Raw genomic sequence first — 57,671 nt, forward strand, 5'->3', positions numbered from 1 at the left:
GACTCCAAACCACCCATCATGGCGATGAAGGAGTGGCATAAAACCCATCCGGAACTTTTTAAAAAGCGACCTTATAATCATGCGGGACTTGACAAATAACGACAGCTTCGAAGGCACACCTGAAGTCACCAAAGTGACCCAGGGCACAAACGGCAGCGTGGTTATCAACGATGACGGCACCCTGACCTATACGCCTAAGGAAGGATTCACGGGTGAGGATAGCTACACCTACACGGTAACCTCAGGCGGCGTCACCGAAACGGCCACGGTCAACGTGACCGTGAACAAGGTCAAAGACCCCACTGTGATCGGCGGTGATACCTCGGGTACGGCCGATGAAGATACCCCGGTGACCGGTACTTTGACCGCCACCGATCCGGATGGCCTGACCGATGGCAGTTACTTTACGGTCACCGGCACCCCATCGAACGGCACGGCGGTGATCGACCCGGCCACGGGCGAGTGGACCTATACCCCGAAAGATGACTACCACGGCAACGACAGTTTCACCGTGACCATCACCGATGATGACGGCAACACCACGACTCAAGAGATCACCGTGACGGTGACCCCGGTGGTGGATATTGCTAACGACATCGCCACCACCAATGAAAGCACTCCGGTGACCACGCCGATCCTGGATAACGACAGCTTCGAAGGCACGCCTGAAATTACCGCAGTGACCCAAGGCACAAACGGCAGCGTGGTGATCAACGATGACGGCACCCTGACCTATACGCCTAAGGAAGGATTCACGGGTGAGGATAGCTACACCTATACCGTAACGTCGGGGGACGTCACCGAGACTGCTACCGTGATGGTCACAGTTAATGCGGGCAACGGTGCTCCAGAGTTTGTAGACGGCAATGGCGACCCGCTGGGTGAAAACGTCAGCGTCACCACGCCGGAAGACACCCCGGTCAGCGGTCAGCTGGACGCGGATGATCCCGATGGTGATCCGCTGACGTTTGAGCCGGGCACCGAGGGTCCGAGCAACGGCCAGGTCACGATCAACCCGGACGGCAGCTGGGAGTACACCCCTGACCCGGACTATACCGGTGATGACAGCTTTACCGTGATAGTGAGTGATGGTGAAGGAGGTACCGATACTCTCGAGGTTACAGTGGAGGTTATTCCTGTAGAGCCGGAACCCGAGCCCGAACCCGAGCCCGAACCGGAACCCGAGCCTGAGCCTGAGCCTGAGCCTGAGCCCGAACCCGAGCCTGAACCCGAGCCGCCTGTAGAGCCTGAGCGTCCGCTTGAGCCGTCGCAGCCACCGGTTGCGCCGCCCGTGGCACCGGTCACACCGGCTCCTGCACCAGCGGCCGATATTCCGGCGCCACCCCCGCCGGTTGATGTCCCGGAGGCACCGCGTGTCGAGTCACGTGTTGAACTGGCGCAGCCGCCGCAAACCGGACAGATTCTGGTGCAGCGTGATATTCCGCAGCAGCGTTTCAGTTCCGGCAACGGTATTACCCTGATCAGCTTCAGCATCCCGGCGGATACTTTCGGACATACCGAGCCGGGCGCGGAGATCTCGCTGGCAGCGGTGCTAGCCGATGGACGCGAGCTGCCCGATTGGCTGCTGTTCGATCCTGAAAAGGGTGAATTCCGTGGGGTTGCGCCCAAGGGCTTTGACGGCACGCTGGTGATTCGCGTGATTGCGCGTGATCAGGACGGCAACCAGGTTGAAACCATGGTGACCATCCAGGTTCGCTCCGAGCAGCCGGCGGAAACGGCCGAAGTCATGCACGAAGGCAATCAGGGGCTGATGTCGCAGCTGCAATCGCATAACCAGTTTGCCTGGAAGGCCGAGCGTGATCGCCTGATCGAGCTGGCGCGCGCGGCGGCTGATAAGCGGAGTGGTAATGCCTGAAGCGGTACAACAGTCGGGAACCGGCCAGCACAACGCCTCCGAAGCGATGCTGGCCACACTGCTGCACTTGATGCGGCGGGCACGTGAAGCGGCTTCAGCCGCTTCTCTGCGTTTTGTGCTGGTCAATGAAACGCATGCGCTGGCACCCTACCGTCAGGCCGCCCTGTGGACTCAGGGGCAGGGCGTGGAAGCCCTGTCCGGGGTATCCGCCGTGGAACGTCAGGCACCCTATGTGCATTGGCTGGATCGCTGGTGCAAGCAGGCGGACGCCGCCGAGGCGGGTACTGCCACGCTGGATTTGCGTATGTTGTCCGGCTCGGACGAGTGGGCCGGTTGGCAGGAGTGGCTACCACCGTTTCTGGCCGTCATTCGCTTGCCGGCTCGTGAAGGCTACCCCGGTGGTCGCCTGGTGCTGGCCCGCGAGCAGCCGTTCAAGTCGGCCGAGCTGTCGCTATTGCAGGAGTGGTGCGATGCCTGGGGTCAGGCGTACGCCGCTTCCCGCCCTGTTGGCTGGTGGCCGCGTTGGCGCGCCCGCCAAAGAACGGATCAACGGCGTCGCTGGCTCTGGCGAGGAGGCGTGGCGTTGGCGGTTGTTGCTATCGCCTGTGTCCCGGTGCGTTTGTCCGTGCTGGCACCGGCTGAACTTGTCCCGCTGGAGCCGGCCATCATTCGTGCGCCCATGGATGGCATCATTGATGCGATACAGGTGTCGCCCAATCAGCGTGTTGAGGCAGAGCAGCCGCTGTTCGCCTTTGACCGTGTATCCCTGGCCAGTCGCCTGGAAGTGGCTCAGCGCTCGTTGACCACGATCCAGGCCGAGTACCGACGCAATGCGCAACGGGCGTTGTTTGATCCTGAGAGCAAGGCCGAGCTGGCTGTATTGCAAAGCCAGATTGCTGAACGGCAAGTGGAGGTGGAGTATCTGAGTGAGCTCAATGCACGCAGCCAGGTGGACTCGCCCCAGGCCGGCATCGTGTTGTTCGAGGATGCCGGTGAGCTGGTTGGCCGCCCGGTTGTCACGGGTGAACGCATCATGGTGGTGGCGGATGAGCACCGGACACAGATCGAGGCCTGGGTCTCGCCGGCTGACATGGTGAGTCTGCCGGTCGGCAGCCGGGTTCGGCTCTATCTGTCTGCCGACCCGGTGCACCCGGTCAGTGCGCGTGTCAGCTATGTGGCGCATCTGGCCGAACAGCGGCCTGACGGCCAGTATGCCTACCGGGTCAGGGCTCAGCTTGATCCCGATGCGGCCGAGCCGGGGCCTCGGGTGGGGTTGAAAGGGACCGCCAAGCTTGAAGGCGACAGGGTGACGTTGATCTACTGGATTGTCCGCCGCCCCTGGAGTGCCTTGCGCGGCTGGATTGGGCTCTAACGCCATGGACCGGAATATGACACTGCCCGCGCTCAGGGATGAGCTGGTGCTGCACTCAGGCCCTGACAATGCACAGGGCGAGCCCACATGGTCGCTGCATGACCCCCTGCGTAATCTGTATTTCCGCATCGACTGGATGACCTTTGAGATCCTGTGCCGCTGGTCACTGGCCGATCCGGCGCTGATCGTGATGTCGCTGCAGCAGGATACGGCGCTGCAGGCGGATGCCGCGGCGGTGGAAGAAGTGGTCAAGTTCCTGCATCAGCATGAACTGGTCAAAAGCGGCCATGCGGCCATCAGCCGTCGCTTCGAGGAACGCCTGGCGCAACGCAAGACCTCGCCGTTGACCTGGCTGTTGCACCGCTACCTGTTCTTTCGCGTGCCGTTATGGCGTCCGGATGCCTGGCTGGATCGTACGCTGGGGGCGGTGCAGTGGCTGGGCAGCGGTACCTTTGCCCTGATCAGCCTGCTGGCGCTGCTGCTGGGGCTGGTCGAGGTGTCCCGACAGTGGGATACCTTTACCGCCACGCTGGTGGACCTGTTCAGCCTGTCGGGGCTGTTGGCGTATGGCGTGACGCTGGTGTGCGTCAAGTTTCTGCATGAACTGGGCCATGCCTATACCGCCAAGCATCTGGGCTGCCGTGTACCGACCATGGGGATTGCCTTTCTGGTCATGTTTCCGATGGCCTACACCGATGTGAATGATGCCTGGAAGTTGCCTGGACGGCGGCAGCGGCTGCTGGTGGGCGCGGCCGGCATACGAACCGAGTTGACCATCGCGGCTTGGGCGACGCTGTTATGGGGATTCCTGCCCGACGGCCCCTTGCGCAATGGCGTGTTTCTGCTGGCCACTACCACCTGGATCTCGACACTGCTGGTCAATGCTTCGCCGTTCCTGCGCTTTGACGGCTATTTTTTGCTGATGGACTGGCTGGATCTACCCAACCTGCACCAGCGTGCCTTTGCTCTGGCGCGCTGGAATCTCAGGGAGTGGCTGTTCGGGCTCGGTGACGAGCGACCGGAATACTTTGCCCGGGCGCGTCATCGTCTACTGATCCTGTTTGCCTGGGGCACCTGGCTGTACCGTCTGGTGGTATTCATCGGTATCGCCATCATGGTGTACCTGACTTTTCCCAAGCCGTTGGGGCCTCTGCTGGGGGCCGTCGAGATCGGCTGGTTTATCCTGCGCCCGATCATAAATGAACTGAATGTCTGGCGAGAACGCAAGAGCGATATCATGCACAGTAAACGCAGTCTCCGCAGCCTGGGTGCCCTTGCGCTGGTGCTGCTGATCCTGGTGCTGCCCTGGGACAGCCGAATTCATACTCAGGCCCTGTTGTCACCGTCCGAGACCGAGCGCTTGCTGGCGCCAGGGGATGCCCGCATCGAGCAGGTCCTGGAAGTGGATGGGGCGAAGGTCGATAGCGGGGCGCTGCTGTTCCGTCTGCACTCGCCGGATTTGGAATCGGAATACCAGAGTGCACGTGCGCGTCTGCAGGGGCTGGATCGACAGCGCACGGCCAGCCGGCTTGACCCCGAGCTATATCAGCAGCAGGGGGTGATCGCCTCGGAGCGGCGCAAGGTGCTGGCCGAGATGAACGGGTTGGAGCAGCAGCTGGCGCGCTTCCAGTTGCAGGCCGGTCAATCCGGTGTGTTCAAGCTGGCCAGTCCAGATCTTGGAACAGGCGCCTGGGTGGCCGAAAACGATCCGCTGGCACAGGTCATTCAGCCGGGCCGCTGGCAGGTCCATGGCTACCTGCCGGAAACCGAGCGTGAGCGGGTGCAGCCCGGTGATCATGCCCGGCTATTCGTGGAGTCGGGCCAGTTGCCGCCGCTGGATCTGCTCGTCCAGCGTATTGACAGTGATGCCACCCGCGTACTGGCGGATGGCCTGCTGGCGTCCACCCGTGGCGGCGAGTTGCTGGTACGCGAGCAGGGCGAGCTGCTGATTCCCGAGCAGGCGCTGTACCGTGTGACGCTTATACTGACGCCAGAGGCACGTGAAGCCTTGCCGGCGGAATCGGTGGCGCAGCTCCGTGGCAAGCTGGTGCTGTATGGCGAGCGTCGTGCCTGGGGCTGGCATTACTGGCGTTCGGCCATCGCGTTGCTGCGCCGCGAGGCGGGGTTCTGACCGCCGTGCGGTTGAGTCGGCGGCGGGTCGATTCTATAGTCGGGGTTTGCATTTAACCGGGTGACAGCCATGTGGTATCAGACAACCATCACACTCCAGCCGCGGGCGCGAGGCTTTCATTTGATTACGGACGAGATCGAACAGGCGCTGCCCGAGCTGCGCCAGGTGCGGACGGGGTTGTTGCATCTGCTGCTGCAGCACACCTCAGCCAGCCTGACACTGAATGAAAATGCCGATCCCACGGTGAGGGCCGACTTTGAAGCCTTCTTCAACCGTGCAATACCCGAGAACGAACCTTACTACCAGCACACCTATGAAGGCCCGGATGACCTGCCTGCGCATTTCAAGAGCAGCTTGCTGGGCGTCAGCCTGATGCTGCCAGTGCAGCAGGGTGAGCTGGCGCTGGGCACCTGGCAGGGGATCTATCTCGGGGAGCACCGCAACCGAGGAGGCCGTCGGCGCATTCTGGCGACCCTGCAGGGCGAATGAGGTCTGTTGGGTACGCCGGACATGAAAAAGCCCGGCAGGGTGCCGGGCTGAGTGTGAACCGGTGCTGTCCGGTTTAGATCAGGTCGTCATCCGACTGGCGTGCCTTGCGCACATCGCGCACAACGGCACTACAGATCACCGCCAGTACGCCCAGTGTCAGAGCGGGCCAGATCAGAATATAGGCTGCGTATACCAGTTCGTTGGTCATTTTGCTCCCTCCGCAACAAGGCCGGAATCATCAACGGTTTCAGTATCGTCGTAGTCGCCGACACGTTCCTTGATCAGGTCAAAATCGAAACGTTCCCGGTTGAACAGCGACATGACGCTGCAGGCGATAGCGCTGGCACCGTAGGCCGTGAGTGACGCCACCAGAACCATGTAGTCGCGCAGGAAGCCGGTGGCGAACAGCAGCATGCCCATCAGCGTGAGCGCACCGGCCAGCAGGCCCGCGCTGCGGCCCAAAAAGCCGAAGACCATCAGGCCGATGACGACAGCACCACCCGCTGATGCCAGTACCTCAAAGGCCAGAACCGTCATGCCGGTCATCTCCAGCAGTTCGAAACGGGCGATACAGAACAGCGCCATGGCAATCACAACCGACCAGGTGAAGGCCGCATTGCTGACGCGATCCCAGTAGCAGCTGAGGATCACCGGGAACACGATGGCCCCCCAGAGCGCACCTACAAATACCAGCATCACCAGAATGTCCAGTGAGAAGCTGGCAAAGATCAGTCCGGCCACGGTCGCAACAATCATGGTGATGCGGCCCACCAGCATCATCACCTTGGGGTTTGGGTTGTTTTTGGCAATGTTCTTGCCATATACGTCGGCCATCATGATGGTGGACAACGCCGACAGATCAGAATCGGCGGTGGAGGACAGTGAACCGATCACCAGGATGAAGAACAACGCCACGAACACCGGTGACAGGTAGGTGGAGACCATCTGCGGGATCAGGTTGTTCATGTCGCCGTCAATGGGTTCGATGCCCACGGAGAGCGCGATCAGGCCGATCATGCCCAAGCCAATCACGATGGCGCCATAGCCGAGGGTCGCGGTGATGAAGGTGGATTTGATATGGCTCTCGCGCACGGCAAACAGGCGCTGGGAGATGGTCTGGTTGCCGATGGCGTAGGCCAGTACGGCGACAAAGAAGGGCGCGCCCTGATTCATAATGGCATCGACGGACAGCAGGTTGGCCTGTTCGTCGGTCATGCGGCTGAGGCCGTCGACCATGACGCTGGGGCCGCCGGCAGAAAACAGCACGGCCGGGATGATGACAATGGCGATGGCCATCAGAGCAACCAGCTGGGCAAAATCGGTGAAGACCGACGCGCGAAAGCCCGAGGTCAGGGTGTAGGCCAGCACGCCGAGGCCGGCGACCAGTACGCCGGTTTCAAATGACAGGGGTGACAGTACCGATACCAGTGCGCCGGCGGCGGTAAAGTTCACCATCAGGCTGATGATGCTGCCCAGCACGTTGGACCCGGCCAGAATCAACTGACTGGATGAGCCATGGCGGGCATGAATCAGTTCGCCCAATGTATGGCCATTGGGCGCCAGTTTGCGGAAACGGCGACCGAAGGGGTAGATGAACAGGATCATCAATGCGCCCCAGAGGCCGTAATGAATAGGGCCGGACACGCCATAGGTATAGCCCGAGGTGGCGGCGGCATAAAAGGAGGCGGCCCAGATCCAGGTGGCGGTCATGCTGGCCGCGCCCATGCCGAAACCGACATGGTGACCGGCGACCATGAAACCGGACGTATCTTCCTTTTCTTTGCGAATCAGCAGGGTCAGCAGGTAGGTACCGCCGTAGAAGGCGGCCAGCAGCAACAGCACTGTTACGGCTGAAAATTGAGTAAATCCGTTCTCGTTCAAATCTTGTCCTCATTCGAAACGATCGATATCCACCAGCGGCCCGGCATTGAGAAGCGGGCGCAAGGCTGGAGGCGTGAAGATGCCTGCAGTTCCTGGCAGGCGATTGCTGCAGTCGGTGCAGCCGATATGGCCAACGGTCGGGTCGGCCTTGTCAGGGAAAGCTCAGGTGAGGCAAAAGCTCACAGAGTTGTTGCAGTGTCATGATGGTTGGTCCTCTTAACCAGAACAGATAGGGCCTGTCTCCGGGCAGAAATCAGCGGGGTGTCTGATACATGCGTCCGAGAGCTGAAGTGGCCGATAACTTCGGGTTAATCACCTGATGGCTCAGGTGTGAGCGTGCAAGACCCTACCCAAACAGGTGTCACAAGTCCAGCCCTTGGCCGTGGTGTACGGCGGAGCGGCGCCGGTTGAGAACCTGAGCATGGCGCTCTATAGTCGTGCCCAGAGCCGAGTTACCCCCTTTGTTGCAGGAAGACCCCGATGTCCGACCAGCCGTCATTGTTTGATGAACCCATTGCACAGGAAACGCCCGTTTCTCAGGAAGCCTCACCCTCACAGGAGGCGCTGGCGTCTGCTGTGTCTGCTTCAAGACCGGATGGTGTCCTGCGTGTGTTGCACAGCTCCGATTGGCACCTGGGGCGACTGTTGTATGGCCAGAAGCGCTACGAGGAGTTTGCGGCCTTTCTTGATTGGATGCAGCAGCAGATTTGGCAGCAGTCGGTCGATGTGTTGCTGATAGCTGGGGATCTGTTCGACACCACCACCCCCAGTAACCGCGCACAGGCGCTGTATTATCAGTTCCTCAACGGGGTTGCCGCGTCCGGCTGCCGCCACGTGGTGATCATTGGTGGCAATCACGATTCGCCCAGTTTCCTCAATGCCCCGGCACAACTGCTCAAGGCATTGGATGTGCATGTGGTGGGTTCGGCCTGTGAAGACCCGGCGGATGAAGTGGTATTACTCAAGGATGCGGCCGGCCAGCCTGAGGCCATTGTCTGTGCAGTGCCCTATCTGCGCGACCGGGATATTCGCCAGGCCGAGGCGGGCGAAAGCCTGGAAGACAAGGATCGCAAGCTGGTGCTTGGCACCCGCGAGCACTATGCCCGGGTCTGCGCAGCAGCCGAGCGGCTGCGCGCAGAACTGGCGGACGAGGTGCCGATGATTGGCATGGGGCACCTGTTTGCAGCTGGCGGCAAGACGCTGGAAGGCGATGGTGTGCGGGACCTGTATGTTGGATCGCTGGCGCAAGTCGGTGTGGATGCCTTCCCGGAGAGTCTGGACTATGTGGCACTGGGTCATCTGCATGTACCCCAGGCTGTTGCCGGTTGCGAGCATATCCGCTATAGCGGCTCGCCTCTGCCGATGGGGTTTGGTGAAGCCAAACAGCAGAAAAGCCTCTGTTTGATCGACTTTGAGGGCCGTACGCCGTACGTGCAGCTATTGGACATCCCCCGTTTTCAGCGGCTTGAGCGAATCAAGGGTGATCAATCGGCACTTGATCGGGCGCTGGATACGCTCGTTGCTGAAGATGATTCCATATGGCTTGAGGTGCTGTACGAGGGTGAGCAGATCGCGGCGGATCTGCGGCAGTGGCTTGAGCAACGCGTGGCAGGCACGCGGCTGAGTCTGCTGCGGGTGCGCAACAATCGGGTGGTGGAGCGGGTATTGTCCCGCAACGGCGAGGAAGAGACTTTGGACGACCTGCAGCCTGCCGAGGTGTTTGAACGTGCGTTGGCCGCCCACCAGGTGCCGGATGAGCAGCAGGCCGAATTGAAGCAGTTGTTCAATGGCCTGCTGCAGGAAATGGCAGAAACCGACCACCGCGCCGAATGATCAGCGCGGCTCGATTCCGGCCTCGGCCAGTCGTTTGCGCACCCGGCGCTCGCGCTGGAACAGGTAAAATCCCGAGCCCAGAATGATTGCCGTCCCCAACCAGGTGATGGCGTCCGGATAGTCGCCGAACAGCAGGTAGCCGAGCGCGGTAGCGCTGATGATCTCCAGATACTGAAAGGGTGCCAGCAGGCTGGCCGGTGCCAAGCGCATGGCCGCGTTGATCAGGCCGAACGCCAGCGCTGATAGAACGCCCATGATCACCAGTAGCGGCCACTGGTCGAGCACATTAGGCCGCCACTCCAGCTGAGCGATTCCGAACGGCTCGGCCAGCAGCATGGCCAGCGCGAGAAACAGGCAGGCAAACACGCCGCTCCAGAACTGTGCGGCCAGAGCGGTGATCTGGCCCGACAGGTGTCGCAGCGTCGCCATATGGGCCGCGTAAAAGGTGGCGGCCAGCAGCGGCAGTACCGTCACCCAGCCGTACGCCTGCCAGTTGGGGCGAATCACAATCAGGGCGCCGGCCAGCCCCACGAATACTGCACCGTACTGGTGGCGACTGACCTTTTCGCCCAGGAACCAGGCGGACATCAGCATCAGGATCAGCGGTTCGACAAAGAAAATGGCGATGTTGTTGGCCAACGGCAGGTGGATCAGGCCCCAGAACAGGAACACCAGGGCGGCGCCAATCCAGAGACCTGCCAGCATCAACGGCCCCAGAACCGCACCGATACGCATGCCGGTATGGTCGTTGCGCATCAGACCGAGCAACAGCAGCGTCTGCATGATGAAGCGCAGACAGCCGATCTGAGCCGGCGACAGTTCGGGTGCCAGCAATTTGGCGATGGCATCCATGCCAGGAATCAGTAACATGGCCAAGGCCATGATCCCCATGCCTTTTTCAGTCGGTGACAGGGCTTGGGTATGATTGAGCAGCCGTTGCAGCATAGTTCCTCGCGGATAACGATCAGCAAAACCGAATATAGTACCAGACCACACGACAGCAACCGAGCCGGGCCCGCATGCGCATACTTCAGATCCGTTTCAAGAACCTCAATTCACTGGCCGGAGAGTGGCAGATCGACCTGACCAACCCGGCCTATACCTCCGATGGCATTTTTGCCATCACCGGGCCCACCGGTGCCGGCAAGTCGACTCTGCTGGATGCCATCTGTCTGGCACTGTACGGCCGTACGCCGCGGCAGAACCGGGTCAATGCCAGTCAGAACGAAGTGATGTCGCGCCAGACCGGCGAGTGTTTTGCCGAGGTGGTCTTTGAAACCCCGCAGGGCCGCTGGTGCTGCCACTGGAGTCAGCACCGCAGCCGCAAGAAAGCCGATGGTGCCTTGCAGCAGCCCAAGCATGAGGTATCCGAAGCCGACAGTGGCAAGGTGCTGGTCACCAAGCTCAAGGATGTGGCCGATACTATCGAGAAGCTGACAGGCATGGATTTTGACCGCTTTACCCGCTCCATGCTGCTGGCGCAAGGCGGTTTTGCCGCCTTTCTGCAGGCGGATGCGGATGCGCGGGCACCGATTCTGGAGCAGATCACCGGCACCTCCATCTACTCCGATATCTCCAAGGCGGTACATCAGCGCCGGGGTGAAGAAAAATCCAAACTGGAGCAGCTGAAAGCGGCCCAGTCCGGCCTGCAACTGCTGGATGAAGAGGAAGAAGCGACCCTGAGCCGCGAGCTGGCCGGCATCAATGAACAGGTGCATCAACAGCAGGCACAGGTGGAGCAGCAGCAGAAACTGCTCAACTGGCGCCAGCAGCTGGACCAGGAACAGCAACAGCGGCAGCAACTGGAACAGCAGCAACAACAGCTGAACACAGAAATACAGGCATTTGCGCCCGAGCAGCAGCGTCTGGAACAGGCACAACGGGCTGATGCACTGCGGCCTGAATATGAGCCCCTGCGCCAGCGTCGCCGGGATCTGTATGCGGCTCGGCAGACGCTGGCGGGGTTGCAGGCCCAGGTCCCGGCACTGGAACAGGTGCTGCAGCAGGCTCAGGCAGGGTTCAGCCGGGCGCAACAGCATCAGCAGCAGGCCCTGGCAGAGTTGGAACGTCACCAGCCGCTGATCAAAGAATTGCGTGAGCAGGACTACGGCATCAGGCTCAAACGCAACGCGTTGCAGCAGTTGCGTGCCCAGCTGCCGGCGGAACTGCTGCAGGGGCCATCCCCCGACCCTGATCGGCTGCAGGTGGCGATGCAGCAAACCCAGACCGAGCTGGCCGAGGTGTTGAACGGCACCAGCCGTGAAGTGCTGCAGGACCAGCAGGCCGAGGTGAAAACCCGCGGCGAGCAGTTGGGTGAGTTGAAAAATCTGGTCGCGCAAGCGGAAGAGCATCGACAGTCGCAGCAGACACTGGCTCAGGCGCAGGAGGTCCTGACGCAGCAGGAACAGGCGCTGGGCCAGCAACTTGCACACCAACAGCAACAGGTTGACGGGCTCCAGCGTGAATATAAGGATCTGTTGCAGATCCAGCGGCTGGCCGAACGGATCGCCAGTCTGGAACAGCAGCGCCATGAGCTGGAACCGGGTAAGCCCTGTCCTCTGTGTGGCTCGGAAGAACACCCTTGGCACAACGAGCAGCCACCTGAGCTGAGCGAAGAAAAAGCGCGTTTGCTGCAGGTAGAGCAGCAACTGGCCGAGCAACAAAAGCAGCTGCAACAAACCGAAGTCGAACGTGCCCGTGTGACCAGCCAGCTGCAAGGTCATCAGGCCCGTGTGCAGGAGCTGACGCACACACTGGCCCAGCTACAGGCGCCGATGGATGCCTGCCTGCAGGCGCTGGCGTGGGCCTCTTGCCCTACATCGGCTGAAGTAGCGCAGGCACATCTCGACGCCCGTGAGACATGGAAACAGCTGCAGCAGCAACTGCAACGAATCGACAGTCTGCAGGCCGATCAGCAACGTCAGCACGCAGAGCAACAGCGTCTGCAGCAGCGTCTGGCCGTCGATGCACATCAGGCTGAGTTGGATCGCCTGCAGCAGCAACGGACCGAACTGTCATCCGAGCCGGATGCGGAGGCCTGGGAAAGCCGTCTGAAAAGAGCCTGCGAACAGGCACGCAGTGCTCAAGAACGTGCACAAACCGAGGTCTATCGCCATGAACAGGCGCTTAATCAGCGCCGGCAGCAGATCAGCGATGCCGCGGTCGCCGAGCAGCGCCTGCAGCAGGAAACCGAGCAGATGGAAGCCGCCTTCATCCAGACGCTGGCCCTGAGCCGATTTGAGGATGAGGCCGTGCTGCAGGCTGCCTTGCTGCCGCCGGATCAGTTGCACCGTCTGCGCCTGCAGCAGGAGGCCTTGAATAATCGTGCCGCCGAACTCAAGGCGCTGTATGCCCGTTGCGAACAGGCGCTGGTCCTGTTGCAGCAACAAGCCCTGACTACTGAAGTGGCTGCGCAACTGAATGAAACCTTGCAACATCTGCAGGCGCAACATGCCCGCTTGCTGGAGCAGCGCGGCAGCCTGCAGCGGGCGCTGGATGACAATACGCGGAAAAAAGCGCAGTTCGGTGAGCAGCAGCAGGCGATCGAAGCCCGGCAGCGCGAGCTGACGCGCTGGGAAACCTTGCACGAACTGATCGGTTCGGCCGACGGCAAGAAATTTCGCAATTTTGCCCAAGGGCTAACGTTCGAACTGATGGTCGGCCATGCCAATCACCAGCTGCAGAAAATGTCGGATCGCTACCTGTTGGTACGCGATGTTGATCAGCCGCTGGAGTTGAACGTGATCGACAACTATCAGGCCGGTGAAATCCGTTCCACCAAGAACCTGTCCGGCGGGGAGAGCTTCCTCATCAGCCTGGCATTGGCGCTGGGCCTCTCCGGCATGGCCAGCCGCAACGTGCGCGTGGACTCGCTGTTTCTGGATGAAGGTTTTGGCACCCTGGATGAAGAGGCGCTAGAAACGGCGCTGGATACCCTGTCAGGCCTGCAGCAGGAGGGCAAGCTGATCGGGGTGATTTCCCATGTACAGGCCTTGAAGGACCGCATCGGTACCCGGATCGAAGTGCAGTCGACCCAAGGGGGACGCAGCCGCATCAGCGGTCCGGGCTGCCGGTCGCTCGGCTAGGCTGGCATTACCGGACCGGGGCTCTATGCTGAAGGGGGTATCCAACAGGGAGAGAAGCGATGCAAACCCCATGGCGTCAGGTATTCTTGGCCGATGATGAGCCGCCCCGCTGGCAAGCTGTGCTGGAGCCGTTGCAGGCGGCACTGGGTGCACCGGAACCGAAACCGGAACAGGGGTTGGCCCAGTATCGGGCCTGTCAGCCCCGGCTGGCACGGGCGTTGTTGTCGCTGCAGCTGCCGGGCTGGCTGGTCAGCGAACTGATCAGTGATCACAATGACCGGTTGTATCGCCGCGCCATTGCCGAGGCAGTAGATGCCATGCAGGAGCAGGGCTGGGGCGAGCCGCCGATCGGGTTCTGTGTGTTGGTGATGGGGTCCGGCGGACGGCATGAAAGTCTGCTGCATCCTGATCAGGACAACGCCCTGATCCTGGAGGACTACCCGCCCGAGCGTCATGTCGAGATCGATGGCTGGTTCACCCAGCTGGCCGAGCGTTTTACGGCGGCGCTGGATGCCGCCGGCATTCCCTTCTGTCGGGGCTATGTGATGGCCTCGCAGCCGCTGTGGCGCAAGCCGGTCAGCGCATGGTGCGAACAGATGCGCCTATGGATGGCGACCCGACGGGTCAAACTGGTGCAGCTGTGCAATATCCTGTTCGACTTCAACCCCGTTTACGGTGATGAGGCGCTGGCGCATCGTCTCAGAGCGGCCATTCAGGCGCAGGTGCCGGACGCCGGGCTGTTCATGCACGAAATGGCGGAACTGCTGGATGAAGCCCCGGTTGCCCTGGACCGTTTTGACCGCCTGCGGGGGGATGGCGTGGAAGCACCGCATCCGTATGCTATCAATCTCAAGCGTCAGGGGCTGCTACCGCTGACGGCATCCCTGCGTCTGCTGGCGTTGAAGCGTGGTTTGTCTGCCGTCGGTTCACGGCAAAGGCTGAGCGAACTGCACGCTATGCAGGCACTGACGGATGATCGTGCCTGGGGCTTGCAGCACGCATTCGAACATCTGATGCAGCTGCTGCTGGACGCTCAGCTGCACACCCATGAGGCCGGTGGGCAGCCGGATAACTGGCTGGACACGACGCGGCTGTGTGATGGCGAGCGTCGCCAACTGCAGTGGAATCTGCAGCAGATACAGGCCTTCCAGCGGCATGTTAAGCAGGTCAGAGCAGGGTGAAATCACGCATATACGACTTGTAATGAGAATATGTTTCATTTATATTCTTGAGATAAATGATAGCTATTCTCACATGCAGGATGGAATGCGACGATGATAGTCTGTATTTGCAAGCGGGTCAGTGACCGTGAAATCCGACGCCTGGTTGACGAGGGCGCCAGCTCTCTGGCCGATATCCGCCGCGAGACAGAACTGGGGACCCAGTGTGGCAAGTGCGCCTGTGAAGCCCGTCGCATCGTGCGTGAGCTCAACGACAGCCAGAGTCCGCTGGCGGGTCTGGTCAATCTGGCTTACGAGTTGACCTGATCGGGACTGTCCTGTCGGGCCGGCAGTTCCAGTGCCAAGCAGGCGCCGCCCAGCTGCTGCGGCTCATCTACCCATAGCCGTCCGCCCAAGTGATTGATGATGCCGCGACTGATGGGCAGGCCCAAACCGGTGCCCTGCGGGCGATTGCCGCGGTTGTGGTCATCAATCTGATGAAACTTCTCGAATACCTTGTCCCGTTCCGCACTCACGATGCCCGGGCCGTTGTCCTCCACATCGACACGAAAGCGGTGCTTGACGGCCTGCAGCCGCATCAGTACCTGTGGCGTATCCGAGTCGGCAAACTTGCTGGCATTGTCCAGCAGATTGATCAGGACCTGCAGCAGACGGTCCGGATCGGCCATGACCGGGCATGCCGTTTGTGGCAAAACCAGCTGCAGGCTGACCCGGCGTTGCAGGAACAGCTGGTCAACGGCATCCGCCGCCTGCTGGCACAGTTCAGACAGGTCGCAGGGGGCCGGGTGCAGAGTCATCCGGCCGGATTCGAGACGCGCCAGGTCCAAAATCTCTTCAATCAGCCTCGACAGTCGTTCACTTTCACGCACGATGATCTGTAAAAAATGCTGTTGCTGATCGGCTGACAGGTTGTCGGCATCGCTCAGAATCTCGGCAAAGGCTCGGATTGAGGTCAGTGGTGTACGCAGCTCATGACTAACCATGGCCACAAACTCGTCCTTGAGCCGATCGAGCTCGCGCAGGCGATCGTTGGCAGAGCGCAGTTCATGGCCGATTCGCTCCAGTTCGGCCGATTTCTGCTCCAGTCGGCGGTTGTATTCCAGTGTCTGCGACGTGGTATCCAGAATGCTCAGAATGGCAGCCATGTCCAGCGCCTCCCCCCTGACCACCGAGTTGATCAAAATGCGTGCCGTGGCACTGCCAAGCGCACCGGTCAGGCCCTGCTCGGCACGCGCAATCAGCGCTGGCGAAGCCGGGCTGTCATCGGTGGCAGCGGGCAGGCTGTCTGTAAATACACGCGCCGTTGCGGCCGTGCCCAGGTAGCGTTTCAACAGGCGGTAGAGTTCAAAGCGGCTGGCCTGACCCTGCCAGATGGCGGCCAGCTCCGCTTCCGGGCGCAAGGCCGTGGTGAACAGGGCGGCCTGGGTCTGTTCCATGTGGCTCTGGCGGCTGAACAACGAAATGCCCACCAGCAGGCTGATGTTGACCAGCATGCTCCAAAACAGCGCATGGGTGTAAATATCCCAGTCGTTCAGGCCGAACAGGGCGTAGGGCCGCAACGCTGTCCAGCCAAAGGGCCCCTGATCGATGAAATCGGTACTCATCCAGCCGGAGAGGGCAAAGCCGGGGATCAACAGTGTCCAGGCCCATACCAGTGAACCAGCGATGAGGCCGGCGACCGCGCCGTTGCGACTGGCGCCGCGCCAGTAGAGGCCCAGCAGCAGAGGCGGTGCGAACTGGGCGGCTGCCGCAAAGGACACCAGGCCGATGGTCACCAGGCTGTAGGCCTCACCAATCAGTGCATGGTACAGGTAGCCGAGGATCAGGATCACTACGATGGCGATGCGGCGGATGCCCAGTAACCAACCGGACAGGTCACGTGACGAATCCAGATGCAGGCGGCGCCAGCGCAACAGCAGGGGCATGACCAGCTGGTTGCTGACCATGGTGGACAGGGCGATGGTTTCCACGATCATCATGCTGGTGGCCGCCGACAGCCCGCCGATGAATACCAGCAGTGGTAGCCAGGTCAACCCGGCCGACAGCGGCAGTGTGAGGACGAAATTGTCCGGCTCGCCGGTAGCGGTGCCGCCCATCAGTCCGGCCAGCGCAATGGGGATCACGAACAGGTTGATCAGCAACAGGTACAGCGGGAACAGCCAGCAGGCCCGGCGCAGGTGCTGTTCGTTGACGTTTTCGACCACCAGGACCTGAAACTGGCGTGGCAGGGTGATGAAAGCCAGGGTTGCCAGCACCAGCGTACCCACCCACCCCAGTGCGCCACCGGGAATCTGTTCCAGGCCGAATCGGCGTGCGGCTTCGGGCAGTGCGTCCCCGGCCTGTTGCAGCAACGCCTCCGGCCCCGGGTAGAGCACGAAGCAGGTAAACAGGCCGACGGCGATGAAGGCAAACAGCTTGACCAGCGATTCAAAGGCTATGGCGGTGACCATGCCTTCGTGACGTTCGCTGGCATCCAGATGGCGTGTGCCGAACAGAATGATGAACACAGCCAGTACCAGCGCCACCCAAAACGCCTTGTCGTTCCAGAAATCACTCAGCGACAGGGTCGGCAGCGCTTGGTCGGGGTACTCGGTTAGAATGCCATAGCTGACGGTAATGGCTTTCAGCTGCAGAGCGATATACGGCATGATGGCCAGCACGGCAATCAGTGCCACCAGCATGCCCAGTCCGCCGCTCTTGCCGTAGCGCGCACTGATGAAATCGGCGATGGAGGTGATGCGCTGGGCTCGGGCAATGCGAATCATCTTGCGCAGCACCAGCCAGCCACAGAGCATGGCAAGGGTCGGCCCCAAGTAGATCAGCAGGAAGCTCAGGCCGGTGGTGGCGGCACGGCCCACGCTGCCGTAGAAGGTCCAGGCGGTACAGTAGACGGCGATGGACAGGGCATAGATGGTGGGCGAATTGACCAGAGAGCGTCCCTGTTCAGCGCGGCGGTCGCCCCAGGCGGCAATGACAAACAGCAGCGCCAGGTAACTGAACGCAACGACCAGTACGCTCAGGTTAGTCTGCATCTCCGGTCTCCAGTATCAGCGCTGCCAGCAGGATCAGCCCACCCCAGATCAGGTATACGGTCAGCGGTAGCGCCGAGATGCCCCAATCGGTTGGATGATCGAACAGCAGCAACAGTGGCGGCGTGAATAGCAGCAGCGCCAGCAGGCTTAATGCGACCAGTCGACTGCTTCGGGTCGCTTTCATGCCGAGGCATCCTGTTCAATCCGACGCTGCAGGGCCAGGGCATCGCCCAGCGTATGGATGCCGCGGCTGGCCAGACGCGGCAGCAGCATCAGCAGCAGTTCGGCGGTCACGCGGGCATCCCCCAGGGCCGTATGGCGAGTGCCGGGCGGAAACTGCAGCTGGAAGCGTTCGGCCAGTGCGTCCAGGCCATGGCCCTCGAGGCTCGGGTCAAGTGCGCGGGACAGCAGCAGAGTATCCAGCACCGGCATGCCGAAGGCGGGATGATCCGTACCGGTTGCCAGTTGCAGTGCCAGCAGGTCAAAAGCGGCGTTGTGCGCCACCAGCACACCTTCACCCACATACTGGCGGAAGCGGGGCAGCACGATCTCGATGGGGGGCGACTGGGCGACATCCGCATCGGTCAGGCCATGGATGGCGGTGCTCTGCGCCGGAATGGCGCGGCCGGGGTTGACCCGCTGGTCGAAGCTGTCATCCGCCAGCAGGCGGCCATTGACGATGCGACAGCCGGCCAGGCTGATAATGGCATCGCCACCGCGCAGATCGAGGCCGGTGGTTTCCGTATCAAACACCACCATTTCCAGCTGCTGCAGTGGCCGTGTTGCCAGGTCTTCACCGGGCGGCGGCAGGTCGGCGATGCTGAAGTCGTGAAACTCCGGCCGGGCCGGTGGACGGACACGCGGCTGCATTCCGCGCGCGGAAGCGGGCAGTGGAAGGCGCAGACGGGGCTGCTGATCCGGCTGCTCCGAGGGCAGGGACCAGAGATCGGCACCGTGTTGCTCCAGCACATCTTCGATACGCGGTGACAGGGGCTCATCGAACAGAGGCAGGCGCCGCCATTGCTGCAGTTGCTGCTCGTTGAGAGGCGCACCCCGCCAGCTCAGGTCCAGGTAGACACGGCGGTTGCCCAGCAGCACTTCCAGTTCCAGATGACGGATGTTTTGGGTATTGTGCAGCTGGCGAATCAGCTGTTGCAGCAGGGCCAGCAGGCCCGGGCCGTCAACCCGCATCCAGGCTGGTATGCCAACCGGCGTCAGTTCGATCCGTTGTGGCTTGAGCTGTGCCCTGAGTGCGTGGCACAGGTCATTGGACCAGGTTTCTTCGAGCATGGACTGGCTCAGCTGGTGGGCCTCGACCAGCCGCGTGAGCTGTTCGACCTGTCCGGCCAGTGCCTGGCTTTCCTGGTGTATGGCCCGCTCCAGACGTTGTTGCAGGTCGAGATTGTCCTGCACCTGCAGCAGTGCATCCGTGGCACTGTTGAGGCTGCCGCAATGGCCTCGCAGGCGGGGCAGCAGCTGGGCCAGCGTACGGCGCCAGCGCTGGTCGTGCTCCAGTGCCCGGGTGGTGTCATCCAGGGAGATCAGGGCCCCGCCCTGATCTCCGCCCAGGGCGCGAATCTGACAGCGCAGCCAGTGTTGTTCACCGGGCAGCAGCAGTTGCTGGGGCGTTCCCTCGTCGGGCAGGTGTTGCAGCGCCTCACTTAGGCTGGGGTGGGGCAGCAACAGACTCAACGGCTTGCCTAGCCCCAGGGCCGGGTGATCATGAAACAGGGCCTGGGCGGCGGGATTGAACAGCAGCAGCCGCTGATGGCGGTCACAAATCAGCAGCGGCGTGTGCAATACCTGCAGCAGGGCTTCGAGCTGTTGTCGAATGCGGCTGGCGGTCAGGGCGCCTTGATCATGCGCATCCTGTACACGTGCCCGATCTCGGCGCCAGCCTTCACGGATATGGTCCAGGTCCGGCTGCAAGCCCTGCAACCAGCCTTCCAGGGGATAGTCGTGACGGGCATCCGGGCTGGCCACCAGCCGGGCCAGCAGAATCTGGAACTGGCGCAGTGGGCGGAACAGGCGCTTCTCCAGCCAGACCCCCGCCAGCAGGGCGAGGGCGGCGGGTGCCAAACACAGGCCCCATAGCAAAGCCCGTGGACCGACATCCGCAGGCACCGTACTTTCCAGCCAGATCAGTGCGGCCAGCCCCAGCAAGACGCACACGCCCGTGAGCAGCAACCAGAGGCCCAGCAGGTTCTGACGTGATGGCATGGCTAACCTCCCTGTGGTCCGTCCCCCAGCAACTGTTGTACCCGGCTGACCAGCTCGCGGGTGGAAAAGGGCTTGGTGACGTAATCACTGGCGCCCAGCGCCATGCCTTTTTCCTTTTCCACGTCACGACCATGCGCGGTCAACATCACCACCGGCAGCTGGCGGGTGGCGGCATCGGCGCGCAGCCGCTCCAGCAGGTCGAACCCGCTCATCCCCGGCAGGCTGATATCCAGCAGCAGCAGGTCGGGGCAGTGCTGGTTGATCAGCGCCAGTGCCTGTTCGGCATCCGGCGCGGTTGCCACGCTGAAGCCGGCCTGCTGCATCAGAAATTCCAGCGACAGCAGAATGTTGGGCTCGTCATCCACCACCAGAACATGGGGCATGAGCATATCCTCGTTCCATCGAATATGGTTTGAGTCTAGTGTGCCCGAGGCAAAAGGGAAACGGCAGAGCAGGTGGGTGCAACTTTAGTCAGGTAGACAGCTGCCGGCTCGTGCCGGCAGCATCCAAGAGGAACACTCAGGTCAGTTTGAATTGCTGTACGCTACTTTGAAGCATGCTGGAAAGGCGTGCCAGCTCTTGGCTGGCGGTCGTTACCTGAGTCGCAGCGGTCGCTGTTTCTTCAATTGCCTGTGAAATGGTTGTGATATTGCGGTTGATCTCCTCAGCAACCGAAGACTGCTCTTCGGCTGCAGTCGCGATTTGGGCGTTCATGTCATTGATGGCCGATACCGATGAGTCGATAGTCTGTAATGCTTCGCCTGCCTGAGAGGCATGTTCAACCGTTTTGATACTGCTTGCCTTACCTTGCTCCATCTGTGTTGCGGTGACGGTCGAGCTTTGCTGCACCCTGTTGATACGGTTTTGAATATCCTCAGTGGACGCCTGCGTGCGACTTGCCAGGGAGCGGACTTCATCTGCTACAACCGAGAAACCGCGCCCATGGTCACCGGCACGTGCCGCTTCAATGGCCGCATTGAGCGCCAACAGGTTGGTCTGTTCGGCAATATCCTGGATGACGTCCAGTACCGTTCCGATCTCTTGACTGTCCTGCACCAGTGCCATCACGTTGGTGGTGGATTTTTCAATATCGGCGGCCAACTGGTGAATTGTCTCGAGTACTTCGTTGACAACCTTGCTGCCGTTTTCGGTTTCACCCTTTGCAACTTGAGCTGCATCCGCAGCGGAGGCGGCGTTTTTGGCGACATCCATAACGGTTGCTGCCATCTCGTTCATGGCGGTTGCCACCTGGGTGATTTCAGTCTGTTGAAGCTGAACCTGTGTATTGGTTTGTGCACTGGATGCTGACAGTTCTTCAGCAGCGGCGGATACCTGTACCGATGCATCAGCAATTTGTTTCATCATGGTGCGCATGGTCTCGACCATGCTGGCGAAATAGGCCAGTAGGCTTTTGGTATCGCCGGCACGCAAAGGGATCCGGGCTGTCAAATCCCCCTGAGCGATGGTATTCACGATCTCCTTGACGTCAACCGGCTCGCCGCCCAGTTGCCCGAGTACGGTGCGCGTGATGTATATGCCGGCGCCGATTGCCATGACGAAACCCAGGATGACGGCGATAATGGTATTGGTGACCGCGGCTTCGGCCTCAGCAGTGGCATCGCCCACAATGTCTGCGGTCAGCTGCTTGTTACGGTCGATCAGTGTTAGCAGCCGTGCTGACATGGTTTTGGAAATTTCACGTATATCGCGAAACTGGTCTGTGTATTGGGTAAAGAGTTGGTTGTAACGGTTGGCGTTGCGCGCCTGACTCATGGCTTCAATCAGGTTGTCCAAAGGCGCCGCCTGAGTACGCCATGTATCGATGGACTGTCTCAATGCCTGGTACATCTCTTCGCCCTTGCCTGTTCGGGGGATAGCGTTGTACCGAGACAGCAGTTGGTCGAGTTTGTCCCAGGATGCCATACGGGCCTGGTAAGTGCTGCGATGTGTACTGAGGGCTTGGGCTGAAAACTCCGGAGACAAGGCAACCAACAGTGACTGCCCGCGGATGATCAAGCGTTCGGTGTTAATCTGATTCAACAGATCAACGGCGTCAATCCGTTCATGGCCTATTTCTTCAACATCTTCCTTCATATTGAAGCTTGCACTGATGCTCATGAATCCAACCAGTAACAGTATCAAGGCAATGACGGCAAAACCGCCCGTGAGCATGGTTCTTAAACTGAGGTTATGCAAGATACGTTCTCCATTCCATTAATAAGGTATCAATATGCAGTCGCTGGCATACGCGCCATGCGCTTGTTTAACCTCTTATTCTTATAGCGAATGAATCTAACACTATCGTGATGCAACACAGCAAGTTTTTTCGTGTGCTGTGCCAGTGTTGGCAAGAATCACAGCCCCTTGTGATGAATATCAAGTGCAGGGTACAGCAATGTGCTACTGAGATTGAGTACCACGTTGGTGTGATATCCAGACGGGACTCGGGCCAGTCAATCTGGCAGAATTGCGGGCTTTCATTTTGGCAGTATGAGGCTCTTGAATGTTGCCCGGGCAAGAAATCTACCGTGGTCACGATACGTTTGGCAGTGTGCGAGTGCTGGATGATGGTGACAAGCGATACCTGGCGTTCGGGGATCTGGACGAGCAGAGTTGCTGTCTCAAGCATGAACCCCTGATCCCCGAGCACGAATATGTACGCGCCATGCTGCTGGTACTGCTGTTTGCGGAGCCCAAGCAGGTGATCAGCCTGGGATTGGGGGCGGGGGCTCTGAACACCTGCCTGCACGGCCGTTTTGCTGGTTGCAAGCAGCAGGTTGCAGAGCTGCGGGCTGAAGTAATCGAGGTGGCCTATCGCTTCTTTCAGTTGCCGCGTGGCAAGCGCCTGCAGATCCACGCTACCGATGCGCTCGACTTCCTACGCAACATTAGTACACGCAAGGCGGACATCATTTTCAGTGATATCTATGGTGCGGACGGCCTCAGCGATCAGCAGCTGGGGGAGGAATACCTGGAGCTTTGTGCGCGTCGTCTGAAGCCGGGCGGCTGGCTGGTGATGAACCTGTGGCGCGATCACCAAGGGCCCGATACGCTGGAACTGTTATTGCAGCAGTTCGGCACGCTCTACGGCTGTCACACCCAAAGCGGCAACTGGGTGGTGCTGGCATCGGAAGCGGATCATGACATCAGTCAGAATCAACTTGACAAGCGCGCCCGCCAACTCGGCCAGCAGCTGGGCTTTTCATTGTCACCGCATTTGAAGCGTTTGCGGGCCTACCCTTGATAGCCCTGTCTGGGCAGTTGTTTTTCGGTTTAGGAGTGACAGACCAAATGATCGAAATTATGCGTGTACCTTATGAAGGTGAGTATCAGGCGGCGATTCGTGCCATTCGTGAAGTGGTCTTCATTGAAGAGCAGAAAGTGCCCCCAGTGCTTGAGTTTGATGGCCTGGATGCCACTGCCGTGCAGGTGTTGGCCCGTGTGGATGGTGAATCGGTCGGCACAGGGCGGGTACTGGATGATGGCCATATTGGCCGCATTGCCGTGCTGAAGGCGCATCGTGGTATCGGGCTTGGGGCCGCGATTGTGCGGGCACTGACGGATGCAGCGTTCCAGGCGGGTCATGAGCGGGTCTACCTTGGCGCTCAGACTCACGCCATCGGCTTTTATGAAACGCTGGGGTTTGTGGCGTATGGGGAGGCGTTCATGGATGCGGGCATTCCGCATCGGCACATGGAAAAATATCGCTAGACTCTAATGTGAAAAGGATTTCATATGATCAAAATTGGATTCGTTTTGCTGTTACTGGGTGGGATCGGCTCGCTTGGGGCGGCGTTCAAGGAGGGCTGGGTCTGGGGGCTTGGGTGCCTGGTATGCCCGCTGATGTTTTTACCGTTTCTGGTGCTGCACTGGTCGCGCGCCTGGCTTCCCGTCATGCTGTCCATGTTAGGGGTGGGAACAATCGTTGTCTTTGGCTCAGGTGGTACGTGATGGCATCAGGCGCGCGGCACAGCGATGGCTGTTGCGCCCAGACCGCCAGCCGATAGGCTACCTTTCTGAAAATGAACCACTCAACGCAAATGTCCAGGAGGGTGAATAGATGTCATTCAGTATCAGGCCCCTGTTCCTTAAACGTCAGTGGGTGCTGAATGGGCTGTTACTGTTCAGCCTGGTCATGTCCGGCTGTGCACGCCTGCCTGATAACTCAATCAGGCAAGCGTCTTATCATTATGCCGATACGGAAGGGACTTTGCTGGCGCAGGTCTCGGGTACGACACCCAAGGTAGATGCCTCGCAGTCCGGCTTTCTGTTGTTGGAGAGTGGGCTCGATGCCTTCGTGGCGCGGACTGCGCTGGCGCGTGCCGCTCAGCGCAGTATCGATGCACAATATTACCTGCTGCATGATGACATGACCGGTCAGCTGTTTCTGGATGAAATGATCCAGGCCTCTCGGCGAGGCGTTCGCGTGCGTCTGCTGGTGGATGATATGGACCTGGAAGGGCGTGATGCCGATGCGGCGGCACTGGATGCCATGCCCAATGTCGAAGTGCGTATTTTCAATCCGTTCGGCCGTAATGTCAGCCGTTGGTCACAGTTTCTGACCCGTTTTGGCAGCGTGACGCGCCGTATGCACAATAAAAGTTTCATTGTCGATGGCGAGGCCGTGGTGTTGGGTGGCCGCAACATTGGCAATGAATACTTCGAGGCGGACCCGGCACTTGCGTTTGGTGATCTGGATGTATTGGGGTTTGGGCCGATTGCACGCCAGGCAGCAGTGTCCTTCGATGCTTACTGGAACCACGCATTGGCGTACCCTGCCACCCGCCTGTTGGGCAAGACACCTGACGCTGCTGCAGTGATTGATTACCAGCGCCAGCTGAAAGCGCGGATCGCCGCCCAGGCCGCTGACTATGACCCTTATTTCCAGGCATTGCGCGAGGCGCGGTTGACGCGTCGGCTGGAGGCAGGGCTGCTGCCGCTGGTGTGGGGGCATGCCTGGCTGGTTGCGGATGACCCGGACAAGTTGGTTGTCGACCGGCGGCGACAGGAACTGCACTTGAGTCGTGCGCTGGCGCCCTATTTTCTCGGGCTGGAAGAAAGCCTGGTGATCTTCTCGCCGTACTTTGTACCGGGGCGGGAAGGAACCGATCTGCTCAAATCGTTGGTACAGAGGGGTGTCAGGGTACAAATTTTGACCAACTCGCTTGCATCCACCGATGTGCCCGTGGTGCATGCCGGCTATGCCCGCTATCGCCGTGAGCTGCTGCGAGCCGGCGTTGAACTGTACGAAATGGATCGCCAATCCGCCCCCCGGCCGCGCCTGAAGACATTTTTTACCGGCTCTTCCAAGGCAAGTCTGCATGCGAAGTCGTTCGTGTTGGATGGGCAGTATGTCTTTATCGGCTCCTTGAATCTTGATCCACGCTCGTTGGTTGAAAATTCCGAGGTGGGTGTTGTTATCGACTCAGCGGATATTGCCGGGGTCATGCTGGAGTGGTTTGAGCAGGACGTGCAGAAGGTGGCGTTTCGGGTCACGCTGGAGGAGACCGCTCACGGTACCGAGCAGCTGCGCTGGACCAGTCATCAGGACGGTACGGTCGTTCGTTTCGATGTTGAGCCTCATACCTGTATGCTGCAGCGTGTCGGTGTCGGCTTGATGCGGTTGCTGCCGATTGAATCTCAACTCTGACCCTGTCTCGGCTGTTAGGGTTGGCCCGGCTTTTGCTTGCTCGAGAGGCAATCTGTTTCTTGAATAGAGGTGTCCATGCAAGCATCCGTATTTCCCTGGTTCCAACCGATTATCGAGGTGGCAACCGGGCGTGTGGCCGGTTATGAAGCGCTGGCGCGGCAGTATGACGAGGAAGGACGGGTGGTGTCCGCCGGCGCGCGCTTTCAGGATCCGGCTGTCAAGGCGGAGGAGCGCCTGGGGCTGGACCGTCAGGTGCGCGATCTGGCACTGGAAGCCTTTGCCAATGGCCCTGAGGGCACGTTCCTGACGCTCAATCTGTCACCGGAGTGGTTTGCGCGCCATTCGGCGGACGACCCTCTGCCAACTCTGGGCATGATTGATCGCTGTGGCGTGGACCCGCAGTGCGTGGTGATCGAGATTACCGAGCACGGCGGCGATCAGGCTCGAATTCGGCAGCTAGCCGACCGGTATCGCTCCCATTTGATGCGCATCGCCCTGGACGACTTCGGAACTGGCTTTCAGCAGCTGGACCGGCTGCTGTCTTTTACGCCGGATCTGTTGAAAGTCGACATGCGAATGTTCCAAAACAGTGCAATCGGGCACCAGGAAAGTGCGTTATTGCACACCATCGGTGACATGGCTGCCCGTTTGGGTAGCACGCTCATCTTTGAAGGTGTGGAAACAGTCGACGAGTTCTTTCTTGCACTGCAATGCAATGCCAGTTACGTGCAAGGCTTTCTGTTTGCCCCTGCGGTGGAAGAGTTTGTATCCGTTGACTGCTATCAGGCACAGGTACAGGTATTGCTGCAGCAGTATCTGGCGTTAATGGTGGAGCAGTCGGCGCGGCGCCAGTGGCAACTTGAAGGGCTGCAGGGGCAGTTGCTTGCCCTGCGCGAGTTGTTGCTGGCCAGTGAGGATTGCCTGCTTGCCTTGCAGCGCTATATCCCCGATCCGGTCGTGCTGCGTTGCTTCGTCTGCAACCGTGACGGCATTCAGATTTCACCCAACTACGCGTATCGAGACGCACAGTGGCAGCAAGATAGTGCTGTGCTCGGTCACAACTGGAGTTGGCGTCCCTGGTTTTACCAATTGGTTGCATCCAGTGATTATGAACGGCGTATGCTGCGATCAGCACCTTATGTGGATATCAGCGGTGGCCAGCGCTGTTTCACGCTGACCTTGGCGCTGGATGAGCAACGTGTGCTGCTGGTGGATGTGCTGGATCAGCTGGCCACGGAGGAGGCGGTATCACCGCAGACATCATTCCACAGTGACTTGATGCCGGACTTGTCCTGTTCGGTCAGTTGATCGACGGCAAAGGCCGACTCGAGGCTTTCCTGGACATCGTGCAAAAACGTCTCGTTGGAGGCGGGCTGTTCGGCGGCCACTAGGTTCAGGTGACCGATCAGGTAGCTGCAATAGAACAGCTCGTCCGGGTTATCCAGGGATGACTGTTCACGTGCCAGCAGGCGGGCTTCAGTCAGGTCGATCAGGCTTGCGCTCATGGGATCTCCAGGTTCTTCAGCAGCAGAGCGTAGGTCTTGCCGTCGGTTTCGGTCTGTTCAAGGCGGACAATCAGGTAGTCCAGCTCCGGGGCTAGCCAGATAAGGGTTTCACGGTCGGCATCTTCACCGCGGTCACGCATGACGCGAACAGCATTGAAGCGGCCGTACGGCGTTTCAACTTCTTCTTCACCGGTGACCGTGAAGCGGTATTGCTTTAGCTTGCCGCCGTCGGCAACCGCATAGGTCATGTCCCGCTTGCCGGCCAGCAGGTCCAGGCGCATCTGCAGCTGGTAACTGAGCTTGTCCTGAGTGGCTAACGGAATCTCCATTGTCCACGGCTTGTCCTTCACGGTGGTCGTGACGGATTGCTGGTTCCAGTCGAAGTCGAGGCTGGCCTTGCGGCTCTTGCCCAGTACCTTGCGGTGATAGCGGTAGCTGAGCGGCTGGATGGCAGACGGCTGGTAGCTGAAGCGTGTGACCTCGCTGATGCCGGCCATCATGGCTTCCGCCTCGGAGCTGAAACGCCACTGACCGTTCTCGGTCGGGGAGAGCTGGCGCACCGCCTCGCCATTAAGTGAGATGCCCATGTCGAAGGCGGTGGTGTAAGTGGCCTTGAAGGCCGGCAATGGAGCGGTATCGGCGTATGCCGGCAGGCTGCCAATCAGGCAGCCGGTCAGCAGGGTGGCAAGTGTCAGGCGCATACAACCTCCGTGATTAGCGGGTGGTGTATTGGTAACCGGATGCGGGCAGAAGTTCGCCATCAAACCGTACACCAGTCTGGTCCAGACTCAGGCGGCCAGCGCAGAACCACTGTACGGCCAGCGGGTAGATCTGGTGCTCGAGCTGGTGGACGCGTTGCTGCAGGCTCTGTTCATCATCGTCGGTAAGAATATCGGTTTTGGCCTGTACGATTAGGGGGCCGCCATCCAGCTCTTCGGTGACAAAGTGTACGGTGCAGCCATGTTCGGCATCACCGGCTTCCAGCGCACGCTGGTGCGTGTGCAGGCCCTTGTACTTGGGCAGTAGAGACGGGTGAATGTTAAACAGGCGGCCCTGATAGTGGCGCACCAATTCCGGCGTCAGAATGCGCATGAAACCGGCCAGAATCACCAGATCGGGGGTGTAACTGTCGATTAGTTCGATCAGGGCTGCATCGAAGCTTTCGCGATCGGTAAACTGCTTGTGGTCGAGCAGGCGGGCGTCGATGCCCGCCTGTTCGGCCCGGGTCAGACCAAAGGCACCCGGGCGGTTGCAAATGACCGCCTCGATGGTGCCGTTGATCTGGCCCTCAAGCGTCTGGTCCAGAATCGCCTGCAGGTTGGAGCCGCTGCCGGATATCAGTACTACAATCCGTTTCGGCGCCATCTCAGGCCTCCAGGCCGCGCAGTTCGACCTGCTCTTCGCCTTCAGTGGCGGCTTCGATCTGACCGATCAGCCAGGCGTTTTCGCCTTCGCCCTGCAATAGTGCGATCGCTTCGTCAGCCTTGTCAGCCGGAACGGCAATGACCATGCCCACGCCGCAGTTCAGAGTGCGGTACATTTCACGGGTTTCAACGTTGCCGCCTTCCTGCAGCCACTTGAATACCGGCGGCATTTCCCAGGAAGTGACATCAATCACGGCCTTGGCGGATTCCGGCAGTACGCGCGGAATGTTTTCCAGCAGGCCGCCACCCGTGATATGCGACAGGGCATTGACCTGAGATTCGCGAATCAGTTTCAGCAGCTGCTTGACGTAGATGCGGGTCGGTTCCAGCAGGGCTTCGGCCAGGGTTTTGTCACCCATCGGCTGCTGCAGGTCGGCATTGGTGACTTCCAGGATCTTGCGGATCAGCGAGTAGCCGTTGGAATGCGGCCCGGAAGAGGCCAGACCGATCAGCGCGTCACCGACCTGAACCTGTTTGCCGTCGATGATTTCGTCCTTTTCCACCACGCCGACACAGAAACCGGCCAGGTCATAGTCATCCCCTTCGTACATACCTGGCATTTCGGCCGTTTCGCCGCCAACCAGTGCGGCACCGGCCAGTTCACAGCCGGCACCGATGCCGGTGACGACGTCTGCTGCCATGTCGACGTTGAGGCGGCCTGTGGCATAGTAATCTAGGAACAGCAGCGGCTCGGCACCGGCCACAACCAAGTCGTTGACGCACATGGCCACCAGGTCGATACCAATGGTGTCATGCTTGCCCAAGTCCATCGCCAGGCGCAGCTTGGTGCCGACACCGTCGGTGCCGGTTACCAGTACCGGTTTCTTGTAACCTTCCGGCAGTTCGCACAGCGCGCCGAAACCACCCAGTCCACCCATCACTTCAGGACGGGCAGTGCGTTTGGCGACACCTTTAATACGCTCGACCAGGGCGTTACCTGCATCGATATCAACGCCGGCATCCTTGTAGCTCAGGGAAGTTTTTTCAGAACCTGTAGACATGGGTGTAGTCAACCTTTAAAGCGGGAAATAATCGGTAAAAAATTATCGAGCTAGTTTATCAGGTTGCGGGCGCTCTGTGTTAGAGTTACGCGCGTCATTTATTGGCTGGACGCAATTACCGGTTTAGGCACACCCATTAAGACGCTTGCAGTGACACAGAAACAGAACAGTCGTACCGCTGCACCCATGCAGCTACCCTTGGGGATTGGTCTCAGAGACGATGCCCGTTTCGAAAACTTCGTGCGTGGTCGCAACGGGTTGGTTTGTGCTGCCCTGGAAAAGGCAGCGTCGGGTTTTGGTGAACAGTACCTTTACCTGTGGGGCCATGTCGGCACCGGATGCTCTCACCTGTTGCAGTCCTGCTGCCATGCGTCTGACCCTGTCCGTCGCAGCGCGGTTTATCTGCCGCTGGCCGAGTTGAAAGAATACGGCCCGCGTATTCTGGAAGATTTCGATCAGCTGGATTTGGTGTGCATCGACAATCTCGAACAGGTTGCCGGCGATGCGGCCTGGGAAGAAGCGTTGTTCCATCTTTATAACCGGATGCGTGCCAACGGACATGTGCTGATCATCGCCGCCAGTCTGCCGCCGGCCAAGCTGGGCATCAAACTGGCAGATCTGGAGTCCCGTCTTAACTGGGGCATGGTGTTCCAGCTGCAGCCACTGGACGATGACACCAAGGTGGTGGCGCTCAAGGCCCGCGCCCGTGCCCGTGGCCTGCAGCTGAGTGACGAAGTCATTCGCTACCTGATGCATCACGGCAGCCGCAACATGGCGCACCTGCTGGTGACACTGGACAAGCTGGATGTGGCCTCGTTGAGCGCCCAGCGCAAGATTACCGTCCCCTTCGTCAAGCAGGTGATGAACTGGTGAGCCAGTTCAAAACCGCAGCCGCCTTCACGATTATCGAACATACCCCGCGCTTTGTTGTAATCGACAAGGCGCCGGGCATCAGCATGCACAAGGATGATCAGGACGCCGGGCTCGCCATGCTGTTGGAGCAGGTGCTGGGACAAAAGGTCTGGCCGGTGCACCGTCTGGACAAGGTGACATCGGGCGTTATGGTGTTCGCGCTCTCGGCCGCCGTGGCTGCCGAGCTATCGGCTGCCTTTGCCGAGCAGCGTGTCAGCAAGCTGTATCTGGCGTTGAGTGATCGCAAGCCCTCCAAAAAGCAGGGGCGAGTTGAAGGCGGCATGGTACGCAGTCGACGCAGCAGCTGGCGTCTGACCCGTGAACGTGACAATTTTGCCCGTACCGAATTTTACAGCGCCTCTCTCCAGCCGGGTCTGAGAGCCTTTCTCTGCCGTCCCTATACCGGTAAAACGCACCAGATTCGGGTGGCGCTGAAAAGCATCGGCGCGCCCATTATCGGCGATGCCATCTACCACGAAATCGTCGAACCGATACCGGATCGCACCTACCTCCACGCCTGGCAGCTGAGATTTATCCTGGGCAAGGAGTTGTTCGTCTTTCGTGCCGATCCGTCCATTGGTGAGCTGTTCCATCTGCCCGCGCTGGACGAATTGCTGGCGGGCGACTGGTCCGATCCCTTTTCCCTGCGCTGGCATGGTGCCGATAACTGAACTATCATGCGCGCCCTATGATGACTGATCAAAAAATGAACGAAAATCGCGTGCCGCGGGATTTTTACGCCCGCGAAACTGAAGAACAGCAACTGTTTCTGACCGACACCTGGTGTGATCATTGCCAGCAGCTGGGGCTGGGGATGTGTGACCCCGAGGAGTATGAACTCTTTGGCATGATCTTTATCGAAGGCAAGTGCAATGGGTGCGGCGAAACCGTACTGACCGAGTTGACCGAGGATGATTTCGACGATGAGTGAGGCTGTCGATCAACGCTTTGGCGGCACCGCCCGTCTGTATGGTCTGGATGAGTTGGCGCTGTTCCAGCGTTCTCATGTGGCCGTGATCGGCATCGGTGGCGTGGGTTCCTGGGTGGCTGAGGCGTTGGCCCGCAGCGGCATTGGGGAAATCACCCTGATCGATCTGGACGATGTCTGTGTCACCAATACAAACCGCCAGATCCATGCACTCAGCTCTACCATCGGTCAGTCCAAGGTGGCGGTGATGGCGGATCGGATTCGCGATATCAACCCGGATTGCCTGGTGCATGAGGTGGAAGCCTTTGCCACCCGTGACAATCTGGATGAGCTGCTGCACGAAGAGCTCAGTTACGTGGTCGATGCCATCGACAGCGTCAAGGACAAGGCGGCCATCATCGCCTGGTGCAAGCGGCGCAAAGTGCCGGTGATCACCATCGGCGGCGCCGGTGGCCAGGTCGATCCGACCCTGATTCGCGTGGCCGACCTGACCCGCACCCAGACCGATCCGCTGGCCGCCAAGGTGCGCTCCTTTCTGCGTCGCCATTACCGTTTCAGCAGCAGCGGTCGCCGCTTTGCCGTGGAGTGCGTCTACTCGGAAGAGCAGCTGCGCTACCCGCAGCCGGACGGCAGCGTCTGTCAGCAGAAAAGCGTGATGGAAAACGGCACCCGTCTCGATTGCGCCGGCGGCTTTGGTGCCACCACGGTGGTGACCGCGACCTTCGGCTTTGTTGCCGTATCGCGGGTATTGAAAAAACTTCAGGAGCGCGCGGCTCGCGAGCAGGCGCTCTGATTCACCCGAGGCGGGCTGGATGCAGTTTCCGGCCACCTCTTCATTCATGCTCCGGATTTACGCTCCGGACCGCAAGAACAGGAAAACCCCATGTCCAGCACTGTAGTCTGTGCCCTGTACAAATTCGTTACTCTGGAAAACTTCGAGCAGCTGCGTCAGCCGCTGCATGATTTGATGGTGGAGCAGGGCGTGCGTGGCACCCTGCTGCTGGCCAGTGAAGGCATCAACGGCACCATCGCCGGCAGCCGTGAAGGCATCGATGCGGTGCTGGCCTGGCTCAAGTCCGACCCGCGTCTGGCCGAGCTGGACTACAAGGAATCGTTCGACGAGAGTAATCCCTTCTACCGCACCAAGGTAAAGCTGAAGAAAGAGATCGTCACCCTGGGTGTCGAGGGCATCGATCCCAAGCGTGTGGTCGGCACCTACGTCAAGCCGCAGGACTGGAATGCGCTGATCTCTGACACGGACGTGATCCTGATTGACACCCGTAATGACTACGAAGTGCAGATCGGCACCTTCAAACATGCGGTCAACCCGCAGACCGATACCTTCCGTGAATTTCCGCAGTATGTGCAGGAGAATCTGGACCCGCAGAAGCACAAGAAAGTGGCCATGTTCTGCACCGGCGGTATCCGTTGCGAAAAGTCCACGGCCTACCTGAAAGAGCAGGGCTTCGACGAGGTGTATCACCTGGAAGGCGGGATCCTCAAATACCTGGAAGAGGTGCCGCAGGAGCAGACGATGTGGGAGGGCGAATGCTTTGTCTTCGACAACCGCGTCTCGGTCAACCACAGTCTGGAAAAGGGTGAATACGACCAGTGTCACGCCTGCCGTATGCCGATCACCGCAGAGGACAAGGCCAGCGAGCAGTATGAAAAGGGCGTCAGTTGCCCGCACTGTTTTGATCGTCTGACCGAGCGCCAGCGCGAGCGTTTTGTGCAGCGCGAAAAGCAGGCGCAGCTGGCCAAGGCGCGTGGCGAGGCTCATATCGGTGCCGAGGCCAATGATGTGATCGAGAAGCGTCGCCAGCTCAAGGCGGAGCAGCGCGAAGCGCAGAAAAAACGATCAGCCTCCTGATTATCAAGCAAAAAAAGGCCCCGCCTGAAACAGGTGGGGCCCAATGTGCAAACAACTCAAAACGGCCAGAGTTGGAAACGGGAATCCGAAAGAGCGCCAGGAAGAGGGCTCTCCCCCGTGTTCTGTCACCAGAACAGGTTAAATACTAACCGATTTTGTGCGATGCACAATAGCGTGTTTAGACGCTTTTGTTCTAACAAGGCGTTTTTTTGTGCAGTGCAACACCGGCGACTCCGATGCCAGCCGTGCCCACCCCGCTAGCGGCCGGTGTGATGGCGTGCCCGAAAGTGTATTTCATCCTCCCGCATTGTATTGCTGACGGCCGCGACTATGGCCGGGTCCAGGCCTTCACTGTTCGGCTCGATCAGCCCGCACATTGCCAGTGCTTTGCGTACGCGGATGTGCGTGCCCAGATATTCATAGAGCACCCGGGTGCAGCAGGGCATGCGTTCGCTGTTATCGGATACGCCGATGCGCAGCCCGGTCAGGCGCGTCAGCCGGTTTCGGAAGCTGGGGAACAGAATGGTCTGCGTCAGTTCGTGTCGGTTCAGGGTTTCATAGTCGCTCAGAAACAGGCGGTCACTGAGCATGACCACCACGCCCTGGTAGCGGTTGTGGCAGGCCGGCTGGCCGGGCTCCGGCTGCATGCGTTCGGTACGCTGAAACAGGTAGCGCCCGTCGTGTTCTTCGATGCTGACCAGCGTACGTATCAGCTTGCCAGGCGTTGACATCGACAGGTAGTACTCGAAATAGTGCCCCAGGTAGCGATCCAGGCCGCTTTTGCCAATGCGGCACAGGTGATCGACATGCTCGCTGATCAGGTCGCTGGCGGGGGCGGTCGATGGGTGCTGGCCGGGGCGTACCTGTACCAGACGCTGAAACTGATCGTGCGGCAACAGGATTTCATGCACTTCCACCCCGAAAAAGTCACACAGTCGCCGCAGCGTATTGGCTGAGGGCTTGTAACGACCGCTGAGGTAGCGGTTGAACTGGGGGCGGTTGATCTCCAGCCGACGACAGACTTCGGCAATGGACTTGTGATAGCTGCACAGCAGGCGCAGGTTCTGAGCAAAATCTTCGTTCAAACGCGTGACCTCGTGATGGAGAGCCGTTGTGGTGAAAAGTGCGCCAATAAGCGCTATTCCCGAGTGATGCGCTAACCGCATCAAAATGCGCCATCCCGTAGCCAGTGTGTCAAATTTTAACAGCGCACCGTGGCTGGTTAAATGCTTCGCTTTCTCACAACAAGAATAGCGGAGTACATCGATGTTGGATTTTCTCAACGATATTCTTTGGGGCAAGATACTGATCGCCTTGTTGATCGCGATCGGCGTCGGCTTCACCGTGGCCTCCCGATTCGTTCAGTTTCGCTACTTCGGTCGCATGTTCCGAATTCTTGGTGCCAGTCAGGCGTTCAAGCACGACAAGCATGGCCATCTGAGCTCCTTTCAGGCCTTGCTGCTGTCTGTGGCCGGCCGTGTTGGTGGCGGCAACATTGCTGGTGTGGCCGTTGCCATCACTCTGGGCGGGCCCGGCGCCGTATTCTGGATGTGGGTGGTTGGCATGATGGGCATGGCGACCAGCTTTCTGGAATGTACGCTGGCGCAGACCTACAAACAGGCCGAGCCTGACGGTACCTACCGCGGCGGTCCAGCGCACTATATCGCCCGTGGCCTGGGGCCGCGCTGGAAATGGCTGGCCGCGCTGTATTCGGTGCTGCTGCTGGTAACCTTCGGATTCTGCTTTACGGCGCTGCAGTCCTACGCGGTGGCGACCTCCGTGGGTGATGCCTTCGGTGTGCCCGTGTTCTACACCGGTATCGGCCTGGCCATGATTGTCGGCATGATCATCTTCGGCGGCGTCAAGCGTATCGCCAAGGTGGCCGAGGTGTTGGTGCCGGTCATGGCGGGTGGCTATCTGCTGATCGCCTTTGTGGTGCTGGGAATGAACTTCGACCGTATCCCGGATGTCCTGTCCCTGATCGTAAAAAGTGCCTTCGGCCTGGAGCCGTTGGTCGGCGGCGGTATCGGTGCAGCCATTCTGATGGGCGTCAAGCGTGGTCTGTTCTCCAACGAGGCGGGTCTGGGCAGTGCGCCCAACGTGGCAGCGGTGGCCTATGTGCCGCACCCGGCGAACCAGGGCATCGTGCAGGCGTTCTCCGTGTTCATCGATACGCTGATTATCTGTTCGGCCACGGCGTTCATCATTCTCCTCAGTGGCGTTTACGAACCGGGCAGTGGTGTCAGTGTCGAAGGCGTGGCATTGACGCAGTCGGCTCTGGCGGATCACGTGGGTGACTGGGGACGCATCTTTGTCAGCATCGCACTGCTGCTGTTCGGCTTCAGTACCGTGCTCTACAACTATTATCTGGGTGAGAACAGCCTCAACTTTTTCAGCACCGAAAACGCGAACCTGCTCAACGGTTTTCGTGTGCTGATCATCGGTCTGGTGTGCTGGGGCTCGACCACCGATCTGAGCACCGTGTTCGGCTTTGCTGATATCACCATGGGCCTGCTGGCGCTGGTGAACCTGATTGCGCTGCTGTTCCTGATCAAGCCGGGCCTGCGTATCCTGCGCGACTTTGATCGCCAGGTGGCGGACGGGGTTGAGCAACCGGTGTTCGATGCCAGCCAGTTCCGCGATATGAACGTGGATCAGGATGCCTGGGAGATCGAGCCGGAAGACCTGGAACGACTCAAGCAACGTGAAGCCGCACTGAAAGCGGGCAACTAACCCTTTCTTCTCCATTTGCTCCCGGACTGTTGCCGACCCCGGGAGCCTTTTTATTCCGTTAGCAAAGGTCTGATGCAAACCATGAAAACGCGCATTGAACATGATCTTTTAGGTGATCTGGCTGTTCCGGCAGAGGCCTGGTACGGTATTCAAACCCAGCGTGCGCTCGACAACTTTGCCATTACCGGCGTGCCGATCAGCCACTTTCCCGCGCTGGTGCGTGCGCTGGTACAGGTCAAGTCGGCGGCCGCCTGGGCCAACCGGGAGCTGGGTGTGCTGTCGGCCGAAAAGGCAGATGCCATCATGGCGGCCTGTGCCGAGATCGACGGAGGCCATCTGCATGATCAGTTTGTCGTGGATCTGATCCAGGGCGGCGCCGGCACCTCGACCAACATGAACGCCAACGAGGTGATTGCCAACCTGGCGCTGGAGAAGCTGGGACATGGCAAGGGCGAATATCAGTACCTGCACCCCAATGATGACGTCAACCGTTCCCAGTCGACCAATGATGCCTATCCGACTGCGGTGTGTCTGGCGGTGCAGTTTGCAGCCGAGCCGCTGGAGCAGGCCATTCGCAGCCTGATCGCGTCGCTGGAGGAAAAAGGGCGGGAGTTCGGTCACATCGTCAAGATGGGGCGTACTCAGTTGCAGGATGCCGTGCCGATGACGCTGGGACAGGAGTTCGAAGCCTTCGCCGTCAACCTGGCCGAGGATATCGACCGCCTGCACGAGGCCGGTCGCCTGCTGTGCGAGGTCAATCTGGGCGGGACCGCCATCGGTACCGGCATCAATGCGCCGGCGGGTTATCAGCAGCTGGCCGTGCGTCGCCTGGCAGAACTCTCCGGCAAGCCGGTGGTGTCGGCGAGCAACCTGATGGAAGCCAGCTCGGACATGGGTGCCTTTGTCATGTTCTCGGGCATTCTCAAGCGCTTTGCCATCAAATTGGGCAAGATGTGCAACGACCTGCGCCTGCTCTCCAGCGGGCCGCGTACCGGTCTGGGCGAAATTCTGCTGCCGCCGATGCAACCGGGTTCCTCGATCATGCCGGGCAAGGTCAATCCGGTCATTCCCGAAGCGGTCAACCAGACCGCCTATCAGGTGATTGCGGCGGATCTGGCCGTGACGCTGGCGGCGGAAGCCGGTCAGCTGCAGCTCAATGCCATGGAGCCGATGATTGTGTACAACCTGCTCAACTCGATCAAGATGCTGACCTCGGCGTGCACCATGCTGGAAACCCGCTGCATCACGGGCATTCGTGCCAACGAGGAGCAGTGTGCCCGCCATCTGGACAACAGCATCGGCATCGTCACCGCGCTGGTGCCGCATATCGGCTACAGCAACTCCACCCGCATTGCGGCCCGTGCCCTGAACAGCGGCTCGACAGTGCGTGAATTGGTGCTGGAAGAGGGGTTACTGCCGGAGGCGCAGCTGGATGCCATTCTCAGCCCGCTGGCCATGCTGGCGCCGGTCGCGGCGGCGTCATGAATGCCCGCGTATTGGTGATCTACACCGGTGGCACCATCGGCATGGTGGCCTCGGCAGCCGGCTATGTGCCCCAGGCGGGACTGGAGGCCCGGCTGCGGGCACAGCTGGGCGAACGCGCATTGCCACCGTTCGAACTGCTGGAGTATGACCGGTTGCTCGACAGTGCCAGCCTGGTGCCGGATGACTGGGCGCGCATCGCACGGACCCTGCAGACGCACTGGCACGCGTACAGCGGCTTCGTGATTTTGCACGGTACCGACACCATGGCTTATACCGCCTCGGCGCTGTCCTTCATGCTGGCGAGCCAAGACAAGCCGGTGATTCTGACCGGCTCACAGATTCCGTTGAGCGAGTCGCGCAGTGATGCGCTGGACAATCTGGTCACGGCGCTGATGTTGGCGTCGCGACCGGAGTTGGCCGAGGTGTGTATCTGCTTCAATGGACGCCTGTTGCGTGGCAATCGCAGTCGCAAGGTGAAAAGCAGTGGCCTGGATGCCTTCGACTCACCCAACTTCCCCTGGCTGGGGCAGGCGGGGATCGAACTGGCCCTGCGGCAGGACCTGCTGTTGCCGCTAGCCCCGGTCGCGTTCGACATCCGTCCGTACGATCCCGAGGCCGTCGTCATGCTGGGGGTTTATCCCGGCATGCCGGCACGGCTGGTGCGCGAGGCACTGGCGCCGGATACGGTGAAGGGACTGGTCTTGATGACTTATGGCGTTGGTAACCCGCCGGAAGCCGAGCCGGGTCTGATCGATGCGTTGGCGCAAGCCGGTGAGCGTGGTCAGGTGGTGCTGAATCTGACCCAGTGCCATCAGGGCGCGGTCAGCCAGGGCGCTTATGCCACCGGCGACCGGCTGAACTGTATCGGCGTGGTCCCCGGGTTGGATCTGACCCCCGAAGCCGCCTTTGCCAAGCTGCACTATCTGCTGGCACAGGGGCTGACGGCCGATGAGGTGCGCGGGGCGCTGCAGGTGTCGCTGCGGGGCGAGTGTACCCCGGCCTAGCGTCAGCGCCTCGGGTTTCAGAGTTCCAGGTTGAGGTGGCTGAAGCGGAAGGGGTGGGCTTCATAGGTGCCGATGACGCGCACCTCTTCGGCGAAGAAATGCAGCTCCTGCATGGCAAACTTCATGGCCTGCTGGTGCGGGTGGCCTTCGATGTCGAGATGAAAGCTGGAGACGGTCATGGTTTCGGACGCCATGTAGCTTTCCAGCTTGATCATGTTGACGCCGTTGGTGGCAAATCCGCCCAGCGCCTTGTACAGCGCGGCGGGAATGTTGCGCACGCGGAACATCAGCGAGGTGACGTAGCGCACCTCCGGGTCCAGCACCGGAATCATCTGGTCACGGGACAGAATCATGAAGCGGGTGGTGTTGCCGGTCTTGTCCTGAAAGTTGTCCTTTAGAATTTCCAGTCCGTACAGTTCGGCGGCCAGGCTTGAGGCGATGGCGGCATGCCCCGGCTGGCGCAGTTCTGCCAGCTCGGCAGCCGAGCCGGCCGTATCCAGAGCGGCAATGGGCTCGATCCCCAGCATGCGCAGGTTTTCGGCACACTGTGCCAGTGCCTGAGGGTGCGAAGAGACGGTCTTGATATCCTCAAGCCGGGTGCCCGGCACTGCCAGCAGGCAGTGGTTGACCGGCTCGAAATGTTCGCCGATCACGTGCAGGCGGGTCTTGGGCATCAGGCGGTAGATCTCTTCCACGCGACCGGCGGTGGAGTTTTCCAGCGGGATCATCGCCAGCTGGGCCTCGCCACGCTCGACCATGAACATCGCTTCCACAAAGGACTCGCAGGCTTTGGGCGTAAGTTCGGGGTGAACCCGGCGACAGGCCAGGTGAGAGTAGGCGCCTTGGTGGCCCTGGTACGCGATGGTGGTGTGTGCGCTCATGGTATCCATACAGTGACAGGGAAAAACGGGCCTGCATTATGGCACAGACCGTCAGCAGCTGAAAAAAATATCCGCTTTTGCTAAGGTCAGCGCGCCCCGATGGAGGAAGACGATGACCCCGGAACGTGAACAGAAGCTGCTGTCGATTCTGCAGCGCCGTCAGCCCGACCTGACCCTGATTGCCGAGCAGGTCCACAAGCCGCGCAATATTTCAGCGCTGATCCGCAATTGTGATGCCGCCGGCATTGCCGAAGTGCAGGTGGTCAGGCCCCGGGAGGGCTATCATAATTACCGTGGTACGGCGCTGGGGTCGGATCGCTGGGTGGACACCGCCCTGCACGACACCCTCGACAGTGCAATCGAGGCTGTGCGCGCTCGGGGCATGCGGGTCTATGCCGCGCACTTCTCCGATCAGGCGGTGCCCTACCGCGAGGTCGATTACACGTGCCCCTGCGCCATCATAATGGGGGCCGAGAAAGAGGGCATCAGCCCACGGGCCGCGGAGCTGGCCGATGAGCACATCATCATTCCGATGCAAGGTGTGGTCAGCTCGCTGAATGTGTCCACGGCAGCGGGTATCATACTGGCTGAAGCGATCGACCAGCGCCTCAAGGCGGGCCTGTACGCGCAGTCGCGCATGCCGTCTGACTGGATCGCGCGCAAGATGTTCGAGTCGCGTCACCCCAAGGTGGCCGAGTTCTGCCGCCGCCGCCGTCTGGCCTATCCCGCGCATGATACCCGGGGCGAGATGCTGGATCCCCAGGGCTGGAATGACCAGGTCAGCGCCGGCACGGCGCCGGGTGTGACGGCCTGATTCGGCCTGCAGGAGTTGCCCATGCCACTTGAGACCCCGAGCCGCCAGCGATACCCGGTCCGGGTTGTGGCCCTGTTCTACACCTTGCTGGTGGTCGGACTGGCCTGGTTCGCCGGTGCCTGGGCGCGCGACTGGGCCATGACCCGTCTGCATGAGCAGGGGGCCGACCGTCTGCTGTCCAGCGTCAGTCAGATGCGTACCACGCTGAACCAGTACAATTACCTGCCCTTTTTGATCGCCCAGAACACCGATGTGCATCGTTTGCTGCAGCCTCAGGCGACCAATCAGGCGATGGTGAATCGGGTGCTGGAGCAGGTTAATCTGGTGGCCGGTTCTACGGCACTGTTTGTACTGGGCACGGATGGTCGGCCGCTGGCGTTCAGCAACTGGCGTGAAGAGCATGCTTTTCCGCTGCAGTCGCAACATGATGAACATTACTTTCAACAGGCGCTGGCCGGCGAGCAGGGGCTGGAACTGCAGTTTCATGGCGAACCCGCCGAAGCCTCCCTGTTCATGTCGGCGCCGGTCTACACCAGCCGTCTGGCCGGTGTGGCGGTAATGCGCCTGGACATGTCCCAGCTGCGCGAGCAGCTGGCGGTGGAGTATCCGCTGGTGGTACGGGCCGCCTCCGGGCAGCTGGTGTTCAAGGCCGAGACGGACTGGCCGCTGGAGCCTGCCCAGCCAATGCGCCTGGGCGACGGCACGCGGGTGCAGCAGGTGCGCCGCCAGCAGGAGATGCTGCTGTTGCAATCGGTTGAGCTGGATGATCTGGGCTGGACGGTCTCGGTGCTGACCGATATCCAGCCGGCCCGCAGCCGTGCGCGCGTGGTTGCCGGCTCCGTGCTCGGGGGCGGTGTCGCGCTGGGGCTGTTGCTGCTGTATCTGCGCGAATCACGGCAGAAGCACCGGCTGAAACTGGAGCGCATGCGCGAGCGGGCACGCAGTGAAGAGCAGCAGCGTGACATCATCAACACCGCCCAAGTCGGGCTGGTGCATATCGACCAGCGGGGCCGGGTGCAGCTGGTCAACCCGATGGCGATGCAGATCTTCGGTGTGTCGGCAGAGCGGGTGCGCCATCGCTCGGTCATGGAGCTGCTGGGTGAGGGGTTCAGTGCCCAGCCGTTGCAGCAGGCACTGGCGGCGCTGGGCACCGATCGCTTTCGGCCGCTGACCGGGCTTGAAGTGGTCGGTCAACGCGGAGACGGCAGTGCCTTTCCGATGTTGCTGTCGATCCGGCAGATGACACACCATCCCGAATTGGGGTATTTGGTTACAGTGCTGGATATCAGCCGCCGCAAGCGTCTGGAGCAGGCGCTGCGCGAAGCCAACGAGTCGCTGGAGCAAAAAGTTGCAGAGCGCACTCGGGCATTGCAGGAAGCCCAGGCCGAGCTGGTGCAGGCCGGCAAGCTGGCGGCGCTGGGGCGGATGTCGGCCTCGGTGGTACATGAGCTGAACCAGCCCATGACAGCCATGCGCACCTATCTGGCGATTGCCGAACGCCTGCTGGAGCAGCCAGAGGGGCTGCGCAAGAATCTGAAATTGCAGGAACAGCTGCTGGACCGCATGGCTCTGATCACCGGGCAGCTGAAAACCTTTGCCTATCGCAAGCCAGAGCGGATCGAACCGGTCTCCCTGCAACAGGTGATGGCTCAGGTACTGCAGATGTTTCGCGGGCGCTTCGAGGAGCTGTCACTTCATCTGCAGTATACGCCGCCTGCCGATGACATTCTGATCGCCGGTGACAACGCACGTTACGAGCAGGTACTGATCAATCTGATCAAGAACGCTTGCGATGCCATGGCCGGTGCGGCGGAATCCACTAGGGGCGCGCATCGGCTTTGGATCGGCGTGGTCGAGTGCACGCCCGAGCACCTGTTGCTGGATATCCGCGACAATGGTCCGGGGATCGCCGAGACGGCGCGCGAGCAGCTGTTTGAACCTTTCTTCACCACCAAGGAAGTGGGACAGGGGCTGGGTCTGGGGCTGGCCATTGTCAGCAGTATCTTGCGCGACCTGGGCGGTGAAATCCGCATCATCGACCAGGGTGAAGGCGCCTGTTTTCGGCTGCGCCTGCCCTGTTATCGCGCCGACGCAGCAGGGCCACAACCGACCATCGAATCACAGACAACAGGCGAGGAGTCACAGTCATGAGTAGCCAGGGACGCGTCCTGCTGGTGGATGATGAGGCCATGGTGCGGGAAGCCACCACTCAATGGCTGGAGCTGTCCGGCTTTGACGTGGAAAGTTTCAGCCGTGCCGAAGCCGCACTGGAGCGGATTGATCCGTTTTGCGAGGGTATCCTGCTGACCGATGTGCGCATGCCGGGCATGGATGGTCTTCAGCTAATGCAGGCGGCCTTGCAGCAGGCGCCCGACATGCCGGTGATCCTGCTTACGGCCCATGGCGATGTTGACATGGCCACGGCTGCCATGCGTAACGGGGCTTATGACTTCATCGAGAAGCCCTATGTGCCCGACCGCCTGGTTGAACGTATTCATCGCGCCTGTGAAAAGCGGCGCCTGACGCTGGAAAACCTGCGTCTGCAACAGAACCTGGCGACCCAAAGCGGTCTGGATGGCCGCATGATCGGCATTTCACCGGCCATTCAGCGCCTTCGGCGCGAGATCCTGTCGCTGGCCGAGCTGGATACCAACGTGATCATCTATGGTGAAACCGGAACCGGCAAGGAGCTGGTGGCTCAGTGCCTGCATGACTACAGCAACCGCAGCAAGCGCCCCTTCGTGCCGATCAACTGCGGCGCCATCCCGGAAAATCTGATTGAGAGCGAGCTCTTCGGGCACGAGGCCGGCGCCTTTACCCATGCGGCCAAGCGTCGCATCGGCAAGTTTGAGCATGCCAGCGGCGGCACCCTGTTTCTGGATGAAATCGAAAGCATGCCGCTGCATCTGCAGATCAAGATGCTGCGGGCTCTGCAGGAGCACGTGATCGAACGCCTGGGGGCCAATGCGCCGATTCCGGTGGACCTGCGGGTAGTCGCGGCCGCCAAGGTGGATCTGCGCGATGACCCCAACTTCCGCGAGGATCTGTTCTACCGCCTGAGCGTCTCCGAGCTGCACATCCCGCCGCTGCGCGAGCGCATCGAGGATGTGCCGCTGCTGTTTGCCCATTATGTGCACCGTGGCGCCCTTGATCATGCTCGCGAGCCGCGGCCGCTGTCGGATCATGACCTGGATGCGCTGCAGTCCTATGCCTGGCCCGGTAACGTGCGCGAATTGAAGAACATTGCCATTCGATACGCCATTGATCCGCGGGCCAGTCTGGTGGAACTGTTGTCACGTCAGCAGCCGCTGCAGAGCGCGCCGGTGATGAATCGGCAGTCGCTGCCGCTGGCGGTGCAGGTAGCGGAATATGAAGCCCAGCTGATTCGGGATGCTCTCGAAACGCACCAGGGCAACATCAAGGCGGTAATGGAAGCGCTGGACCTGCCGCGCCGTACCCTGAACCAGAAAATGCAGCGCTATGGCCTCAATCGCAGCGATTTTACCGACGGATAAGCGGAATATTGCCGATTGTTTGGCGGACATATCGGCGGTTTTTTGCTTATCGGGGCGTGTGTAGATGATCCTAGGTCAATAATATCAATGACTTGAGCGTTTTTGATTGGTTGGCATGATTTGTGCCTTACCTGTTGTGTCAAGACAACAACCATAATGACAACAGGTATAAGGAAAACACCATGAATCAAGGCAAACGCACCCTGATCAAGGCACTGGGCCTGAGTTTGACCCTGGGCACACTGGCAACTTCCAGTGCGCTGGTACAGGCGGCCGATAATCGCTCGTATATTCTGGCGACCGCGTCCACCGGTGGTACCTACTATCCGGTGGGTGTTGCGCTGGCTACCCTGACCAAGGTGAAGCTGGAACCGACCCAGGGCATCTCCATGTCCGCCATCAACTCCGCCGGCTCCGGCGAAAACATCAAGCTGCTGCGTGAAAACGAAGCTCAGTTCGCCATCCTTCAGGGCCTGTACGGTGCCTGGGCCGGCAACGGCGAAGGTGCTATGGAAGCGTCCGGCAAGCAGGAAAACCTGCGCTCTGTCAGCATGCTGTGGCAAAACGTGGAGCACTTCGTGGTCCGTGGCAAATATGCTCAGACCGGCACCATTTCTGACCTCAAAGCCCTGGAGGGCGAGAAATTTTCCATCGGCAAGAAGAACTCCGGTACCGAGGGCTCCGGCCGCACCATCCTGGGCAACTTGGGCATTAATGCCGACGCCTTCAACCTGGCTTACATGGGCTATGGAGCTTCGGCTGATGCGCTGCAGAACGGCACCATCGATGGCATGAACATTCCGGCTGGCGTACCGGCATCTGCCATTACCCGTGCCTATGCTGCCATGGGCGATGATATTCGCGTGCTGGACTTTACCGACGAGCAGATGGCTCAGGCCAACGGCCACTATAAGCTGTGGACCCGTTACGTGATTCCGGCCAATACCTACCCGGGCCAGACTCGCGATATCAACACCATGGCGCAGCCGAACTTCCTCGCCGTACGTGATGACGTCAGCGAAGAAGATGTCTACCTGCTGACCAAGACTGTGTATGAAAACCTGCCGTTCCTGAACAGCATCCACAAGGCCACCAAGGCGATGGCACTGGAAAAGGCGATTGCCGGTCTGCCGGTACCGCTGCATCCGGGTGCGGCACGCTACTACCGTGAAGCCGGAATCACCATTCCGGATCACCTGGTCGCTGAATAACAGGGCCATAGGCGATCGGCCATTTTTGGCCGATCGCATCTTTCTTGTCTCATGCAATCAGGAATGAAGTGATGTCTGCTTCCAATCAAACCGACCAACAGACGGCCGAACAGCTCAAGGCCATGGAGCTGACGCAGCGTGACGAACACAGCGGTACAGGCCGCTTCGTCTACTGGGCCGGAGTGCTCTTTGCGCTGGCGCATATCTATTTCAATACACTGGGGACACTGTCCGAGTTGTGGGTGTCGGCCATCCATTTCTCCGGCTTTGCGCTCATCTGTGCACTGATGGTGCCGCTGTCGAAAAAGCATGCTAACGCGCGCTGGGCCATCGGTGTGGATCTGCTGATCGGGGCGGTTGCCATCGGCACCACGCTTTACCTGATGCTGTTTGAAGATGCGCTCTATGCCCGTGGCGTGCACTTCAATACTACGGACTGGATCGTCGCCGTGGTGGCGATCCTGGTCGCACTGGAGATGACCCGGCGTACCACCGGTTGGTTCATTCCTTCCCTGATCCTGTTCTCGCTCAGTTACGTGTTCTGGTGGGGGCAGTACGTTGATGGCATGTTCAATTTTCCGGGCCTGAGCCTGGAAACCGTACTGTATCGAAGCTATTTCTCGTCCGAAGGGATGTTTGGCTCCATTGCGCGGATCTCCTGGACCTACGTGTTCATGTTCATTCTGTTCGGGGCTTTCCTGGTCAAGTCCGGCGCCGGTGATTTTATTATCGAACTGTCGCGCTGCGCGGCCGGTCGCATGATCGGTGGCCCCGGTTTTGTCGCGGTGCTGGGTTCTGGTCTGATGGGGTCCGTATCCGGTTCCTCCGTGGCTAATACCGTGTCCACCGGTGTGATCACCATTCCGCTGATGCGCAAGGCCGGCTTCCCGGCGCGCTTCTCCGCAGGTGTCGAGGCAGCGGCTTCAACCGGCGGTCAGCTGATGCCGCCGGTCATGGGGGCGGGGGCGTTCATCATGGCGTCCTATACCCAGATTCCCTATGTTGAAATCATTGCCATCGCTGCCCTGCCGGCACTGCTGTATTTTCTGTCGGTCGGCTTTTATGTTCGCGTGGAAGCGCGTCGCAGCCACGCCCATGCCGTAGAAATGGACGTGCGCCCGATCAAAGACGTATTGAAAGAGGGTTGGCACTGCCTGCTGCCGCTGGTGGTATTGGTATCGCTGCTGATCTATGGCTTCACGCCCACCTACGCAGCCGGCATCTCCATTATCTCCGTGGTGCTGGCCTCCTGGCTGTCACCGAAGAAAATGGGTGTGCGCGATATTCTGGATGCGCTGGCACAGGGGTCGCGCAACATGGCTACTACTGCGATGCTGCTGGTGGCTGTCGGCCTGGTGGTGAACGTGGTGGCGATGACCGGCATCGGTAATACCTTCTCGCTGATGGTTACCGACTGGGCCGGCGGCAGCCTGCTGATCACTCTGGTGCTGGTAGCAATTGCATCGCTGGTACTGGGCATGGGTCTGCCGGTCACCGCGGCTTACATTGTCCTGGCGACCCTGTCGGCTCCGGCGCTGTACAGCCTGATGGCCGAACGTGAATTGCTGGAGTTGATGATCAACGGCAACCTGCCGGAAACGGCCCGTGCCATCTTCATGCTGGTTGACCCCAACAGCCTGACGGCGCTGGCTGCACCCATGAGCGAAACGCAGGCGGCCAATCTGCTGGCCCAGGTGCCAGCAGACTTCAAGGGACAGTTGCTGGATATGGCGATCGACGCCGATCAGTTGGCCATGATCCTGCTGGCGGCCCATATGATTATTTTCTGGCTGTCTCAGGACTCGAACGTCACGCCGCCGGTCTGTCTGACGGCATTTGCTGCTGCGGCCATTGCCCGCACACCGCCGATGATGACCGGTTTCACCGCCTGGAAGATTGCCAAGGGTCTCTATATCGTGCCATTGCTGTTTGCCTATACCGGCTTCATCGGCGGCAGCGCCGAGGAGGTGCTAACCATCTTCGTATTTGGCGTTCTGGGCCTGTATGCCTTTGTCGGTTTCATGGAAGGGCACCTGGAAGGGCCATTGAATATCGTGCTGCGCTTGCTTAGCGGTGCCTGTGCCGTCGGTCTGCTGTGGCCGCACGGTGAGTTGGCATACGACCTGATCGCGGCAGCGGTATTCATTGCACTATTCGTGTATAGCCGTCGCCTTGCGCCCAAAGCAACCCTGGAAGGAGCAGCATGATGCACAACCAATTCGATTTTATTGTCATTGGCGGTGGCATTCTGGGGCTGTCCACGGCACGCGAGTTGCAACAGCGTTTCCCCGACAAGCGTGTGCTGGTGCTGGAAAAGGAGAGTCGCCCGGCACAGCATCAGACCGGGCATAACTCCGGCGTAATCCACGCCGGGGTGTATTACAAGCCCGGCAGTCTCAAGGCGCGCTTTTGCAAGGAGGGTAACGCCGCCACCAAGGCGTTCTGCCGTGAACACGCCATTCCCTTCGATGAATGTGGCAAGCTACTGGTGGCCACCAACGCACTGGAGCTTGAGCGCATGCAGGGGCTGATCGGACGCTGTGCCGAGAATGAGCTGCCGATCGAGGTGCTGGATGCCGATCAGCTCAAGGCGCGCGAGCCGAATATCACCGGCGTTGGCGGCATTTTCGTGCCGTCCACCGGTATTGTCAGCTACACCCGTATCTGCGAGAAAATGGCAGAGCTGGTGGTTGCTGATGGGGGAGAGGTGCGTTACAACGCCGAGGTGCTGCACATTCGTGAGCAGCTGGAAGGGGTTGAAGTCGAAACCGAGCTGGAACGCTTTGACGGCGATTTCATGATCGCCTGCGCCGGCCTGATGTCGGATCGGATCGTGCGCATGCTAGGCCAGACGCCGGATTTCAAGATTATCCCGTTCCGAGGCGAATACTTCTTGCTGCCGCCGCAGCACAACCGGATCGTCAATCACCTTATTTATCCCATTCCGGACCCGGACCTGCCGTTTCTGGGTGTGCATTTGACGCGCATGATCGATGGTACGGTGACGGTGGGCCCCAATGCGGTGCTGGCCTTCAAGCGGGAAGGGTATCGCAAGACTGATATCAGCCTGAAGGACACCGTCGAAATGTTGACCTATCCGGGGCTGCTGAAGATGCTGGCCAGCAACTTCAAACCGGGCATGATGGAGATGAAGAACAGCCTGTTTCGTCGCGGCTACCTGGAGCAGGTGCGCAAGTACTGTCCGCAGCTGACACTGGATGATCTTACGCCTTATCCGGCCGGTGTGCGCGCCCAGGCCGTGGCGCCGGATGGCTCCCTGGTGGATGATTTCTTGTTCGTGAATACGGAGCGCTCGCTGGTGGTGTGCAATGCACCCTCACCGGCGGCCACATCGGCGATTCCGATCGGCGCCCATATTGTGGACCAGGTGGCGCAACGCGGTCTGGGCTGAGACAGCCGCTGCGGAAATACAGCCGGGCTGGGTGCAAACCCTGACACCTGTCAATTCTGCCACGGTGAACGGGTGTGCATAATGGCATGTCAATGTTGCGATCTTGTCGTGAATGAGTGTTAATGGATTGTCTTTAAACACTTGTCAACGCATCGCCAAATCGGCTTAGGCAGTATTTCCGGTATGGGTAAACTCCGTTTGCATTCCCCCGGCCAGGTGTCACAGGCACCTGGTCGCATTTGGTTGGACCCGATTTCATGCACACGCATGCCGAGCAAGGGCAAGGTCCCGGGCCTGAGGTGGCTAAGGCCTGTTCGCCTGCTGGCGATGGCCGCGTTGTTGCTGACGGGGGCGGTGTCACCGGCGCTTGCCAGCAATAATGTGTTGGATCAAGCGCCGTCCTTTGCCACGATCTTTGAAGGCTTCGATGTTCCGCTTCTGATCATTGATCCAAAAGACGGCCGCATTGTTCAAGCTAACACCGCCTCGGCCGGGTTCTACGGCTACTCGGTGTCGCAGCTGCAGCGCATGCATATTCAGGACATCAATACCTTCACGGCAGAACAGGTGGCGGCTGAACGTCAACTGGCGCAGGTGGAAGGGCGCAACTATTTCATCTTTCGTCATCAGTTGGCAAACGGCGAGCTGCGCACCGTTGAGGTGCAATCGCGCCCCTATGTGTTCGGTAACCGCAGGCTACTGTTGTCCCAAGTCCACGATATCTCCGGTCAGCGCCAGGGTGAGCAGGGGTTATGGCACTACCAGAACCGACTGGAACAGATGGTGGACCAGCAGGTGGGTGAGATCGAGCGCACGCAGCAGTTTCAGGTCTGGATACTGGGTGGGGCCACCCTGACCCAAGCGTTGGTGATTGCGCTGCTGGTGCGCAATATACGCCGCCGCCGTCAGTTGGAGCGCGAACGCACGCAGCACAATAAGGCGCTGCAGCTGAGCCGCATCCGACTGCAAGATGCTCAGCGTATTGCACATATCGGCAGCTGGGAATTGGATCACCAGCACTACAGCTGGTCCTGTACCGAAGAGATGAACCGTATCCTGGGCTTCTCGGCGGATGCGGCGGATATTTCCTACCGCAAGGCGCTGAGCCGCATCCACCCGGATGATTGCAACCGAGTATCACGGCAGTTCGCTCGCTCGCTGGAGGCACGTGATTCGTACGATATCCGGCACCGCCTACTGTTGCCGAATGGGCAGGTCAAGCATGTACATGTATTGGCCGAGCATCAGTATGACGAGGCGGGCGCTGCCCGGATGACCGTGGGGACCGTTCAGGACATTACGGCCAAACACCTGACGGATGCCGCCCTACAGGCGCTGGCGACCGAGTTTGCGACGTTGTCAGGACGTGATTTCTACCGTGCGGTTTGCCGCCATTTGATCGAATCACTGGGGCTTGAGTACGCCTTCGTGGGACGGATGGAAGACAACGGCGAGCAGGTGGAGGTGCTGGGTGGCTGGACCACATCGGGTGCTATGGCGCCGTTCAGCTATCACCTTGCAGGCACGCCTTGTGCCGAGCTGGTAGAACACGGTCACTGCATCTATCAGCAGGGCATTCAGGAGCTGTATCCGGATGATGGGCTGTTGGTTGATATGGGGGTAAATGCCTATATTGGCAGCGTGCTGTGTGATAAGCGACAGCAGCCCATCGGCGTGCTGGTGGCGCTGGGGCAGCAGCCGCTGTATCAGACCGCACTGGCACGCGGGCTATTGCAGCTGTTTGTGGATCGGGTCAGTGCCGAGATGCAACGGACCCGGGCTGAGGAGATGATCGATCAGATCGACCGCTACCGCCAGATTGTACTGCGCTTTTCCAGTCGCTTTATCAACCTGCCGTTGGATGAGGTGGACGGGGCCATCGAGTCGGCGATGCAGGAGATTAGCCAGTTCATTGGTGCCGACCGCTGTTATCTGTTCGATTACGATCATGATCAGGGCATGGCGATGATCACGCACCAGTGGTGTCGCACGGACCGCAATCTGGTGGTGCAAAGCGAGCCCACGGCGCTGGATGTGTTTGCGGACTGGGCGGTGCGCTTGAATGCCGGTGAGCCGGTCATCATTGATGATGTTGATGAATTGCCGCCCTCCAAGCTGTCGACACATCTGCAACGGCTGTCGGTCAAGAGCCTGCTCGATATTCCGTTGATGATGAACGGTCGCTGCGTGGGTGTGATCGGGGTTGACTCATCCGCACAGACTCACCACTTTGGTCCGCAAACAGCCGAGATGCTGAGCCTGTTTGCCGATCTGCTGGTCAGCCTGCGTCAACGGCGCGACAATGAAAGCCAGCTGCGTCTGTCCGCCAGCGTGTTTGCCCATGCCAACGAGGGCATCATGATCATGGACCTGGAAGGCAACATCATCAGTGTCAATGATGCCTTCACGCGTACCACCGGGTATCCGGCGGACGAGGTGTTGGGGCGTAATGCAGCCTTGCTCAACAGCGAAGGTGATCTCAGTCACCAGGTGCAATGGCAGGCATTGCAGCGTGATGGCCATTGGAGCGGGGAGGTCTGGAACCGGCACAAGGAAGGTGATTTCTATGCCGTGCTGCAGAAAATCAATGCCTTTGATGATGAGCGCGGCCAGCGCAAGGGTTATGTCTGTTTGCTATCTGACATCACGACCCTCAAGCACCAGCAGCGCCAGCTGGAGCGAATCGCGCACTACGATGCCCTGACCGGATTGCCTAATCGAACCCTACTGGCCGATCGCATGCAGCAGGCCATGGTGCAGGCCAGTCGCCACCGCACCAGCATCGCCATCCTGTTCATTGACTTGGACGGTTTTAAGGCCATCAACGACAGTTACAGCCATGCAGTCGGTGATCGTCTTCTGGTGCAGGTTGCGCGGCGGATGCAGCAGGGCCTGCGTGAGCAGGATACCTTGGCACGGCTGGGCGGCGACGAATTCGTCGCCGTGCTGATGGATCTCGAACACCGTGATGCCAGCCTGTCGGTGGTCGAACGTCTGCGCCAGGCCGCAGCCGATCCGGTGCTGATCGATGGGCGTGAGCTGTCCGTCTCGGCCAGTATCGGTGTTGCCTTCTATCCACAGCAGGAGGTTCTGGATGCGGATCAACTGCTGCGCCAAGCGGACCAAGCGATGTACCAGGCCAAGCAGTCGGGCAAAAACCGCTATCACCTGTTCGATGTTGAGCGAGACCTGGCAGTGCGTCATCATCATGACCACCTGGAGCGCGTGCGCCATGGTCTCGAGCGGCACGAGTTCGTCCTGCACTATCAGCCCAAAGTGAACATGCGCACCGGGCAAGTGGTTGGCTGTGAGGCGCTGATTCGTTGGCAGCACCCGGCTGAAGGCCTGCTGCCACCGGCTGCTTTTCTGCCCCATATCGAAAACCATCCGTTGTCGGCGGCGCTGGGGGACTGGGTGTTGCGGACCGCCATGGACCAGGCAGCGCACTGGCGCATCCGGGGGCTGTGCCTGCCGGTCAGCATCAATATCGACGCCATACACCTGCAGCAGAGTGATTTTGTCGAACGGTTGCGGCATGAGCTGGCGCAGCGTCCGGCACTTCAACCGGGCGATATCGAGCTGGAAATACTGGAAACCACGGCGCTGGAAGATGTGGTGCAGGTGTCAGCGCTCATTCGCGAATGCCAGCAGCTGGGGGTTTCCTTCTCGCTGGATGATTTTGGCACCGGCTATTCATCCCTGACCTATCTCAAGCAGCTGCCGGTCGAGGTGTTGAAAATCGACCGCAGCTTTGTGCGTGACATGCTCGAAGATGAAGACGATCTGGCGATTCTGAATGGTGTCATTCGCCTGGCCGGTGCCTTCCGGCGCAAGGTCATTGCCGAGGGTGTCGAAACGGACGCGCACGCCCGGGCCCTGCTGGAGCTGGGTTGTGACTGGGGTCAGGGGTATGCCATTGCCCGTCCCATGCCAGCAGAGGCCTTTGATGAATGGCAGGCAAACTGGCGGCAGGCCCATGAAGAGCGGTTTGCCGCACTGACCTGAAACCGACGACTCAGTTAACCTGGCGCACCGGCTGGCCCTGCTGCCAGCTGCGTATGTTGTCGGCGGTCTGGGTGATAATGGTCTGCCGGGCTTGGACACTGCCCCAGGCAGAATGCGGAGTCACGATCAGGTTGGGAATACCGGCATCCAGCAGGATGTTGCCGTGACGGGGGGGTTCCTCACTGAGCACATCCGTGGCAGCGCCGCCGAGCCTGCCGTCGCAAAGCGCCTCCTTGAGCGCGGCCTCGTTGACGATGCCGCCGCGTGCGGTATTAATCAGGAAGGCGCCCGGTTTCATTTTGGCCAGTGCACCGGCATCAATCAGATTGCGGGTTTGCTCGGTGAGCGGGCAGTGCAGGCTGACCACATCGGACTGTGTCAGCAGCTGGTTCAGGGACACTCGACCTTCGGGTACCGCATCAGTGCCGGGGCGCGCGGCCACCAGCACGTTCATGCCGAAACAGCGTGCCAGACGCGCTACCTCCTGCCCCAAGGCACCATAGCCGATGATGCCCAGCGTACGCCCGTTCAGTTCCAGGATGGGGTAGTCCAGCAGGCAGAACGAGCTGGCCCGGTTCCAGTCACCGTTTTTAACCGCTCTGTCATAGTCCAGCAGCCGCGTATGCAGTGCCAGCATCAGCCCCAGCACGTGCTGGGCCACTGAATGTATGCCATAGCCCTGAGCATTGCAGACGCCAATGCCGTTGGCGGAGGCTGCTGCCAGGTCGATATTGTTGACCCCGGTGGCAACCACGCAGATCAGCTTCAGGTCGCTGGCCGCGGCGATGCATTGTGCATCCAGCACGGCCTTGTTGGTAATGACGACGTCAAAGCCCGCGATGCGATCGGCCAGCTGTTCGGGGGCCGTGTGCGGGTAACAGACCAACTCGTCTACACAGTCGGAAAGTGGTGACAGATCCAGGTCATCCAGTGTCTGGGTATCAAGAAATACGGCGCGCATGCTTGCTCCTTGGGGGCACGGGTTCAGGGTGACAGGGGCATTATAACCGGTGTGATCACGTCAGCGCGCCTGCGCCGAGTCCGCCCCTGTCGTGCGCTTGTACAGCAGGGGCTGGTGCTGCCACACGTTTGGGAGTAATCTCGAAACACGGCCATGAGCACATGGTCGGCGTCGCTCGGACGGTTCCGGGCGCTGACGTTTTTTCGAGGTTTTCATGACAGACAATACCGGTGTGCGTCCCGTACGCCATTTTTCCCGTATCGATCGCCTGCCACCCTATGTATTCAACATTACCGCCGAGTTGAAAATGGCGGCCCGTCGCCGTGGCGAAGACATCATCGATTTCAGCATGGGCAACCCGGACGGCGCCACGCCGCCGCATATCGTCGACAAGCTCTGTGCCGTGGCGCAGCGCGACGATACACACGGTTATTCCACTTCACGCGGTATCCCGCGCCTGCGTCGTGCCATTTCGCGCTGGTACCAGGATCGTTACGAAGTGGAAATCGATCCCGAAACCGAAGCCATCGTTACCATCGGTTCCAAGGAAGGGCTGGCGCATCTGATGCTGGCGACCCTGGATCATGGCGATACCGTGCTGGTGCCGAACCCGAGTTACCCGATCCATATCTACGGTGCCGTGATTGCCGGTGCCCAGGTACGCTCGGTACCGTTGATTCCGGGCGTGGATTTCTTTGTCGAGCTGGAGCGGGCGATCCGCGAGGCCATTCCCAAGCCGAAAATGATCATCATCGGGTTTCCGTCCAACCCCACGGCCCAGTGTGTCGAGCTGGATTTCTTCGAGCGCGTGGTAGCGCTGGCCAAGCAGCACGACATCATCGTGGTACATGACCTGGCCTACGCCGATATCGTGTATGACGGCTGGAAGGCGCCCTCAATCATGCAGGTGCCGGGCGCCAAGGATGTAGCGGTGGAATTTTTCACGCTCTCCAAGAGCTATAACATGGCGGGCTGGCGCATCGGCTTCATGGTCGGCAACCCCGAATTGGTGCATGCACTGGCGCGGATCAAGAGTTACCACGATTACGGTACCTTTACCCCACTGCAAGTCGCGGCGATCGCCGCACTGGAAGGTGATCAGCAGTGCGTGCGCGATATCGCCGAGCAGTACCGGCAGCGCCGCAACGTGTTGGTGAAGGGCCTGCACGAGGCTGGCTGGATGGTTGATAATCCCAAGGCTTCGATGTATGTCTGGGCCAAAATTCCCGATGCCTATGCCGAGCTGGGGTCGCTGGAGTTTGCCAAGAAACTGCTGGCTGAAGCCAAGGTGTGTGTTTCACCCGGCATCGGTTTCGGTGACTATGGCGATGACTACGTGCGCTTTGCCTTGATCGAGAACAAGGACCGCATCCGCCAGGCGGTGCGAGGCATCAAGTCCATGTTCCGGCAGGATGGGTTGCTGCCGGTTACCGGCAAGGCGTGATATTCGTAATAAAAAACCGCTGCCTGACAGCGGTTTTTTGTGTCAGGCTATTGTCATTCAGAGAATAGTCGCAAAAGGTGCATGCCCGGTGATGGAGCAGGACTGGCCGGTCAACAAGGACTGGCAAAAGGGACAGAGCCGTCCCGAACAGGTGAATCTGCGTTTCTACTCGGTCCTGCTGTCAACGCTGGTATATCTGGGCGTGATGGCCGTAATCAATATCACTCAATGGCCGGCCATTGCCGCAGCCATTGAGGACCTCATTGCCTCCGGCTATAGCCGTTTTGATCCCTTGCTGGTGTTGCCGGGCATGTTGTTGCTGGGGCTGCCGAGTCTGCCGCGCATGTCGCAGGCGTTTGTCCGCTGGCGCCGCCAGCGCAGTCTGGTCATGACGCTGGACCCGGTGCCGGCGGCGCTGGATGGCGAGCTGGGCGGGCGGTTGATTCTGCCGCTGAACCTGTCTGTCGACAGTCCAGTGAAGGTGACCCTCAACTGCATGCGCCGTGTGGTGACCAAGGGGAACAATGCCGGTGTACGTGACGAGCTGCTGTGGCAAACCCCTGCGGTGGTCCGGCAAATGCCGTCGGTCAAGGGAACGCGTATCGAATTTTGCGCCTCGCTCTGCACACATCAGCCGCCCAGCCGTTTCGAGCAGGGCAGGCGTACCAGCTGGTGGGCGGTGCATGTTGAAGTGCCCGGTGGTGAGTTGGATGCAACCTTTGCGGTGCCGGTCAGTGCCACGGCCGACAGACAAACCTCCGAGTTTCGCTTCAGTGAGCGCGCGCGGCAGCAGCACGTGGCACAAGTGGCTCAGACACCGGTCAGTTCCTGGCAGCAGGCAGCCGTGGATGATAATGCGATGAGCATCAATTTCCCGGCCGGTCGCAGCGGCAAGGCGGCCTGGGTACTGATGCTGATGGGGCTGGTGTTTACCGGGGTTGCCGGGTTCATGGCGTGGAATGTCTGGTCCGAGCTCGGCGCAGCACGTACCCGTTATTTTGCGGTAATGGTTCAGGGCATGATTATGTTGGGCTTTGGCCTGTTCGGACCGGGCATGCTGCTGGGTGGACTGTACATGCAGCTCAACCGGCTTAAGCTGGACGCCAACGCGCAGGCACTGCTCATGACCCGCCGTTTTCTGGGATTCAGCAGCCGGCGGTCAGTGGCGGTTGCCGATATCGACGGGCTGGCGGAACGTGTTGTCGGGCGCATGGGGCAGGGCGTCGAGTCTGAACTGGATTACGCCATCGATGCCTACTTGCACAACGGGCAGCGGGTGCGACTGGCCGATGGGGTTCAAGGTCAGGTCGAAATTGAACAGCTGATGGAAGGGTTGCGTCAGGTTACCGGCATCAGCCATCGCCCGGACCCGAATGAATACCGGTTGCAGCGGAGCATACCACCCACCTGGGTGCTGTGGCTGCCGGTGGTGCTTAAGTCCAGCGGCGCTTTGGTGTTTGTCCTGGCGGTGCTGGCGTTTATGGCGGATTTCTGGTGATGGGAGCAACGTGATGCGCAAACGGATAATGAACGTCCTGGTGGTGTTGGCGGTAGTGCTGCTGCAGGGCTGCAGTGACAGTCGCTTGCCGCCATTGGCGGATGACGCGGTGATTCTGGCCTTTGGTGACAGCCTGACTGTCGGGGTCGGGAGTACCGAGGATAACAGCTATCCGGCGGTGCTGGGCCGTCTCAGTGGTCGTCAGGTGGTGTCGGCGGGGGTCTCCGGTGAGGTTTCGGCTCAGGGGCGTCAGCGCCTGTCGCAGGTGCTGGCGCAGGTCAAGCCGGATCTGCTGGTGCTGTTGCATGGCGGTAATGACATCCTGCGCAACCGTTCGGCGGCCGAATTGCAGGACAATCTCGAAGCCATGATCAAGATGGCGCATGATGTGGATGTACCCGTGGTGCTGCTGGGCGTACCGGAGAAAAAGCTGTTCTCGGATGCCGCGCCTCTGTATTTCGAACTGGCCGAACGCCATGATCTGGTCTTTATTGAAGATTTGTTGTCTGGCCTGTTGCGGGATTCCAGCATGAAATCGGACGCGGTGCACCTCAATGCTCAGGGCTACCGTGCATTGGCACGGGGGATCCATGCACGGCTGCAGGCAGAAGGCGCGCTCTGATGCCCCTGTCGGAACTGCTGCAGGAGATCCGTGCCTGCCGGCGTTGCGCCGAGCATTTGCCTCTGGGGCCGCGCCCGGTGGTGCAGGCGGCGGCCGGTGCACGGCTGCTGATCGTCGGGCAGGCACCTGGATTGAAGGTACATCAAACCGGTATTCCCTTTAATGACGCCAGTGGCGATCGCCTGCGTGACTGGCTGGGTATGAGCCGGGAAGCGTTCTACAACCCGGAGCAGGTCGCCATTGTGCCCATGGGATTCTGTTATCCGGGGCGTGGTCGCGCCGGTGACAATCCGCCGCGGCCCGAATGCGCACCGGCCTGGCGGCAACCGCTGCTTGATCTGCTGCCTGACATTGAGCTGACGTTGCTGGTCGGGCGTTATGCCCAGGAATGGCATCTGGGCAAGGGCGTTAGCCTGACAGAGCGGGTCCGGCATTGGCGTGATCTGCCCCCGAACATCATCCCGCTGCCGCACCCGAGTCCGCGCAACAACCTCTGGCTGCGTCGCAACCCCTGGTTTGAGCAGGAACTCTTGCCCGAGCTCAAGGCACGAATTGCATCATTTCGGGCTCAATATGCATAACAGGCCGCGTAAGGCTTTGAGTCTTGGAGGCTTAACGCCTAAAATTGCCGCCCTGAATTTAGGGGAGTCACATTTTGTCACAAGCGCCATTCGTACCCGGACAACGTTGGATCAG

Annotated in this window: 48 protein-coding genes (1 of these 48 running past the window's edge); 33 read left to right on the forward strand and 15 right to left on the reverse strand. The window is 60.1% G+C overall.

From position 1 onward, the window contains the following. Positions 1-79 precede the first annotated feature (79 nt). The 4 genes from KTN04_RS09980 to KTN04_RS09995 all read left to right on the forward strand — a co-directional run bounded on the left by KTN04_RS09980 (position 80) and on the right by KTN04_RS09995 (position 5,868). A complete protein-coding gene (locus KTN04_RS09980; protein WP_217335087.1) occupies positions 80-1,876 on the forward strand; it encodes an Ig-like domain-containing protein in 1,797 nt (598 codons plus the stop codon). Beyond that, positions 1,869-3,248 carry an efflux RND transporter periplasmic adaptor subunit gene (locus KTN04_RS09985; protein ID WP_217335088.1) on the forward strand — a complete coding sequence of 460 codons (1,380 nt, stop codon included), beginning with the start codon at positions 1,869-1,871 and terminating at the stop codon, positions 3,246-3,248. The genes KTN04_RS09980 and KTN04_RS09985 overlap by 8 nt, the downstream gene beginning before the upstream one ends. A 16-nt stretch (positions 3,249-3,264) precedes the next feature. Next, positions 3,265-5,379 (forward strand): HlyD family efflux transporter periplasmic adaptor subunit, encoded by a 2,115-nt coding sequence (locus KTN04_RS09990; protein ID WP_217335089.1) that lies wholly within the window; start codon positions 3,265-3,267, stop codon positions 5,377-5,379. A gap of 69 nt (positions 5,380-5,448) precedes the next feature. Beyond that, entirely contained in the window at positions 5,449-5,868 is a 420-nt protein-coding gene (locus tag KTN04_RS09995; RefSeq protein WP_217335090.1) for a secondary thiamine-phosphate synthase enzyme YjbQ, read from the forward strand. A gap of 73 nt (positions 5,869-5,941) precedes the next feature. Here KTN04_RS09995 and KTN04_RS10000 read toward each other — a convergent pair whose 3' ends face one another. Further along, positions 5,942-6,076 (reverse strand): putative transporter small subunit, encoded by a 135-nt coding sequence (locus tag KTN04_RS10000; RefSeq protein WP_217335091.1) that lies wholly within the window; start codon positions 6,074-6,076, stop codon positions 5,942-5,944. Continuing rightward, entirely contained in the window at positions 6,073-7,749 is a 1,677-nt protein-coding gene (locus KTN04_RS10005) for a sodium:solute symporter family protein (protein ID WP_217335092.1), read from the reverse strand. Before KTN04_RS10005 ends, KTN04_RS10000 begins: the two co-directional genes overlap by 4 nt. Before the next feature lie 480 nt (positions 7,750-8,229). On the opposite strand from KTN04_RS10005, the gene KTN04_RS10010 reads away from it, so the two are divergent. Beyond that, a complete protein-coding gene (locus KTN04_RS10010; protein WP_217335093.1) occupies positions 8,230-9,582 on the forward strand; it encodes an exonuclease SbcCD subunit D C-terminal domain-containing protein in 1,353 nt (450 codons plus the stop codon). On the opposite strand, the gene KTN04_RS10015 is transcribed toward KTN04_RS10010, so the two are convergent. Continuing rightward, positions 9,583-10,527, reverse strand: coding sequence for a DMT family transporter (locus KTN04_RS10015; RefSeq protein ID WP_217335094.1), 945 nt, complete (start codon positions 10,525-10,527; stop codon positions 9,583-9,585). It abuts the gene before it with no gap. A 74-nt stretch (positions 10,528-10,601) separates the two neighbouring features. Here KTN04_RS10015 and KTN04_RS10020 point away from each other — a divergent pair, with 74 nt between their 5' ends. From KTN04_RS10020 to KTN04_RS10030, 3 genes are all read left to right on the forward strand, one after another. Beyond that, positions 10,602-13,667 carry an AAA family ATPase gene (locus tag KTN04_RS10020; protein WP_217335095.1) on the forward strand — a complete coding sequence of 1,022 codons (3,066 nt, stop codon included), beginning with the start codon at positions 10,602-10,604 and terminating at the stop codon, positions 13,665-13,667. Between the two features lie 59 nt (positions 13,668-13,726). Next, positions 13,727-14,848 (forward strand): DUF294 nucleotidyltransferase-like domain-containing protein, encoded by a 1,122-nt coding sequence (locus KTN04_RS10025; protein ID WP_217335096.1) that lies wholly within the window; start codon positions 13,727-13,729, stop codon positions 14,846-14,848. Positions 14,849-14,941: 93 nt separating this feature from the next. Then, positions 14,942-15,154, forward strand: a complete 213-nt coding sequence (locus KTN04_RS10030; RefSeq protein ID WP_217335097.1) for a (2Fe-2S)-binding protein — start codon at positions 14,942-14,944, stop codon at positions 15,152-15,154. On the opposite strand, the gene KTN04_RS10035 is transcribed toward KTN04_RS10030, so the two are convergent. The 5 genes from KTN04_RS10035 to KTN04_RS10055 form a co-directional block, all read right to left on the reverse strand. Then, positions 15,139-17,880, reverse strand: coding sequence for a sensor histidine kinase (locus KTN04_RS10035; RefSeq protein ID WP_217335098.1), 2,742 nt, complete (start codon positions 17,878-17,880; stop codon positions 15,139-15,141). The genes KTN04_RS10030 and KTN04_RS10035 overlap by 16 nt on opposite strands. Further along, complete coding sequence (locus KTN04_RS10040) at positions 17,870-18,064, reverse strand: hypothetical protein (RefSeq protein WP_217335099.1); 195 nt, start codon at positions 18,062-18,064, stop codon at positions 17,870-17,872. The genes KTN04_RS10035 and KTN04_RS10040 overlap by 11 nt, the downstream gene beginning before the upstream one ends. Continuing rightward, complete coding sequence (locus KTN04_RS10045) at positions 18,061-20,100, reverse strand: 3'-5' exonuclease (protein WP_217335100.1); 2,040 nt, start codon at positions 20,098-20,100, stop codon at positions 18,061-18,063. The genes KTN04_RS10040 and KTN04_RS10045 overlap by 4 nt, the downstream gene beginning before the upstream one ends. A gap of 2 nt (positions 20,101-20,102) precedes the next feature. Further along, positions 20,103-20,483, reverse strand: coding sequence for a response regulator transcription factor (locus KTN04_RS10050; RefSeq protein ID WP_217335101.1), 381 nt, complete (start codon positions 20,481-20,483; stop codon positions 20,103-20,105). Positions 20,484-20,619: 136 nt separating this feature from the next. Then, positions 20,620-22,296: a methyl-accepting chemotaxis protein gene (locus KTN04_RS10055; protein WP_217335102.1), complete on the reverse strand. Its 1,677-nt coding sequence runs from the start codon at positions 22,294-22,296 to the stop codon at positions 20,620-20,622. 307 nt (positions 22,297-22,603) lie between these two features. Between KTN04_RS10055 and KTN04_RS10060 the strand changes: the two genes are divergently transcribed. The 5 genes from KTN04_RS10060 to KTN04_RS10080 all read left to right on the forward strand — a co-directional run bounded on the left by KTN04_RS10060 (position 22,604) and on the right by KTN04_RS10080 (position 27,058). Further along, a complete protein-coding gene (locus tag KTN04_RS10060) occupies positions 22,604-23,344 on the forward strand; it encodes a spermidine synthase (protein WP_217335103.1) in 741 nt (246 codons plus the stop codon). 47 nt (positions 23,345-23,391) lie between these two features. After that, entirely contained in the window at positions 23,392-23,811 is a 420-nt protein-coding gene (locus KTN04_RS10065) for a GNAT family N-acetyltransferase (protein WP_217335104.1), read from the forward strand. Between the two features lie 24 nt (positions 23,812-23,835). After that, positions 23,836-24,051 (forward strand): hypothetical protein, encoded by a 216-nt coding sequence (locus KTN04_RS10070; protein WP_217335105.1) that lies wholly within the window; start codon positions 23,836-23,838, stop codon positions 24,049-24,051. 109 nt (positions 24,052-24,160) lie between these two features. Continuing rightward, complete coding sequence (locus KTN04_RS10075) at positions 24,161-25,750, forward strand: phospholipase D family protein (protein ID WP_217335106.1); 1,590 nt, start codon at positions 24,161-24,163, stop codon at positions 25,748-25,750. 75 nt (positions 25,751-25,825) lie between these two features. Beyond that, positions 25,826-27,058, forward strand: a complete 1,233-nt coding sequence (locus KTN04_RS10080; RefSeq protein WP_217335107.1) for an EAL domain-containing protein — start codon at positions 25,826-25,828, stop codon at positions 27,056-27,058. Here KTN04_RS10080 and KTN04_RS10085 read toward each other — a convergent pair. Genes KTN04_RS10085 through purM form a run of 4 tightly spaced genes read right to left on the reverse strand, consistent with a single transcriptional unit; the run spans position 26,974 to position 29,680 of the window. Next, positions 26,974-27,255, reverse strand: a complete 282-nt coding sequence (locus tag KTN04_RS10085) for a YfcL family protein (RefSeq protein ID WP_217335108.1) — start codon at positions 27,253-27,255, stop codon at positions 26,974-26,976. The two genes, KTN04_RS10080 and KTN04_RS10085, sit on opposite strands and share 85 nt — an antisense overlap. After that, positions 27,252-27,956 (reverse strand): DUF3108 domain-containing protein, encoded by a 705-nt coding sequence (locus tag KTN04_RS10090; RefSeq protein ID WP_217335109.1) that lies wholly within the window; start codon positions 27,954-27,956, stop codon positions 27,252-27,254. The genes KTN04_RS10085 and KTN04_RS10090 overlap by 4 nt, the downstream gene beginning before the upstream one ends. Positions 27,957-27,969: 13 nt before the next feature. Next, the gene (purN, locus tag KTN04_RS10095; RefSeq protein WP_217335110.1) at positions 27,970-28,620 is read right to left on the reverse strand and encodes a phosphoribosylglycinamide formyltransferase; all 651 of its coding nucleotides are present in this window, start codon (positions 28,618-28,620) and stop codon (positions 27,970-27,972) included. A 1-nt stretch (position 28,621) separates the two neighbouring features. Then, positions 28,622-29,680, reverse strand: a complete 1,059-nt coding sequence (gene purM, locus KTN04_RS10100) for a phosphoribosylformylglycinamidine cyclo-ligase (RefSeq protein WP_217335111.1) — start codon at positions 29,678-29,680, stop codon at positions 28,622-28,624. Between the two features lie 186 nt (positions 29,681-29,866). Here purM and hda point away from each other — a divergent pair, with 186 nt between their 5' ends. From hda to trhO, 5 genes are all read left to right on the forward strand, one after another. Beyond that, positions 29,867-30,553, forward strand: a complete 687-nt coding sequence (hda, locus tag KTN04_RS10105; RefSeq protein WP_217335166.1) for a DnaA regulatory inactivator Hda — start codon at positions 29,867-29,869, stop codon at positions 30,551-30,553. After that, complete coding sequence (locus tag KTN04_RS10110; protein ID WP_328515982.1) at positions 30,550-31,263, forward strand: TIGR01621 family pseudouridine synthase; 714 nt, start codon at positions 30,550-30,552, stop codon at positions 31,261-31,263. Before hda ends, KTN04_RS10110 begins: the two co-directional genes overlap by 4 nt. 35 nt (positions 31,264-31,298) lie before the next feature. Then, a complete protein-coding gene (locus tag KTN04_RS10115; RefSeq protein WP_254262491.1) occupies positions 31,299-31,523 on the forward strand; it encodes a hypothetical protein in 225 nt (74 codons plus the stop codon). After that, complete coding sequence (gene tcdA, locus KTN04_RS10120; RefSeq protein ID WP_217335113.1) at positions 31,516-32,313, forward strand: tRNA cyclic N6-threonylcarbamoyladenosine(37) synthase TcdA; 798 nt, start codon at positions 31,516-31,518, stop codon at positions 32,311-32,313. The genes KTN04_RS10115 and tcdA overlap by 8 nt, the downstream gene beginning before the upstream one ends. 90 nt (positions 32,314-32,403) lie before the next feature. Beyond that, positions 32,404-33,390: an oxygen-dependent tRNA uridine(34) hydroxylase TrhO gene (gene trhO / locus KTN04_RS10125; RefSeq protein ID WP_217335114.1), complete on the forward strand. Its 987-nt coding sequence runs from the start codon at positions 32,404-32,406 to the stop codon at positions 33,388-33,390. 257 nt (positions 33,391-33,647) lie between these two features. On the opposite strand, the gene KTN04_RS10130 is transcribed toward trhO, so the two are convergent. After that, complete coding sequence (locus KTN04_RS10130; RefSeq protein WP_217335115.1) at positions 33,648-34,475, reverse strand: helix-turn-helix transcriptional regulator; 828 nt, start codon at positions 34,473-34,475, stop codon at positions 33,648-33,650. A gap of 181 nt (positions 34,476-34,656) precedes the next feature. On the opposite strand from KTN04_RS10130, the gene KTN04_RS10135 reads away from it, so the two are divergent. From KTN04_RS10135 to KTN04_RS10145, 3 genes are all read left to right on the forward strand, one after another. After that, on the forward strand, positions 34,657-36,123 hold the full coding sequence (locus KTN04_RS10135; protein ID WP_217335116.1) for an alanine/glycine:cation symporter family protein: 1,467 nt from the start codon (positions 34,657-34,659) through the stop codon (positions 36,121-36,123). Positions 36,124-36,204: 81 nt separating this feature from the next. Next, complete coding sequence (locus KTN04_RS10140; RefSeq protein WP_217335168.1) at positions 36,205-37,608, forward strand: aspartate ammonia-lyase; 1,404 nt, start codon at positions 36,205-36,207, stop codon at positions 37,606-37,608. Next, a complete protein-coding gene (locus KTN04_RS10145; RefSeq protein WP_217335117.1) occupies positions 37,605-38,612 on the forward strand; it encodes a type I asparaginase in 1,008 nt (335 codons plus the stop codon). Before KTN04_RS10140 ends, KTN04_RS10145 begins: the two co-directional genes overlap by 4 nt. 17 nt (positions 38,613-38,629) lie before the next feature. On the opposite strand, the gene KTN04_RS10150 is transcribed toward KTN04_RS10145, so the two are convergent. Then, positions 38,630-39,493 (reverse strand): prephenate dehydratase, encoded by an 864-nt coding sequence (locus KTN04_RS10150; protein ID WP_217335118.1) that lies wholly within the window; start codon positions 39,491-39,493, stop codon positions 38,630-38,632. A 112-nt stretch (positions 39,494-39,605) separates the two neighbouring features. Here KTN04_RS10150 and trmH point away from each other — a divergent pair, with 112 nt between their 5' ends. From trmH to KTN04_RS10185, 7 genes are all read left to right on the forward strand, one after another. After that, positions 39,606-40,307, forward strand: coding sequence for a tRNA (guanosine(18)-2'-O)-methyltransferase TrmH (gene trmH, locus KTN04_RS10155; RefSeq protein WP_217335119.1), 702 nt, complete (start codon positions 39,606-39,608; stop codon positions 40,305-40,307). Between the two features lie 21 nt (positions 40,308-40,328). After that, positions 40,329-42,458 carry an ATP-binding protein gene (locus KTN04_RS10160; RefSeq protein ID WP_217335120.1) on the forward strand — a complete coding sequence of 710 codons (2,130 nt, stop codon included), beginning with the start codon at positions 40,329-40,331 and terminating at the stop codon, positions 42,456-42,458. After that, positions 42,455-43,822, forward strand: a complete 1,368-nt coding sequence (locus KTN04_RS10165) for a sigma-54-dependent transcriptional regulator (protein WP_217335121.1) — start codon at positions 42,455-42,457, stop codon at positions 43,820-43,822. Before KTN04_RS10160 ends, KTN04_RS10165 begins: the two co-directional genes overlap by 4 nt. Before the next feature lie 182 nt (positions 43,823-44,004). Next, positions 44,005-45,033, forward strand: a complete 1,029-nt coding sequence (locus KTN04_RS10170) for a TAXI family TRAP transporter solute-binding subunit (protein ID WP_217335122.1) — start codon at positions 44,005-44,007, stop codon at positions 45,031-45,033. Between the two features lie 71 nt (positions 45,034-45,104). After that, positions 45,105-47,240 carry a TRAP transporter permease gene (locus tag KTN04_RS10175; protein ID WP_217335123.1) on the forward strand — a complete coding sequence of 712 codons (2,136 nt, stop codon included), beginning with the start codon at positions 45,105-45,107 and terminating at the stop codon, positions 47,238-47,240. Next, entirely contained in the window at positions 47,240-48,445 is a 1,206-nt protein-coding gene (gene lhgO, locus KTN04_RS10180) for an L-2-hydroxyglutarate oxidase (RefSeq protein WP_217335124.1), read from the forward strand. The genes KTN04_RS10175 and lhgO overlap by 1 nt, the downstream gene beginning before the upstream one ends. Before the next feature lie 267 nt (positions 48,446-48,712). Further along, positions 48,713-52,450, forward strand: coding sequence for a sensor domain-containing protein (locus KTN04_RS10185; RefSeq protein ID WP_217335125.1), 3,738 nt, complete (start codon positions 48,713-48,715; stop codon positions 52,448-52,450). 10 nt (positions 52,451-52,460) lie between these two features. Here the strand turns inward: KTN04_RS10185 and KTN04_RS10190 are convergent, their stop codons facing one another. Next, the gene (locus KTN04_RS10190) at positions 52,461-53,411 is read right to left on the reverse strand and encodes a 2-hydroxyacid dehydrogenase (protein WP_217335126.1); all 951 of its coding nucleotides are present in this window, start codon (positions 53,409-53,411) and stop codon (positions 52,461-52,463) included. A 214-nt stretch (positions 53,412-53,625) separates the two neighbouring features. Between KTN04_RS10190 and alaC the strand changes: the two genes are divergently transcribed. From alaC to rapA, 5 genes are all read left to right on the forward strand, one after another. Then, positions 53,626-54,855, forward strand: a complete 1,230-nt coding sequence (alaC, locus tag KTN04_RS10195; RefSeq protein WP_217335127.1) for an alanine transaminase — start codon at positions 53,626-53,628, stop codon at positions 54,853-54,855. 91 nt (positions 54,856-54,946) lie between these two features. After that, complete coding sequence (locus KTN04_RS10200; protein ID WP_217335128.1) at positions 54,947-56,353, forward strand: hypothetical protein; 1,407 nt, start codon at positions 54,947-54,949, stop codon at positions 56,351-56,353. 13 nt (positions 56,354-56,366) lie between these two features. Beyond that, complete coding sequence (locus KTN04_RS10205; protein ID WP_217335129.1) at positions 56,367-56,975, forward strand: GDSL-type esterase/lipase family protein; 609 nt, start codon at positions 56,367-56,369, stop codon at positions 56,973-56,975. Next, complete coding sequence (locus tag KTN04_RS10210; RefSeq protein WP_217335130.1) at positions 56,975-57,556, forward strand: uracil-DNA glycosylase family protein; 582 nt, start codon at positions 56,975-56,977, stop codon at positions 57,554-57,556. Before KTN04_RS10205 ends, KTN04_RS10210 begins: the two co-directional genes overlap by 1 nt. Positions 57,557-57,630: 74 nt before the next feature. Further along, on the forward strand, positions 57,631-57,671 hold the start of the coding sequence (gene rapA, locus KTN04_RS10215) for an RNA polymerase-associated protein RapA (RefSeq protein WP_217335131.1). It continues 2,821 nt past the right edge of the window; the window shows 41 of its 2,862 coding nt (coding positions 1-41); its start codon is at positions 57,631-57,633; its stop codon lies off the right edge, out of view.

The organism is Marinobacterium weihaiense (assembly GCF_019061305.1).
GTDB lineage: Bacteria > Pseudomonadota > Gammaproteobacteria > Pseudomonadales > Balneatricaceae > Marinobacterium > Marinobacterium weihaiense.

Bases quoted from the DNA above. Each gene is read 5' to 3' on its own strand.
- KTN04_RS09980 (WP_217335087.1), top strand. From the start codon at position 80: ATGCGGGACTTGACAAATAACGACAGCTTCGAAGGCACACCTGAAGTC.
- KTN04_RS09985 (WP_217335088.1), top strand. From the start codon at position 1,869: ATGCCTGAAGCGGTACAACAGTCGGGAACCGGCCAGCACAACGCCTCC.
- KTN04_RS09990 (WP_217335089.1), top strand. From the start codon at position 3,265: ATGACACTGCCCGCGCTCAGGGATGAGCTGGTGCTGCACTCAGGCCCT.
- KTN04_RS09995 (WP_217335090.1), top strand. From the start codon at position 5,449: ATGTGGTATCAGACAACCATCACACTCCAGCCGCGGGCGCGAGGCTTT.
- KTN04_RS10000 (WP_217335091.1), bottom strand. From the start codon at position 6,076: ATGACCAACGAACTGGTATACGCAGCCTATATTCTGATCTGGCCCGCT.
- KTN04_RS10010 (WP_217335093.1), top strand. From the start codon at position 8,230: ATGTCCGACCAGCCGTCATTGTTTGATGAACCCATTGCACAGGAAACG.
- KTN04_RS10015 (WP_217335094.1), bottom strand. From the start codon at position 10,527: ATGCTGCAACGGCTGCTCAATCATACCCAAGCCCTGTCACCGACTGAA.
- KTN04_RS10020 (WP_217335095.1), top strand. From the start codon at position 10,602: ATGCGCATACTTCAGATCCGTTTCAAGAACCTCAATTCACTGGCCGGA.
- KTN04_RS10025 (WP_217335096.1), top strand. From the start codon at position 13,727: ATGCAAACCCCATGGCGTCAGGTATTCTTGGCCGATGATGAGCCGCCC.
- KTN04_RS10030 (WP_217335097.1), top strand. From the start codon at position 14,942: ATGATAGTCTGTATTTGCAAGCGGGTCAGTGACCGTGAAATCCGACGC.
- KTN04_RS10035 (WP_217335098.1), bottom strand. From the start codon at position 17,880: ATGCAGACTAACCTGAGCGTACTGGTCGTTGCGTTCAGTTACCTGGCG.
- KTN04_RS10040 (WP_217335099.1), bottom strand. From the start codon at position 18,064: ATGAAAGCGACCCGAAGCAGTCGACTGGTCGCATTAAGCCTGCTGGCG.
- KTN04_RS10045 (WP_217335100.1), bottom strand. From the start codon at position 20,100: ATGCCATCACGTCAGAACCTGCTGGGCCTCTGGTTGCTGCTCACGGGC.
- KTN04_RS10050 (WP_217335101.1), bottom strand. From the start codon at position 20,483: ATGCCCCATGTTCTGGTGGTGGATGACGAGCCCAACATTCTGCTGTCG.
- KTN04_RS10060 (WP_217335103.1), top strand. From the start codon at position 22,604: ATGTTGCCCGGGCAAGAAATCTACCGTGGTCACGATACGTTTGGCAGT.
- KTN04_RS10065 (WP_217335104.1), top strand. From the start codon at position 23,392: ATGATCGAAATTATGCGTGTACCTTATGAAGGTGAGTATCAGGCGGCG.
- KTN04_RS10070 (WP_217335105.1), top strand. From the start codon at position 23,836: ATGATCAAAATTGGATTCGTTTTGCTGTTACTGGGTGGGATCGGCTCG.
- KTN04_RS10075 (WP_217335106.1), top strand. From the start codon at position 24,161: ATGTCATTCAGTATCAGGCCCCTGTTCCTTAAACGTCAGTGGGTGCTG.
- KTN04_RS10080 (WP_217335107.1), top strand. From the start codon at position 25,826: ATGCAAGCATCCGTATTTCCCTGGTTCCAACCGATTATCGAGGTGGCA.
- KTN04_RS10085 (WP_217335108.1), bottom strand. From the start codon at position 27,255: ATGAGCGCAAGCCTGATCGACCTGACTGAAGCCCGCCTGCTGGCACGT.
- KTN04_RS10090 (WP_217335109.1), bottom strand. From the start codon at position 27,956: ATGCGCCTGACACTTGCCACCCTGCTGACCGGCTGCCTGATTGGCAGC.
- purN (WP_217335110.1), bottom strand. From the start codon at position 28,620: ATGGCGCCGAAACGGATTGTAGTACTGATATCCGGCAGCGGCTCCAAC.
- purM (WP_217335111.1), bottom strand. From the start codon at position 29,680: ATGTCTACAGGTTCTGAAAAAACTTCCCTGAGCTACAAGGATGCCGGC.
- hda (WP_217335166.1), top strand. From the start codon at position 29,867: ATGCAGCTACCCTTGGGGATTGGTCTCAGAGACGATGCCCGTTTCGAA.
- KTN04_RS10115 (WP_254262491.1), top strand. From the start codon at position 31,299: ATGAACGAAAATCGCGTGCCGCGGGATTTTTACGCCCGCGAAACTGAA.
- tcdA (WP_217335113.1), top strand. From the start codon at position 31,516: ATGAGTGAGGCTGTCGATCAACGCTTTGGCGGCACCGCCCGTCTGTAT.
- trhO (WP_217335114.1), top strand. From the start codon at position 32,404: ATGTCCAGCACTGTAGTCTGTGCCCTGTACAAATTCGTTACTCTGGAA.
- KTN04_RS10135 (WP_217335116.1), top strand. From the start codon at position 34,657: ATGTTGGATTTTCTCAACGATATTCTTTGGGGCAAGATACTGATCGCC.
- KTN04_RS10140 (WP_217335168.1), top strand. From the start codon at position 36,205: ATGAAAACGCGCATTGAACATGATCTTTTAGGTGATCTGGCTGTTCCG.
- KTN04_RS10145 (WP_217335117.1), top strand. From the start codon at position 37,605: ATGAATGCCCGCGTATTGGTGATCTACACCGGTGGCACCATCGGCATG.
- KTN04_RS10150 (WP_217335118.1), bottom strand. From the start codon at position 39,493: ATGAGCGCACACACCACCATCGCGTACCAGGGCCACCAAGGCGCCTAC.
- trmH (WP_217335119.1), top strand. From the start codon at position 39,606: ATGACCCCGGAACGTGAACAGAAGCTGCTGTCGATTCTGCAGCGCCGT.
- KTN04_RS10160 (WP_217335120.1), top strand. From the start codon at position 40,329: ATGCCACTTGAGACCCCGAGCCGCCAGCGATACCCGGTCCGGGTTGTG.
- KTN04_RS10165 (WP_217335121.1), top strand. From the start codon at position 42,455: ATGAGTAGCCAGGGACGCGTCCTGCTGGTGGATGATGAGGCCATGGTG.
- KTN04_RS10170 (WP_217335122.1), top strand. From the start codon at position 44,005: ATGAATCAAGGCAAACGCACCCTGATCAAGGCACTGGGCCTGAGTTTG.
- KTN04_RS10175 (WP_217335123.1), top strand. From the start codon at position 45,105: ATGTCTGCTTCCAATCAAACCGACCAACAGACGGCCGAACAGCTCAAG.
- lhgO (WP_217335124.1), top strand. From the start codon at position 47,240: ATGCACAACCAATTCGATTTTATTGTCATTGGCGGTGGCATTCTGGGG.
- KTN04_RS10185 (WP_217335125.1), top strand. From the start codon at position 48,713: ATGCCGAGCAAGGGCAAGGTCCCGGGCCTGAGGTGGCTAAGGCCTGTT.
- KTN04_RS10190 (WP_217335126.1), bottom strand. From the start codon at position 53,411: ATGCGCGCCGTATTTCTTGATACCCAGACACTGGATGACCTGGATCTG.
- alaC (WP_217335127.1), top strand. From the start codon at position 53,626: ATGACAGACAATACCGGTGTGCGTCCCGTACGCCATTTTTCCCGTATC.
- KTN04_RS10200 (WP_217335128.1), top strand. From the start codon at position 54,947: ATGGAGCAGGACTGGCCGGTCAACAAGGACTGGCAAAAGGGACAGAGC.
- KTN04_RS10205 (WP_217335129.1), top strand. From the start codon at position 56,367: ATGCGCAAACGGATAATGAACGTCCTGGTGGTGTTGGCGGTAGTGCTG.
- KTN04_RS10210 (WP_217335130.1), top strand. From the start codon at position 56,975: ATGCCCCTGTCGGAACTGCTGCAGGAGATCCGTGCCTGCCGGCGTTGC.